The 57017-nt window shown below is 63.1% G+C and carries 53 protein-coding genes (2 of these 53 running past the window's edge); 20 read left to right on the forward strand and 33 right to left on the reverse strand.

The features are described 5' to 3' along the window. The 6 genes from AC3RCJ_RS25630 to AC3RCJ_RS25655 form a co-directional block, all read left to right on the forward strand. Positions 1-217, forward strand: partial view of an ABC transporter substrate-binding protein gene (locus AC3RCJ_RS25630; RefSeq protein WP_492957285.1) — the final stretch only. 701 nt of this gene lie to the left of the window's left edge; 217 of the gene's 918 nt are visible here — the last part of the coding sequence; its start codon lies off the left edge, out of view; its stop codon occupies positions 215-217. A gap of 70 nt (positions 218-287) precedes the next feature. After that, entirely contained in the window at positions 288-1784 is a 1497-nt protein-coding gene (locus AC3RCJ_RS25635; protein ID WP_492957083.1) for a sugar ABC transporter ATP-binding protein, read from the forward strand. After that, a complete protein-coding gene (locus tag AC3RCJ_RS25640; protein ID WP_492957084.1) occupies positions 1762-2772 on the forward strand; it encodes an ABC transporter permease in 1011 nt (336 codons plus the stop codon). Before AC3RCJ_RS25635 ends, AC3RCJ_RS25640 begins: the two co-directional genes overlap by 23 nt. A 26-nt stretch (positions 2773-2798) precedes the next feature. Beyond that, positions 2799-3893 carry an alcohol dehydrogenase catalytic domain-containing protein gene (locus tag AC3RCJ_RS25645; protein ID WP_492957085.1) on the forward strand — a complete coding sequence of 365 codons (1095 nt, stop codon included), beginning with the start codon at positions 2799-2801 and terminating at the stop codon, positions 3891-3893. A gap of 11 nt (positions 3894-3904) precedes the next feature. Next, complete coding sequence (locus AC3RCJ_RS25650) at positions 3905-5455, forward strand: FGGY-family carbohydrate kinase (RefSeq protein ID WP_492957086.1); 1551 nt, start codon at positions 3905-3907, stop codon at positions 5453-5455. Between the two features lie 5 nt (positions 5456-5460). After that, positions 5461-6192, forward strand: coding sequence for an SDR family oxidoreductase (locus AC3RCJ_RS25655; protein WP_492957087.1), 732 nt, complete (start codon positions 5461-5463; stop codon positions 6190-6192). Here the strand turns inward: AC3RCJ_RS25655 and AC3RCJ_RS25660 are convergent. From AC3RCJ_RS25660 to mpl, 9 genes are all read right to left on the reverse strand, one after another. Then, complete coding sequence (locus AC3RCJ_RS25660) at positions 6189-6917, reverse strand: HAD-IA family hydrolase (RefSeq protein WP_492957088.1); 729 nt, start codon at positions 6915-6917, stop codon at positions 6189-6191. The two genes, AC3RCJ_RS25655 and AC3RCJ_RS25660, sit on opposite strands and share 4 nt — an antisense overlap. A gap of 297 nt (positions 6918-7214) precedes the next feature. Then, positions 7215-8180: a magnesium/cobalt transporter CorA gene (gene corA, locus AC3RCJ_RS25665; RefSeq protein ID WP_034746658.1), complete on the reverse strand. Its 966-nt coding sequence runs from the start codon at positions 8178-8180 to the stop codon at positions 7215-7217. Positions 8181-8403: 223 nt separating this feature from the next. Continuing rightward, positions 8404-9132: a monofunctional biosynthetic peptidoglycan transglycosylase gene (gene mtgA, locus AC3RCJ_RS25670; RefSeq protein ID WP_492957089.1), complete on the reverse strand. Its 729-nt coding sequence runs from the start codon at positions 9130-9132 to the stop codon at positions 8404-8406. Further along, on the reverse strand, positions 9129-9956 hold the full coding sequence (aroE, locus tag AC3RCJ_RS25675; RefSeq protein WP_492957090.1) for a shikimate dehydrogenase: 828 nt from the start codon (positions 9954-9956) through the stop codon (positions 9129-9131). Before aroE ends, mtgA begins: the two co-directional genes overlap by 4 nt. Before the next feature lie 11 nt (positions 9957-9967). Continuing rightward, positions 9968-10825, reverse strand: a complete 858-nt coding sequence (locus AC3RCJ_RS25680; RefSeq protein WP_492957286.1) for an energy transducer TonB family protein — start codon at positions 10823-10825, stop codon at positions 9968-9970. Between the two features lie 137 nt (positions 10826-10962). Beyond that, positions 10963-13050, reverse strand: coding sequence for a ribonuclease catalytic domain-containing protein (locus AC3RCJ_RS25685; protein WP_492957091.1), 2088 nt, complete (start codon positions 13048-13050; stop codon positions 10963-10965). Then, complete coding sequence (locus AC3RCJ_RS25690) at positions 13050-13667, reverse strand: chorismate--pyruvate lyase family protein (protein WP_492957092.1); 618 nt, start codon at positions 13665-13667, stop codon at positions 13050-13052. Before AC3RCJ_RS25690 ends, AC3RCJ_RS25685 begins: the two co-directional genes overlap by 1 nt. Then, positions 13664-14248, reverse strand: a complete 585-nt coding sequence (locus tag AC3RCJ_RS25695) for a YqiA/YcfP family alpha/beta fold hydrolase (RefSeq protein ID WP_492957093.1) — start codon at positions 14246-14248, stop codon at positions 13664-13666. The genes AC3RCJ_RS25690 and AC3RCJ_RS25695 overlap by 4 nt, the downstream gene beginning before the upstream one ends. Beyond that, positions 14245-15621, reverse strand: a complete 1377-nt coding sequence (gene mpl / locus AC3RCJ_RS25700; RefSeq protein WP_492957094.1) for a UDP-N-acetylmuramate:L-alanyl-gamma-D-glutamyl-meso-diaminopimelate ligase — start codon at positions 15619-15621, stop codon at positions 14245-14247. Before mpl ends, AC3RCJ_RS25695 begins: the two co-directional genes overlap by 4 nt. Positions 15622-15767: 146 nt before the next feature. On the opposite strand from mpl, the gene AC3RCJ_RS25705 reads away from it, so the two are divergent. The 8 genes from AC3RCJ_RS25705 to AC3RCJ_RS25740 all read left to right on the forward strand — a co-directional run bounded on the left by AC3RCJ_RS25705 (position 15768) and on the right by AC3RCJ_RS25740 (position 22696). Next, positions 15768-16406, forward strand: a complete 639-nt coding sequence (locus AC3RCJ_RS25705; protein ID WP_492957095.1) for a hypothetical protein — start codon at positions 15768-15770, stop codon at positions 16404-16406. A gap of 19 nt (positions 16407-16425) precedes the next feature. Then, complete coding sequence (locus tag AC3RCJ_RS25710) at positions 16426-16977, forward strand: TlpA family protein disulfide reductase (protein ID WP_492957096.1); 552 nt, start codon at positions 16426-16428, stop codon at positions 16975-16977. A gap of 82 nt (positions 16978-17059) precedes the next feature. Beyond that, complete coding sequence (gene aroQ, locus AC3RCJ_RS25715) at positions 17060-17497, forward strand: type II 3-dehydroquinate dehydratase (protein ID WP_492957097.1); 438 nt, start codon at positions 17060-17062, stop codon at positions 17495-17497. Between the two features lie 91 nt (positions 17498-17588). After that, positions 17589-18053 (forward strand): acetyl-CoA carboxylase biotin carboxyl carrier protein, encoded by a 465-nt coding sequence (gene accB, locus AC3RCJ_RS25720; RefSeq protein ID WP_492957098.1) that lies wholly within the window; start codon positions 17589-17591, stop codon positions 18051-18053. A 101-nt stretch (positions 18054-18154) separates the two neighbouring features. Beyond that, the gene (gene accC / locus AC3RCJ_RS25725; protein ID WP_492957099.1) at positions 18155-19570 is read left to right on the forward strand and encodes an acetyl-CoA carboxylase biotin carboxylase subunit; all 1416 of its coding nucleotides are present in this window, start codon (positions 18155-18157) and stop codon (positions 19568-19570) included. Further along, entirely contained in the window at positions 19567-20511 is a 945-nt protein-coding gene (gene prmA, locus AC3RCJ_RS25730; RefSeq protein ID WP_492957100.1) for a 50S ribosomal protein L11 methyltransferase, read from the forward strand. Before accC ends, prmA begins: the two co-directional genes overlap by 4 nt. Before the next feature lie 8 nt (positions 20512-20519). Beyond that, positions 20520-21746, forward strand: a complete 1227-nt coding sequence (locus AC3RCJ_RS25735) for a DUF3426 domain-containing protein (RefSeq protein WP_492957101.1) — start codon at positions 20520-20522, stop codon at positions 21744-21746. Positions 21747-21757: 11 nt separating this feature from the next. Beyond that, on the forward strand, positions 21758-22696 hold the full coding sequence (locus AC3RCJ_RS25740) for a carbohydrate kinase family protein (protein ID WP_492957102.1): 939 nt from the start codon (positions 21758-21760) through the stop codon (positions 22694-22696). A gap of 114 nt (positions 22697-22810) precedes the next feature. On the opposite strand, the gene AC3RCJ_RS25745 is transcribed toward AC3RCJ_RS25740, so the two are convergent. Beyond that, positions 22811-23344 carry a YggT family protein gene (locus AC3RCJ_RS25745; RefSeq protein ID WP_227742044.1) on the reverse strand — a complete coding sequence of 178 codons (534 nt, stop codon included), beginning with the start codon at positions 23342-23344 and terminating at the stop codon, positions 22811-22813. A 486-nt stretch (positions 23345-23830) separates the two neighbouring features. On the opposite strand from AC3RCJ_RS25745, the gene AC3RCJ_RS25750 reads away from it, so the two are divergent. Continuing rightward, on the forward strand, positions 23831-24685 hold the full coding sequence (locus AC3RCJ_RS25750; protein WP_492957103.1) for a hypothetical protein: 855 nt from the start codon (positions 23831-23833) through the stop codon (positions 24683-24685). A 720-nt stretch (positions 24686-25405) separates the two neighbouring features. Here AC3RCJ_RS25750 and AC3RCJ_RS25755 read toward each other — a convergent pair. The 8 genes from AC3RCJ_RS25755 to AC3RCJ_RS25790 all read right to left on the reverse strand — a co-directional run bounded on the left by AC3RCJ_RS25755 (position 25406) and on the right by AC3RCJ_RS25790 (position 34711). Further along, entirely contained in the window at positions 25406-26557 is a 1152-nt protein-coding gene (locus AC3RCJ_RS25755; protein WP_070218582.1) for a ribonucleotide-diphosphate reductase subunit beta, read from the reverse strand. 118 nt (positions 26558-26675) lie between these two features. After that, a complete protein-coding gene (locus AC3RCJ_RS25760) occupies positions 26676-29630 on the reverse strand; it encodes a ribonucleoside-diphosphate reductase subunit alpha (protein WP_492957104.1) in 2955 nt (984 codons plus the stop codon). 392 nt (positions 29631-30022) lie between these two features. Beyond that, a complete protein-coding gene (ampD, locus tag AC3RCJ_RS25765; protein WP_492957105.1) occupies positions 30023-30634 on the reverse strand; it encodes a 1,6-anhydro-N-acetylmuramyl-L-alanine amidase AmpD in 612 nt (203 codons plus the stop codon). Next, a complete protein-coding gene (locus AC3RCJ_RS25770) occupies positions 30612-31694 on the reverse strand; it encodes a sigma-54 interaction domain-containing protein (protein ID WP_492957106.1) in 1083 nt (360 codons plus the stop codon). The genes ampD and AC3RCJ_RS25770 overlap by 23 nt, the downstream gene beginning before the upstream one ends. Before the next feature lie 116 nt (positions 31695-31810). Continuing rightward, positions 31811-32068 (reverse strand): PP0621 family protein, encoded by a 258-nt coding sequence (locus tag AC3RCJ_RS25775; protein WP_492957107.1) that lies wholly within the window; start codon positions 32066-32068, stop codon positions 31811-31813. Further along, positions 32065-32868 (reverse strand): cytochrome C assembly family protein, encoded by an 804-nt coding sequence (locus AC3RCJ_RS25780; RefSeq protein ID WP_492957108.1) that lies wholly within the window; start codon positions 32866-32868, stop codon positions 32065-32067. The genes AC3RCJ_RS25775 and AC3RCJ_RS25780 overlap by 4 nt, the downstream gene beginning before the upstream one ends. Before the next feature lie 242 nt (positions 32869-33110). Next, positions 33111-34094, reverse strand: coding sequence for an ABC transporter substrate-binding protein (locus AC3RCJ_RS25785; RefSeq protein WP_492957109.1), 984 nt, complete (start codon positions 34092-34094; stop codon positions 33111-33113). Between the two features lie 284 nt (positions 34095-34378). Further along, complete coding sequence (locus AC3RCJ_RS25790) at positions 34379-34711, reverse strand: LysR substrate-binding domain-containing protein (RefSeq protein WP_492957110.1); 333 nt, start codon at positions 34709-34711, stop codon at positions 34379-34381. A 3-nt stretch (positions 34712-34714) separates the two neighbouring features. On the opposite strand from AC3RCJ_RS25790, the gene AC3RCJ_RS25795 reads away from it, so the two are divergent. After that, positions 34715-35761, forward strand: a complete 1047-nt coding sequence (locus AC3RCJ_RS25795; protein WP_492957111.1) for an MFS transporter — start codon at positions 34715-34717, stop codon at positions 35759-35761. 96 nt (positions 35762-35857) lie between these two features. On the opposite strand, the gene AC3RCJ_RS25800 is transcribed toward AC3RCJ_RS25795, so the two are convergent. The 8 genes from AC3RCJ_RS25800 to AC3RCJ_RS25835 form a co-directional block, all read right to left on the reverse strand. Beyond that, positions 35858-37852, reverse strand: coding sequence for a MacB family efflux pump subunit (locus AC3RCJ_RS25800; RefSeq protein ID WP_492957112.1), 1995 nt, complete (start codon positions 37850-37852; stop codon positions 35858-35860). Between the two features lie 5 nt (positions 37853-37857). Next, positions 37858-39045, reverse strand: coding sequence for an efflux RND transporter periplasmic adaptor subunit (locus AC3RCJ_RS25805; protein ID WP_492957113.1), 1188 nt, complete (start codon positions 39043-39045; stop codon positions 37858-37860). Between the two features lie 91 nt (positions 39046-39136). Further along, positions 39137-39478: a DUF3325 domain-containing protein gene (locus tag AC3RCJ_RS25810; protein WP_492957114.1), complete on the reverse strand. Its 342-nt coding sequence runs from the start codon at positions 39476-39478 to the stop codon at positions 39137-39139. Continuing rightward, positions 39475-41172, reverse strand: a complete 1698-nt coding sequence (locus AC3RCJ_RS25815) for a PepSY-associated TM helix domain-containing protein (protein ID WP_492957115.1) — start codon at positions 41170-41172, stop codon at positions 39475-39477. Before AC3RCJ_RS25815 ends, AC3RCJ_RS25810 begins: the two co-directional genes overlap by 4 nt. Continuing rightward, complete coding sequence (locus AC3RCJ_RS25820) at positions 41169-41432, reverse strand: hypothetical protein (protein WP_492957116.1); 264 nt, start codon at positions 41430-41432, stop codon at positions 41169-41171. The genes AC3RCJ_RS25815 and AC3RCJ_RS25820 overlap by 4 nt, the downstream gene beginning before the upstream one ends. A 128-nt stretch (positions 41433-41560) precedes the next feature. Further along, positions 41561-43759, reverse strand: a complete 2199-nt coding sequence (locus AC3RCJ_RS25825; protein WP_492957117.1) for a TonB-dependent siderophore receptor — start codon at positions 43757-43759, stop codon at positions 41561-41563. A 115-nt stretch (positions 43760-43874) separates the two neighbouring features. Continuing rightward, positions 43875-44864, reverse strand: coding sequence for a FecR domain-containing protein (locus AC3RCJ_RS25830; RefSeq protein ID WP_492957118.1), 990 nt, complete (start codon positions 44862-44864; stop codon positions 43875-43877). Then, positions 44861-45370 carry a sigma-70 family RNA polymerase sigma factor gene (locus AC3RCJ_RS25835; protein WP_492957119.1) on the reverse strand — a complete coding sequence of 170 codons (510 nt, stop codon included), beginning with the start codon at positions 45368-45370 and terminating at the stop codon, positions 44861-44863. The genes AC3RCJ_RS25830 and AC3RCJ_RS25835 overlap by 4 nt, the downstream gene beginning before the upstream one ends. A gap of 289 nt (positions 45371-45659) precedes the next feature. Here AC3RCJ_RS25835 and ffh point away from each other — a divergent pair, with 289 nt between their 5' ends. Both ffh and AC3RCJ_RS25845 read left to right on the forward strand, forming a co-directional pair. Continuing rightward, entirely contained in the window at positions 45660-47027 is a 1368-nt protein-coding gene (gene ffh, locus AC3RCJ_RS25840) for a signal recognition particle protein (protein ID WP_492957120.1), read from the forward strand. Between the two features lie 432 nt (positions 47028-47459). After that, the gene (locus AC3RCJ_RS25845; protein WP_071653383.1) at positions 47460-47855 is read left to right on the forward strand and encodes an SWIB/MDM2 domain-containing protein; all 396 of its coding nucleotides are present in this window, start codon (positions 47460-47462) and stop codon (positions 47853-47855) included. 129 nt (positions 47856-47984) lie between these two features. Here the strand turns inward: AC3RCJ_RS25845 and AC3RCJ_RS25850 are convergent, their stop codons facing one another. Next, positions 47985-48611 (reverse strand): lytic transglycosylase domain-containing protein, encoded by a 627-nt coding sequence (locus AC3RCJ_RS25850; protein ID WP_492957121.1) that lies wholly within the window; start codon positions 48609-48611, stop codon positions 47985-47987. Continuing rightward, positions 48608-50347, reverse strand: coding sequence for a proline--tRNA ligase (locus tag AC3RCJ_RS25855; RefSeq protein WP_492957122.1), 1740 nt, complete (start codon positions 50345-50347; stop codon positions 48608-48610). Before AC3RCJ_RS25855 ends, AC3RCJ_RS25850 begins: the two co-directional genes overlap by 4 nt. 204 nt (positions 50348-50551) lie before the next feature. Here AC3RCJ_RS25855 and AC3RCJ_RS25860 point away from each other — a divergent pair, with 204 nt between their 5' ends. Further along, the gene (locus AC3RCJ_RS25860; protein ID WP_492957123.1) at positions 50552-51184 is read left to right on the forward strand and encodes an RNA pyrophosphohydrolase; all 633 of its coding nucleotides are present in this window, start codon (positions 50552-50554) and stop codon (positions 51182-51184) included. Positions 51185-51284: 100 nt separating this feature from the next. Here AC3RCJ_RS25860 and mqo read toward each other — a convergent pair whose 3' ends face one another. After that, positions 51285-52883 carry a malate dehydrogenase (quinone) gene (gene mqo, locus AC3RCJ_RS25865; protein ID WP_492957124.1) on the reverse strand — a complete coding sequence of 533 codons (1599 nt, stop codon included), beginning with the start codon at positions 52881-52883 and terminating at the stop codon, positions 51285-51287. Then, entirely contained in the window at positions 52876-53109 is a 234-nt protein-coding gene (locus tag AC3RCJ_RS25870; protein ID WP_492957125.1) for a hypothetical protein, read from the reverse strand. Before AC3RCJ_RS25870 ends, mqo begins: the two co-directional genes overlap by 8 nt. Before the next feature lie 217 nt (positions 53110-53326). Between AC3RCJ_RS25870 and AC3RCJ_RS25875 the strand changes: the two genes are divergently transcribed. Then, positions 53327-53749 carry a DUF1841 family protein gene (locus AC3RCJ_RS25875; RefSeq protein ID WP_034780276.1) on the forward strand — a complete coding sequence of 141 codons (423 nt, stop codon included), beginning with the start codon at positions 53327-53329 and terminating at the stop codon, positions 53747-53749. Between the two features lie 5 nt (positions 53750-53754). Here the strand turns inward: AC3RCJ_RS25875 and AC3RCJ_RS25880 are convergent, their stop codons facing one another. The 3 genes in view from AC3RCJ_RS25880 to nirK are tightly spaced (at most 56 nt apart) and all read right to left on the reverse strand, a layout consistent with a single transcriptional unit that may run on beyond the window. Beyond that, positions 53755-56025, reverse strand: a complete 2271-nt coding sequence (locus AC3RCJ_RS25880; protein WP_492957126.1) for a nitric-oxide reductase large subunit — start codon at positions 56023-56025, stop codon at positions 53755-53757. 14 nt (positions 56026-56039) lie between these two features. Further along, the gene (gene ytfE, locus AC3RCJ_RS25885; protein ID WP_492957127.1) at positions 56040-56717 is read right to left on the reverse strand and encodes an iron-sulfur cluster repair protein YtfE; all 678 of its coding nucleotides are present in this window, start codon (positions 56715-56717) and stop codon (positions 56040-56042) included. Between the two features lie 56 nt (positions 56718-56773). After that, positions 56774-57017 carry the final stretch of a copper-containing nitrite reductase gene (nirK, locus tag AC3RCJ_RS25890; protein WP_492957128.1) on the reverse strand. 1241 nt of this gene lie beyond the right edge of the window, so 244 of the gene's 1485 nt are visible here — the last part of the coding sequence; the start codon falls outside the window, past its right edge; the stop codon is at positions 56774-56776.

A 57017-nucleotide genomic window follows, 5' to 3' on the forward strand; every position in this document is an offset into this window, starting at 1 on the left:
GAAACTGACGAGCGTCGACGGCGCGCCGGAAGCGATCAAGGCGATGCTCAAGCCCAATTCCAAGTTCATCGCCACGGCAGCCCAGTTCCCGCGCGACCAGGTGCGCCTGGCGCTGGCCATCGCCATGGCCAAGAAATGGGGTGCCAACGTGCCGGCGCAGATCCCCGTCGAAGTCAAGCTGGTGGACAAGGCGGGCGCCAAGTCCTTCAGCTGGTAGGCAGCGCGGCAACCGCGCTTCCCCTCCCGCAGCCCGGCTGCGGGAGCGTCACCGTTATTCCGGGCTCATCATGCATACGATCTTGCAGCTACAACACATCACCAAGGGATTTCCCGGCGTGAAGGCATTGAACGATATCAACCTGGCCATCCGCCAGGGAGAAATCCATGCCTTGCTGGGTGAAAATGGCGCCGGCAAGTCCACCCTGATGAAAATTCTCAGTGGCATCTACCGGCCCGACGCGGGCAGCATCGTGGTTGACGGCCAGCCGCGCGACTTCCACAGCTATAACGATGCCATTGCCGCCGGCATCGCCATCATCTTCCAGGAATTTTCCCTGATTCCCTACCTGAATGCGGTGGAAAACATCTTCCTGGGGCGCGAACTGACGAATGCCGTGGGACTGCTGGCGAAAACGGCCATGCGGCGGCAGGCGGCGGCCATCTTTGCGCGGCTGGGCATCGAGATCGACCTGTCGGCCGAAATCAGCCAGCTCAGCATCGCCCAGCAGCAGTTCGTCGAGATCGGCAAGGCCCTCTCGCTGAACGCGCGCATCCTGATCCTCGACGAACCCACGGCTACCCTCACGCCCGGCGAGGCTGCCCACCTGTTCGCCATCATGCGCGAACTCAGGCAGCAAGGGGTGGCGATGATCTTCATCTCGCACCACATGGAAGAAATCTTCGAGATCTGCGACCGCATCACGGTCTTGCGCGACGGCCATTACGTGGGCATGACGGACGTGGCCGCCACCGATATCGACCAACTGGTGGAAATGATGGTGGGACGCAAGCTGGAAGCGAGTTTCCCGCCCAAGCCCGCGCGCCCGCCCGGCGCGCCCATCGTGCTCGATGCCCGCGATGTGCGCCTGCACAAGGACGGTCCCGTCAACCATTTCCAGCTGCACCAGGGCGAAATCCTCGGCTTTGCGGGCCTGGTCGGTTCGGGCCGCACGGAACTGGCGCTGGCGGTGATCGGTGCCCATCCGGCCTGGCACAAGGATATCCGCATCCATGGCGCGAAGGCCAGCCTCGGCGATCCGGCGGACGCGCTGCGGCACGGCATCGGTCTGTTGCCGGAAAGCCGCAAGGCGCAAGGCTTGATCCTCGATTTCGACATCACGGAAAATATTTCCATCAATAACCTAGGGAAATATACGGGCCATGGCCTGATCCACCGCCAGGCAGAACTCGCCGCCACGCGTGCCATGATGGCCAAGGTGGGCGTGAAGGCGCCCGGCCCCGGCACGCGCGTGGCTACCCTGAGCGGCGGCAACCAGCAAAAAGTGGTGATCGCCCGCTGGCTCAACCATCACTGCAAGATCCTTATCTTCGACGAGCCCACGCGCGGCATCGACGTGGGCGCGAAGGCGGAAATCTACCGCCTGATGCGCGAACTGACCAGCGATGGCTATTCCATCATCCTGATTTCATCTGAACTGCCGGAAATCACCGGCATGTGCGACCGGGTCGCCGTCTTCAGGCAGGGCGCCATCGTGGCCCTGCTGGAAGGCGCGTCCATTCATTCTAGCGAGGTAATGCGCCATGCAACAGCCGGTAAACACTGATCCTCTCGCCGCGCCGCGCCGCGGCATCGCGTCGCCCCTGTCGGCACGCTTGCTGTGGTCGCTGCTCAGGCAGTCGCCCGCCTTCCTGCCGCTGATCGGCCTGGTGCTGGTATCGGCGGCGATGGCGGCCACCACCGACCATTTCTTTTCCAGCGATAACCTGGTCAATATCGCGCGGCAGGTCTCGATCAACGCCATCATTGCCGTCGGCATGACGTGCGCCATCCTCAGCGGTGGCATTGACCTGTCGGTAGGCTCCGTGATGGCGCTGACGGGCACCCTGACGGCCGGACTGATGGTGGCCGGCCTGCCGCCCGGACTGGCCATTCTGGCCGGCCTGGCCGTGGGCATCGCCTTTGGCGTGGGCAACGGCTTCTTCGTCGCCTACGCCAAGATGCCGCCGATCATCGTCACCCTGGCCACCATGGGCATCGCGCGCGGACTGGCCCTGCTGTACACGGGCGGCTACCCGATCAACGACTTGCCCGACTGGTTCGAATTCTTTGGCCGCGGCAATGTGCTGGGCCTGCAAACGCCCATCCTGGCGATGCTGCTGGTATTCGGCATTGCCTATGTGCTGCTCGACCATACGCCGCTGGGCCGCTATATCTACGCCATCGGCGGCAACGAGGAAGCGACCCGCCTGAGCGGCGTGCGCGTGGCGCGCTACAAATTGCTCGTATATGCCCTCAGCGGCGGCACGGCCGCCATCGCGGGCCTGGTGCTGACGTCGCGCCTGATGAGCGGCCAGCCGAACGCGGGCATCGGCTTCGAACTGGACGCGATCGCCGCCGTCGTCATGGGCGGCACGGCCATCACGGGCGGGCGCGGCTCCATCCTCGGCACCCTGATCGGCGCCATCATGCTCGGCGTGCTGAATAACGGCCTGAACATGATGGGCGTCTCGCCCTACCTGCAAAACATCATCAAGGGCGTGATCATCCTGCTCGCCATTTACATCAGCCGCAACAGCAGCAAGCGCGCCTGACCACTTTCCCCACCCTGGAGCCCCGCATGAAGTACACCGAAGTCGAGATGCAAGCCGTCGTTTGCCACGGCCCAAAAGATTACCGCCTGCAAAAAATCCGGCGCCCCACGCCGCGCCTCAACGAACTGCTGATCCGCATCGCCGCCTGCGGCATCTGCGCCAGCGATTGCAAATGCCATTCGGGCGCCGCCATGTTCTGGGGCGGCGACGGCCAGCCATCGTGGGTCAAGCCGCCGGTGATCCCCGGCCACGAATTCTTCGGCTACGTGGTCGAGGCGGGCGAGCACGGCGAGGAGCACTTCGGCGTAAAAGTGGGCGACCGCATCATCGCCGAGCAGATTGTGCCTTGTGGCAAGTGCCGTTTTTGCAAATCCGGCAAATATTGGATGTGCGAGGTACATAACATCTTCGGCTTCCAGCGCGAGGTGGCCGATGGCGGCATGGCCGAATACATGCGCATCCCGCCCACCGCCCTGGTGCACAAGATTCCCGAATCCATTTCGCTGGAGGACGCCGCCATCATCGAGCCCATGGCGTGCGCCATCCATACGGTCAACCGCGCCGAAGTGCAGCTCGACGACGTGGTGGTGATCGCCGGCGCCGGGCCGCTGGGCTTGATGATGACGCAGATCGCCGCCCTGAAGACACCGAAGAAACTGGTGGTGATCGACATGGTGCCGGAACGCCTGGCGCTGGCAAGGCAATATGGCGCCCACGTCACCATCGATCCCGGCCAGGAAGATGCGCTGGCCGTCATCCATGGCTTGACGGACGGCTATGGCTGCGATGTATATATCGAAACGACGGGCGTGCCGGCCGGCGTGACGCAGGGCCTGAACCTGATCCGCAAGCTGGGCCGTTTCGTGGAATTCAGCGTGTTCGGCAAGGAAACCAGCGCCGACTGGTCCATCATCGGCGACCGCAAGGAACTCGACGTGCGCGGTTCGCACCTGGGACCGTATTGCTATCCGATTGCCATCGACCTGCTGGAACGGGGCCTGGTCACCTCGAAAGGCATCGTCACGCACGATTTTCCGCTGGAAGACTGGGAGCAGGCGTTCGCGCTGGCCAACTCGCTCGATTCCATCAAAGTGCTGCTGAAGCCGGCCTCGCAAGGCTAAGGGGAGCACGCATGGACTACGTCATCGGTGTCGATATCGGCACGCAAAGCACCAAGGCGCTGCTGGTCGATTGCAAGGGCGGCATCGTGGCCCAGCATGCGCACGGCTACCAGGTCGACACCCCCAGGCCCCTGTGGGCCGAGCAATGGCCTGCCGTGTGGTACGACGCCGTGGTGGCGTGCGTGCGGCAGGTGCTGCACGCCAGCGGCGTGCCGCCAGAACACGTCAAGGCCATCTGCGTGAGCAGCCTGTATGGCGGCTCCGGCATCCCCGTCGATGCCGCCATGCAAGCGCTGCACCCCTGCCTGATCTGGATGGACCGCCGCGCCACGGAAGAAGTGGCGTGGGTCAAGGAGCATGTCGACCTGGAACGCCTGCATGCCATCACCGGCAACGGCGTCGACAGCTATTACGGCTACACCAAGATGCTGTGGTTCAAGCGCCACCGGCCCGCCCTCTGGGACAAGACGCAGTACTTCCTGCCGCCGAACAGCTACATCAATTATCTGCTCAGCGGCGAAGTGGCCGTCGACCACAGTTCGGCCGGCAATATCGGCGGCGTGTACGACCTGGCTGCGCGCCGCTGGTCAGCCCCCATGCTGGCGGCACTCGGCATCCCTGCGCGCATGATGCCCGAGCGCCTCGTCGATTCGTCCGCAGTGGTGGGTGCGCTGCTGCCGCAGGCGGCGCAGCAACTCGGCTTGCTGGCAGGCACGCCCGTCATCGCCGGCGGCGTCGATGCGGCCGTGGCCACCTTCGCGGCTGGCGCCAGCCGCGCCGGGCAGCACGTGGCAATGATAGGCACCAGCATGTGCTGGGGCTATATCCACCAGCAAGTCGACGCGCGCCACGGCTTGATCAGCATGCCGCACGTATTCAACAGCCAGTCCGACCTGTATGTGTTTGGCGGCGCCATCACGGCCGGCGCCTCGGTCAGCTGGTTCCGCGACGAGTTTTGCCAGGCCGACGTGGCCGCGGCCAGGGAACTCGGGCATGCCGACGTGCACCAATTGATGGAAGACAAGGCGCAAGCCATCCCGCCCGGCGCGGACGGCGTGCTGTTCCTGCCCTACCTGATGGGCGAGCGCAGTCCCATCTGGGACGCCAGGGCCAGCGGCGCCTTCCTCGGCCTGAGCCTGTACCACGGCCGCGCCCATTTGTATCGCGCCGTGCTGGAAGGCGTGAGTTTTGCGCTGAAGCACAATATCGAGGCCGGCGCGAGGGGGACCGGCACGGTCGAACTCGATGACAAGCTGATCGTCGTCGGCGGCGCCGCCCACTCCCCCCTGTGGATGCAGATCATTGCCGATATCACCGGCTATCCCGTCTACACCATCGCGGAAAACGTGGAGGCGGCCCTGGGCGCGGCCTTGCTGGCGGCGCTCGGCGCTGGCCTGGTCGGCAAGGAAGCGGCGCAGCGGGGCTGGGTTACCCTGGTGCCGCGCAGCACGCCCCAGGCCAGCGCCAGCGCCACCTATCGCCTGGCATTCGCCCGCTACCGCGATGCCTATCCCGCCTTGCAACCATTGATGCACCGCATCCACAGCGACCACCAGGAGTAAAAGCCATGCCCTTCGATTTCAGCGGTAAGCAATTCATCGTCACGGGTGCCTCCAGCGGCATCGGCCTGGTCACGGCGCGCATGCTGGCCGCGGCCGGCGCCCGCGTGATCGCCATCGGGCAAAACGCCGGACGGCTGGCCGCGCTGGCCGCAGAAACGGGTTGCCAGCCCCTGCAGCTCGATATCAGCGACGCGCCGGCCATGGCGGCTGCGCTGGCCCCGCTGGAGCATATCGATGGACTCGTCAATTGTTCCGGCATCTCGCGGCTCGGTTCCTGCCTGGCGCTCGACGCCGCGGAGTTTGACCGCGTGATGGCCGTCAATGCGCGCGGCGCGGCCATGATGGCGCGCCATGTGGCGCAGGGCATGCTGCGCGACGGGCGGCGCGGCAGCATCGTGAATGTCTCCAGCCAGGCGTCGCTGGTGGCGCTGGACGAGCACCTGTCGTACTGTGCCTCGAAGGCGGCCCTCGACGCGATCACGCGCAGCCTGTGCCTGGAACTGGGGCCGCACGGCATCCGCGTCAACAGCGTCAATCCCACCGTGACCCTGACGCCGATGGCCGAGCAGGCGTGGAGCGATCCGGCCAAGAGCGGCCCCATGCTGGCCGCCATTCCGCTGCGCCGCTTCGCCACGCCGCAAGACGTGGCCGGTCCCATCCTGTTCCTGCTCAGCGACGCCGCCGCCATGATCAGCGGCGTCAGCCTGCCGGTCGATGGCGGCTATACCTGCCGCTAGGCTGGCTGCCGCGCGGCAGCGGCCTGCATGACATCCGCCACCAGCGCCGGCAGGCTGGCCATGTCGCTGAACACCCGGTGTGCGCCGGCCGCCTTCAGCCGCGCTTCCTGGCCGGCGGCGATATGCCCGCCACCGATGAACCCCAGTACCGTCATGCCGGCCGCGGCGGCGGCCGTGACGCCCGTGACACTGTCTTCCAGCACCAGGCACTGGCCGGGTGGCACGTCGAAGGCGGCCGCCGCCGCCAGGTACAGGCCCGGATGCGGTTTCGCATGGCCCACCAGATCGGGCGTGAAGACGCGGCGGTCGAACAGGGACGCCATGCCAGTCCGCTCGAGCGCCGACAGCACGCGCGCGCTGACGCTGTTCGACGCCACGGCCTTCGGCAGGGGAATCGCGGCCAGCGCCTGCGCCACGCCAGGCACGGCGCTCAGCTGCGTATCGCACATCGCATCGACCGCATTGCCAATTGCCATGGCCTCATCGTGCGGCAATGGCGCCAGCCCCAATTCCAGGTAGATGTCTTGCAACAGCGGCAGCAAACGCTGGCCCAGCCGCGGTTCGATCAAGCCTTGCAAGGTGACGCCTTCGGGCAGGTTCGGCAGGCGCGGCGCCAGCAATTCCAGCAACGCTTGCATGGCCACGGCTTCGCTGTCGATCAGCACGCCATCGCAGTCGCTGATCAGATGGGTGAAGCGCGGTGGGGTGGTGGCGGTATCAGGCATGGACTCTCCAAAAGAACGGCGGTGACGGGAAATGCGGCGGCCAGGCGGCAGCGCCGCAACGATCATACGGTGATGCAGGCGCGCGCTGCCACGCCAAAAACGGGTCGATAGCGATACTTTTTTTCAGGGAAGACGGCCAACAGGGGCAAGAATGATGGCGGCGAAAAACAAATACCAATTCAATACCACGCAAGACCAGTGATTATCGCCGATTTTTGAATTTGCTGCGCTCGCCCGGGAATCCGCACAAGATCCGGTGGCGGCGCCGGGATGCGAAGGCGTCCCGGCGCAGAAGGCTTATTTCAGCCAGCCGCGGTGGCGGAAGTACAGGAAGGGCGCGATGGCGCTGGTGATCATCAGGCCCCAGGCCCATGGGTAGCCGAACGACCATTCCAGCTCCGGCATCAGCTTGAAGTTCATGCCGTACACGCTGGCGATCAGGGTGGGCGGCAGGAAGGCCACGCTGGCCACCGAGAAGATCTTGATGATCTTGTTCTGGTTGATGTTGATGAAGCCGACGGTGGCGTCCATCAGGAAGTTGATCTTATCAAACAGGAAAGACGTATGGCCATCGAGCGATTCGATATCGCGCAAGATCTGTCGCGCTTCCTCGAACTGCTCGGAATTGAGCAAGCGGCCACGCATCAGAAAGCTCACGGCGCGGCGCGTATCCATCATGTTGCGGCGGATACGGCCGTTCAAATCTTCCTCGTGGGCAATGGCATTCAGCGCTTCGGCCGCGTGCGCATCGGTAAATTCCTTTTGCAGCACGCGCGTGCTGACTTCTTCCAGGTTCTGGTAGATGCCTTCCAACACGTCGGCCGAATATTCGGCATCGGTGGCGTACAGGTCCAGCAGCACATCCATGTAGTCGGCAATCGATCCTGGCCGCGAGCGGGCGCGCATGCGCACCAGGCGGAACACGGGCAGGTCGTCCGTATGCATGGAAAACAAAATCTTGCGGGCAAGAATGAAGGCCACGGTGATGACGCGCGATGGCCCGTCGTCTTCTTCGCGCAAGAAGTCCGTGCGCAGGTGCAAGTCGCCGTTTTCCGCCTCGTAGTAGCGGGCCGACGCTTCAATATCCTTGACTTCGTCTTCGCCCGGCAGGGTGACGTTGTAGATGGCCTTGACCCAGGCCCGTTCATCATCGGTGGGGTCGGTCAGGTCGACCCAGACCGGTTCGGCGTTTTCGAGGTCTGCGCGGCTGTCGATCGGCACCTGGTTGAGCCGGCCATTCTGTAGTACAAAAACATTGATCATGCGCGCTCTCAGCCGGATGTTGGGTTATCGTGATGTGCTGGCGCTTGCGCCAAAAATGAAAACAGCGCAAGTGTACCCGCAAAGGCCTTTTCACGACCACCCCTCGCCACGGCTTTTTCACGGAAAATGTGTGGAGAAGCAGCAAGGGGCCGGATTAAGATGCTGCATCGTAATTGTATCAATTATGCACATTTGATTTTATGAAAATCAATGTCGCCTGCCATCAAGGCAGTTCGGCCGCGCCCATGCGGCGCAGGATGACACTGGTGCGCCGGTTCAGGTAACCCGTGTCGCGATGCCGGTCGTAAAAGCGGGGATTCGGCAGCATCACGGCCAGCTTCGCCGCCTGCGCCGCGCTCAGGCCCGCCGCGCTGACGTGATAATAATGGCGGGCGGCCGCCTCGGCGCCAAAGATACCCGTGCCAAATTCCACCACGTTCAGGTAAATCTCGAAAATGCGCTGCTTGTCCATCAGGCTTTCCAGCATGTAGGTGATGATCAGTTCCTGGCCCTTGCGCACATAGCTGCGCGAGCCGGACAGGAACAGATTCTTCGCCAGCTGCTGCGTGATGGTGGAGCCACCGGCCACGACCTTCTGCTTCTTGCTGTTTTTTTCATACGCCTTTTGCAAGGCTTCCCAGTCGACGCCTTCATGCTCGGAAAAATTCGCGTCTTCCGAGGCGATGATGGCGCGTTTCAGATTGTTCGAGATGCGGTTGTACGGCACCCACGTCTGCTGGATGGTGGCGTTCGGATTCTTTTCCTGCAATACCGACAACTGTTCGCGCATGAAGGCCGTGCTGGATGGATTGTGGTCGACCCACCACCAGATTTGCAGGAAGAAATACAGTTGCACGACGATAAAGGCCAGCACGGGTACGATGAACAGCCACTTGATCCAGCCGTAGCGACCGCCGCCGCCCCTGCGGCCGCCTTTGCGCAGCGCGCTCACAAGGCAGCGCGCAACTGCGCCAGCAAATCCTGCGTCCCTGGCCGCACACCGCGCCACACGTCAAACGCTTCGGCCGCCTGCTCCACCAGCATGCCCAGGCCGTCGCGCACCTGCGCGCCATGCTGGGCGGCAAAATCCATGAAGACGGTGGGCTGGGCGCCATACATCATGTCGAGCGCCAGCGTGCCACTGCCAAAAACACCGGGCGGCACGGGCGGCAAGTCGCCCGCCAGGCTGGCCGAGGTGGCGTTGATGACGATATCGTAGACGCCGTCGGGCTGCGTGTAGCCGCCAGCGCGCAGCTGGGCAGCGTGACTCGCCGCATCCGCAAACTGCGCCACCAGCGCCTCGGCCGTGGCCACGGTGCGGTTGGCGATGAACAATTCCTTGGGCCCCTGTTCCAGCAAGGGCAACACCACGCCGCGCGCGGCCCCGCCCGCGCCCAGCAGCAGGACCCGCTTGCCGGCGATGGCCACGCCCGCGTTGCGCATGATATCGGCCACCAGGCCCGCGCCATCGGTATTGTCGCCAAGAATGGTGTTCCCATCGAAGCGCAGGGTATTCACGGCGCCGGCGGCCCTGGCCCGCGGCGTCAGCTCGGTAGCCAGCGCGCACGCGTCCAGCTTGAAGGGCACCGTCACGTTCGCGCCCTTGCCGCCCTCGGCCGCAAACGTCCGGGCCGCCAGCGCAAAACCGTCCAGCGGCGCCAGACGGCGCTCGTAGACGAGGGACTCGCCCGTCTGCAGGGCAAACGCGGCGTGGATCAAGGGGGACTTGCTGTGCGCGACAGGATTGCCAAAGACACAATATTGATCGGGATTCATCTCATTTTTACTCAATTGCTGCCGCCAGTCAGGTTAGCTTCCATTTTTTCTTCGCGCGTAAATTTGAAGCGGGTGATCACCACCCACAAGTCATCCTTGTCACTCGACAACATATTCGGCGGGAAACGGCCGAACGGTGCCGAACGGCGCACGATGGCCAGCGCCGCCGCGTCCAGCGCGGGGTTGCCCGAGCTTTTTTCCACGCGGGCGCCGCCCTCTTTCTGGTAGATCGTGCCGTCCTGGAAGATGGGGATGTAGACGACCAGCTCGCCATACATCTTGCGGCCATTGTTTTGCGGGAAATTCAGGGTGCCGATTTCCTCGATACGCTTTTGCAGGGTCTTGTAATACATGGCATAGCCGACCTCCTGCGTGCTGGGCGTAATAAACGTCTTGCGGGGGCGCTTGTTCTGGTCTTCCACGGTCTGGCTGATCTCGGCCGCCATGCGGGCGATGGCCTTGCTGCTTTCCATCAGGTCCGAGCCGCTGGCCAGGGGATTGGGCTTGTCCTTTTCCGTAATGGGCGCGGCGCTGTAGGGCGTCGCCCTGGCCGCCTGCGTCAGCAATTCCTGCTGTTTCTGCTCGAGTTCGGCGATGCGGCGGGCGCTGGCCTTGACGCTCTCGCCCTCTTCCACCTTGCGCATGTCGGGCAAGGGCGACTTGGCGCGGCCCTTGTCGGCCTGCCCGCCGCCATCGAGACTGGCTTGCGCCAGCGCGTCGGCTTTCAGCGGTTTATTGGCATGCTTGGCATTGACCAGGATCACTTCCAGGCCGGGATCGGTGGCGACGGCGCGCTGCGGGGCCGGGGCGACGAAATGCATCGCCAGCAAGGCGCCATGCGCCAGCAGCGATACCGCCACGGCGATCATCAGGAAACGATTCTCTCGGAAAGACTTCACGCGCAACCCAGTTGGCAACAAGCACAAGATACAAGACTGCTGAATTCTACGTCAAAGGGCGGTGCCGGCAACAGTTTTGCTCCCGTTTTTCGCACCGCCCCGCGGTCTTACTTGACCTCGGGTTCGCTGACCACGTCTTCGCTGGCCAGTTCCGCCACTTCCGCGTCCGCGTCGCTGACCTGGTTCGCCGCTTCCGGCGAGGCTTCCTGCGCCGCGTCGCCCTCTTCCGCGCCGTCGTCGCCCGCGTCTTCCTCATAGTCGAGTTCGGCGTCAGCCGCCGCGTCGGGCACGGCGGCGATTTCCAGCAAGCGCGCTTCGATGCTCAGGTCGACTTCATCCCAGCGCAAGAGATCCAGCTTGACCTGCGCACCGCGCGCCACGGACGGCATGCCCGGCAGCTTGATGACCAGCGGAATGTCGACCAGGCGCAAAATCTCGTCTTTCAACACGACGGCATCGACCTGGCGCGCATTTTCCTGGTGCAGCCAGCGCAAGCACCAGTAACGTTCCATGTTCGACTGGAAATCGCCATACGCGGCATACGCCGCGTCAAAGGCCGAGACGATGGCGAACAGGTTCGCGTCGCGCGGCTTGAACGGGGCCACCAGCGGCGCCGTCACGCCATGCTCGGCGCAGGCGATGATTTGCCACTGGTTCACCAGGTCCGTGTAGCGGCGCAGGGGCGAGGTGCTCCACGCGTATTGATCCACGCCCAGGCCCTGATGCGGCGCCGCATGGGTGACCATGCGCACCTGCATCTTTGCCGCCCAGCTATTGCCGCTGCCGCCACCCTGGCTGCGGTAGATGCCGGGCACGCCATGGTCGTGCAACATCTTGCCCCAGGTGCTGTTGGCAAAAATCATCAATTCGGCGACGATCTTGTCCAGCGGCGCGCCACGCTTGCGGCGCGCCACGGTGACGATGTCGTTTTCCACATAGAAATTGAAATCGACGCGGTTATTCTGTTCCGGCTTCAGGCCAAACGCTTCGCGCTTCTTCATGCGGCCCTGTTCCAGCTGCTGTGCCCATTGCCACAGCACGGCAAAATCGGCCTTGTGCGGGTATTCTCCCTCGCCGCTGGCCAGGGTTTCTTCGTTGACCAGGTCGTCGAGCTGGTTGTGGCGCAAATTGCTGGCGATCGGCACCAGCTCGGCGCGCGTCTGCGTGCTGACCACGGCCCAGTCCGCTTTCGGGTCCAGGGTGGCGTACAGCGACAGGGCCGGGCACGTCGTGCCTTCCGCCAGGGTAAACGCATTGACGATTTCGTCCGGCAGCATGGTGATCTTGTCGCCCGGCATGTAGACGGTGGACATGCGCTGGCGCGCCATCTTGTCGATCACGTCTTCCGGGCGGATGCCCAGGCCCGGCGCGGCGATGTGTATACCGACTTTCACGGTGCCATCGGGCAAGGGCTGCACGGAAAAGGCATCGTCGATCTCGGTCGTGGTCACGTCGTCGATCGAGAAGGCGGCCACGTCCGCCAGCGGCAGCTTGGTCGTCACGGCGGGCACGGGCACGTTGGGGAAACCGGCGCCTTTCGGAAAATTTTCGAAGAGGAATTTCGACAGGTGCAGGTCTTTCGGCGAAGCAATACCGCCGACGGCCAGCATCAGGCGTGCCGGGGTCGTGTGCAATTCCGTGCATGCCGCATCCAGCGCCTTGTATTCAATCGTGTTCTTGTCCGGCTTGAACAACAGTTGCAGCACCATGGGCTGCATCGAGGCGGGCAAGCGGTTCTGTTTCAGCTCTTCCACATACGCGGCTTGCACCAGCGCCTGCTGCTTTTTCTTTTCGATGCCGGCCAGGGCCGCCTTCAGCGACGCTTCCGGTGCCGCCTTGTAGCGGCCACGGCCCTTCTTGTAGAAATACACGGGCGCCGAATGCAGGGCCAGGATCAGGCCGGCCGCTTCCGGCGGCAGCGGTGCGTGGCCGAAATACTCGGCGCCCAGCTCGGCAAAGCCGAACTCGTCTTCACCCGCCACTTCCCACAGGAAATCGAGGTCGATCTCGGCGGCAATGCTCTTGGCTTGCTCCAGCAGCTCGGCCGGGGCCGACTTTTCATACTGCAGCAGCACGTCCTTGACCTTGACCTTGGTGCGCTTGCCGCTGGCCATTTCGACCTGGTAGGCTTCACCTGCTTGCGACAGGACCGTGCCGACCTTGAAATCGCCGGATTCTTCAAAAAATAGATTCATTATTCTGCTTTGTTTATTAATGTGTCGGTTGCAACGGTGCGAGTGACGGACGTCAACTCCAGCACCGCCGGCAAAAATACTTCCGTTACCAGCAGCAATCCCTGGTGACGCTGGTACAGGCAGCGGCGGGCAAAAAACAGCGCCTTGTCGCTGGCGCGCGCCCCTTCCAGGGCCAGCGCCGCCTGCGCCCGCTGCACCAGCGGGTGTCCGGCGCGCAGGCGGGCAAATTCCAGTGCACCGCGGCGTACCATGCGGTCGCCAAACAGCGTCGTGCCCAGCGAACGCTCGCCCAGCGCGGAAAACAAGGGCCAGTCCGTGGCCGTCGCCTGCATGGGCACGACGGTATGGCCAAACACGGCCGGTTTGTTATCACAGCGCAACAGCACTTCGCGTTCCCACACCCGGCCCGGACGGTGCAGGCCGATGCTGGCCGCCTCGTCGCTCAGGCAGCGCGCAGTTTCCTGATGCAAACATTGCACGCGGAACGCGCTGCTATGCGCTTTCAGCTTGGCCGTCAGCGAACCGCCGCCCGTGAGCCAGTGGCGCAAGGCCGGCGGTGCATTGACGGCATTCACGTGCGTATGCCACTGCGCCTGCCGCAGCGAACCCGGCCTCACCGGGACGCGTCCGCGTCGATGCCGCAAAACGCCAGCACGGGCGCCAGGTAGTCGGCAAATTCGCTGATGCCATGGTCGCTGCCGTCGATGATGCACTGCTGCGCCCCCTGATAATGCGCCACCATGTCGCGGTAGTCGAGCACTTCATCGCCGGTGGCGGCGATCAGGAAATAACGTTGCGGCTCAGTAATTTTATCTACGGCAAACGTCCGCAGCTCGTCGATATATTCGCGCTTGAACTCGAATGGCTTGTCCGAATGGAACTCGGTCGTCACGCCCACATGCTGTTCCAGGTCGACCAGGGGCACGATGGCGGGATTGAGCAAGACGGCGCGGCAGCCGAGCCGTTCGGCCAGCCAGGTGGCGTAATAGCCGCCCAGCGAAGAGCCGATGATGGTCAGGTCGGCTGGCGCCACGTCTTTCACCAATGACAAGGCCAGCTCGATGGCCAGCTTGGGCGAGGCCGGCAATTGCGGACACCGCCACTGCGCCGCGCGGCCCAGCGCCTGCATCCGGGCGGCCAGCAGGCGCGACTTCATCGACAGGGGCGACGAGCGGAATCCATGCAGGTACAGTATCATCGGCCCAGCGCCTCCAGCAATTTCTGGTGCACGCCGCCAAAGCCGCCATTGCTCATGACCACGATCTGGTCGCCGGGACGGGCGGCGGCCACCACGGCGGCCACCAGCACGTCGATCTCTTCGTACGCGCTGGCGAGCTTGCCCAGCGGCGCCAGCGCGTCGCCCAGGCTCCAGCCCAGCGCGGCATGGCTGCCAAAACCGAAGACCAGGTCCGCATCCTTGAGGCTGCCTGGCAACGCCTCTTTCATGGCGCCCAGCTTCATGGTGTTCGAACGCGGTTCCAGCACGGCCAGGATGCGGCCGCTGCTGCCAATCTTCTGGCGCAAGCCGCCCACGGTGGTGGCAATGGCCGTCGGGTGGTGCGCGAAATCATCGTACACGGTAATGCCGTTGACGACACCGCGCACTTCCATGCGGCGCTTGACGCTGTCAAATGTGGCCAGCGAGGCGCACGCCTGGGCAATCGGCACGCCCACATGGCGCGCGGCGGCGATGGCCGCCAGCGCATTGCTGCGGTTGTGCTTGCCCGTGAGCGCCCACGCCACGTGGCCTTCGTGCTTGCCATTGAACAACACGTCGAAACTGCCCTCGGCCTGCTCTTGCAGTTGCCAGTTGGCATCCTGACCAAAACTTTCCTGCTCGCTCCAGCAGCCGCGCGCCAGCACGCGCTGCAGCGAGGCTTCGTCGCCATTGACGATCAGGCGGCCGATGCCGGGCACGGTGCGCACCAGATGGTGGAATTGCGTCTCGATCGCGTGCAGATCGGGGAAGATGTCGGCGTGATCGTATTCCAGGTTATTCATGACGGCCGTCTTCGCATGGTAATGCACGAACTTGCTGCGCTTGTCGAAGAAGGCCGTATCGTATTCGTCCGCTTCGATGACGAAGAAGTCCGACCCGGCGCTCTTGCCGTCGATCTTGCCGCTGAGGCGAGCGGAAATGCCGAAGTTCATCGGCACGCCGCCGATCAGGAAGCCCGGCGCGTAGCCCGCGTCGTCGAGTATCCAGGCCAGCATGGCGGACGTGGTCGTCTTGCCATGCGTGCCGGCCACGGCCAGCACCCACTTGTTGCGTAATATATGTTCGCCTATCCACTGCGGGCCGGATACATACGGCAGGCTGCGGTTGAGGATCTCTTCCACCAGCGGGTTGCCGCGCGACACAACATTGCCAATCACATACAAATCCGGATTCAGCCTGGTCTGCTCCGGATCGAAACCCTGGATCAGTTCGATTCCCTGCGCTTCCAGCTGGGTGCTCATCGGTGGATAGACGTTGGCATCGCAGCCAGTAACTTTATGGCCGGCTTCCTTGGCCAGGACGGCCAGGCCGCCCATGAAGGTACCGCAAATGCCGAGGATATGAATATGCATGTGATCAGTGCGAAAGGTGCGCGTTCAAGGTATACGGGGTACACATTAAGGTGCACGGTTAAAAATAAGTGGGACAATTAAAATGGGCAAGTATGGGATTTTACCCGACGCCATGACTTTTTCCGCTTCGGAGTATCATCTCGCTCATGACGACTGATGCATTTGACGATACCCGGCAGCTGCGCCTGGAAATCGCCGCCGCTGCCGCGCGCCTCGTGGCACAGGACGGCGCCGACTATGGCAGCGCCAAGCGCAAGGCGGCGCGGCAGGTCCTCGGCGACGCGCCGAACCGGCCCAATGTACTTCCTGACAACGACATGATCGAGGAACAGGTGCGGCAATACAATGCCCTGTTCCTGGCCGACAGCCAGCCGGCGCGATTGTTCCAGCTGCGCACGATCGCCTTGCAGGTGATGGAGGCGCTGCAGCAATTTCACCCGCTGCTCAGCGGCCCCGTGCTCAATGGCACGGCCGGGCCGCACGACGAGATCTATCTGCAACTGTTTGCCGAGAGCGCCAAGGATATCCACATCTTCCTGCTGAATAAAAATGTCGTGCTCGACATGTCGGAAAGCCCGCATTTCAAGGGAGCGCGTTATGATGCGGTCGAGACAGCCAGTTTTTTGTGGAAAAGCGAGGGCGTGCACGCGGCCATGTATGAACTCGACGACATGCGCGGGGCACTGAAGGCCAAGGCGGACGGCAAGGTGCTGCGCACCGATATCGCGGGCTTGCGCAGCCTGCTGGCCGCCAGCCTGGCCGAACAGCCGCCGGCTGCCGACTAACATTGATATAGATAAAGTTATGACAAAAAAGAATTGGATCGCCTGCGCCATCGTCGCCCTGATGTTCGGCGGCATGGGCGCCTACGTGGGCATGCATAAAGAGAAAGAAAAAGCCGGTCCGCTGACGACGACCATCGCGCCCGGCGCGACAGGCCCCGTCAATGAGCTGTATGCGCTGTCGCTGCCGGATGCGGCGGGCGCCCCGCAAGCCTTGTCACAATGGAAAGGCAAGAATTTGCTGGTCAATTTCTGGGCGCCGTGGTGCCCGCCATGCGTGGAAGAAATGCCGGAGTTATCCGAGGTACAAGGCCGCTATGCGGCGAAAAACCTGCAGGTGATCGGCATCGGCATCGATTCGGCCAGCAATATCGCCACTTTTGCCAGCAAGATCAAGATCGCCTATCCCGTGTATGTATCGGGCATGAGCGGCACCGACCTGTCGCGCCATTTTGGCAACGCCACGGGCGGCTTGCCCTTTACGGTGCTGATCGGCGCCGATGGCGAAGTCAAAAAGACCTATCTGGGCCGCTTGAAATTTGATCAGTTACGCGCCGATCTGGATAAATTGTAAATTCGGAGCGTGCTTTTTTCTCTTGCCAATGCGTATCTTTGGCGGCAAAATGCGGAACTTTCGCTAAAACGGTCTTCCATACATGGCAAAAAACCTCCTTCTGCTCAACGGCCCCAACCTGAATTTGCTGGGGACGCGCGAGCCTGAGGTCTACGGCGCCAGCACCTTGGCCGATATCGAACAGGCAGCAATGGCGCAAGCCATGGCCGCCGGTGCCGACCTGGTCTGCTTTCAGAGCAACCATGAAGGCGCGCTGATCGACCGCATCCATGCCGCGCGAGCGGAAGGGATCGATGCCATCGTCATCAATCCGGGCGGCCTGACCCATACCAGCGTAGCCTTGCGCGATGCGCTGGCCGGGGTGGCCATTCCGTTTGTGGAAGTCCACATCTCGAATATTTATCAGCGCGAAGCGTTTCGTCATCACTCATTTCTCAGCGCGATCGCGCAGGGGACGATCTGCGGCCTGGGTATCGATGGATATCGGTTTGCCATCGACTTTGCGCTTAAAAAACGTTAATCTACGCGATCTGCACGCATTTAGCGCGGCGATAGCTTGTTCGACATCACCGCATCACTCATAAAACAAACTACATTCCTAGGGGTTTTACATGGATCTACGAAAACTCAAGACCTTGATCGACCTGGTCGCCGAATCGGATATCGCAGAGCTGGAAGTTACCGAAGGCGAAAGCAAGGTTCGCATCGTCAAATCGTCGGCCATGCCGCAAAACCAGATGGTCATGATGCAGCCGCAAGGCATGCAAGCCCACTACCAGCCCGCCGCGCCAGCCGCCGCCCCCGCTGCGGCACCTGCCGTCGTGGTCGCCGCCGAGCCAACGGGCTACGTGGTCAAGTCGCCGATGGTCGGCACCTTCTACCGTTCCTCCGCCCCTGGCAGCGCCGCCTATGTTGAAGTGGGCTCGACCGTCAAGGAAGGTGATACCCTGTGCATCATCGAAGCGATGAAGCTCCTGAATGAAATCGACTCGGACAAAGCCGGCGTCGTGACCCAGATCCTGGTCGAAAACGGCCAGCCGGTCGAATTCGGTCAACCCCTGTTTGTGATCGGTTAAAATCCAGTCAACACGGCCGGCAACGGCCGTTTGCAGTTTTAGCCCCTCACACTTGTTGTTTCGCCGGCTCGCCGGCTCTCACAGACATACGCGAACCTACCATGTTTGAAAAAATCCTGATTGCCAACCGTGGTGAAATCGCCCTCCGTATTCAGCGCGCCTGCCGCGAAATGGGCATTAAAACGGTTGTAGTCCACTCCGAAGCCGACAAGGACGCGAAATACGTCAAGCTGGCCGATGAGTCCGTTTGTATCGGGCCGGCACAGTCCGCCCTGAGCTATCTGAACATGCCCGCCATTATCAGCGCCGCTGAAGTGACGGACGCGCAAGCGATTCACCCGGGCTATGGTTTCCTGTCGGAAAATGCCGACTTTGCCGAACGCGTCGAGAAATCGGGCTTCGTCTTCATCGGCCCCCGTTCCGAATCGATCCGCTTGATGGGCGATAAAGTGTCGGCCAAGCAAACCATGATCAAGGCTGGCGTACCGTGCGTGCCCGGCTCGGAAGGCGCCCTGCCCGACGATCCGAAAGCGATCGTGCAAATCGCCCGCAAGATCGGCTACCCGGTCATCATCAAGGCCGCCGGTGGCGGTGGCGGACGCGGCATGCGCGTGGTGCACACGGAAGCTGCCCTGATCAACGCCGTGGCGATGACCAAGACGGAAGCCGGCACCGCCTTCGGCAACCCGGAAGTGTATATGGAGAAGTACCTGGAAAATCCGCGCCACGTGGAAATCCAGATCCTCGCCGACGAACACAAGAACGCCGTCTGGCTGGGCGAGCGCGACTGCTCCATGCAGCGCCGCCACCAGAAAGTGATCGAAGAAGCCCCGGCGCCGGGCATCCCGCGCAAACTGATCGAAAAAATCGGCGACCGTTGCGCCGAAGCGTGCCGCAAGATCGGTTACCGCGGTGCCGGCACGTTTGAATTCCTGTACGAAAACGGCGAGTTCTATTTCATTGAAATGAATACCCGCGTGCAAGTGGAACATCCGGTCACCGAGATGATCACTGGTATTGATATTGTGCAAGAACAGATCCGCATCGCCGCCGGCGAAAAACTGCGTTTCCGCCAGCGCGACGTGTTGCTCTCGGGCCACGCCGTCGAATGCCGCATCAATGCGGAAGATCCGTTCAAGTTCACACCATCGCCAGGCAAGATCGTGTCGTGGCATGCGCCGGGCGGTCCCGGCATCCGCGTCGATTCGCACGCCTACGCCGGCTACTACGTGCCACCGCACTACGACTCGATGATCGGCAAAGTGATCGCTTACGGCGCCACGCGCGAGCAGGCGATCCGCCGCATGCAGATCGCCCTGTCCGAAATGGTGGTCGAAGGCATCAACACGAATATCGCCCTGCACCGCGAACTGATGATCGACGCGCGCTTCATCGAAGGCGGCACCAACATTCACTATCTGGAACAGAAGCTGGCCGACATGCCTGACCTGGGAAAGAATCTGAATGGCGGCAGCCCCAGCATCGCCAAGAAGTCCGAAATCAAGGCGGGCGCATGAGCTGGACTGAAATCGTCATCGAAATCGCCCGCGACAACGCCGAAGCCATGTCCGATGCGCTGATGGAAGCGGGCGCCCTGTCCGTGTCGGTGGAAGACGCCGATGAAGGCACGGAAGCCGAACAACCGCTGTTTGGCGAACCGGGCATGGAACCGAAGGAAGCGGCGTGGGAACGCAGCCGCGTGGTGGCGCTGACCGACGTCGACGCCGACCAGGCCGCCATCGTGGCCGCCGCAGCGCAAGCGGTCGGCATGGCGGAAGTGCCCGCCTTTAGCATGCGCCCCGTGGAAGAGCAGGACTGGGTGCGTTTGACCCAGTCGCAATTCGCACCGATTCACATCGGCAAGAATATCTGGGTCGTACCCAGCTGGCACGAGGCACCGGACCCAAGCGGCCTGATCCTGGAACTGGACCCGGGCCTGGCCTTCGGCACGGGCAGCCACCCGACCACGCGCCTGTGCATGGAATGGCTGGAAGCCCATCCGGCCCCAGGCAAGACCGTGCTCGACTACGGTTGCGGTTCCGGCATCCTGGCCATGGTCGCCAAGAAACTCGGTGCGCAAACGGTGGCCGGCGTCGACATCGACCCGCAGGCGATCGAATCGGCGCGCGACAATGCCGAGCGTAACCAGTGCGACATCGAATATTTCTTGCCAGACACGTTTGCCACCTCGGCACACGCCACGGCCAAGTTTGACATCGTCGTCGCGAATATCCTGTCGAGCCCATTGAAGCTGATGGCGCCCATGCTGTCGGGCCGTGTCGCCGACGGCGGTGCGCTGATCCTGTCCGGCGTGCTGGCGCGCCAGGCGGAAGAAGTGGCCGCTGCCTATGCGCCATTCATCGAGCTGGGTGTATGGGCCGAGCAAGACGGCTGGGTGGCCCTGCATGGCCGCCTGGGCGCCACGCAAGCGCCTGCGCCCCGCGCGGAAGGTGCATAAGCACAGCAATGGCCCTCGCCACCAAATGCCCCCATTGCAACACGATATTTCGGGTCGCTGCTGACCAGTTGAAGTTACGTGGGGGCATCGTGCGCTGTGGCACGTGCAGGGAAGTGTTTGACGGCAATGCCGCGCTGGTCGATCCGACCGCCGCGTCGCCGTTTGTCAGCTCCGCGCCCGCCGCCGCCCCGCCAACGTTCAGCGCCCATGCGCTGGAAGACAGCCTGCCGTCCGCCACGGACGACGAACCCATCTATTCTCTCGATTTCGACACCTCGTTCGACCCGTTCGGCATCCTGCCGGAAACGGCGCAGCTCAAGGACGACGAAGACGACAACGAACACATCGAGCTCGACCTCGACGTCAGCTTGCCCGCCGATGCGCTGTCCGAGGGGCCTGCCGCTGCCGCCGCGCCGGCGCCGGCGGAGCCGCCGGAACCACCGCTGCCCCAGCCGATGGCGCCGTTCAAGCGCCGCCAGATCGACGAGGCACCCGCCTTCGCCACGTATTTGCGTGCTAGCCGCCAGGAACCCAGCCTGGACACCGGCCTGCCTGCATTGCCCGCCGCGCCTGCGCTCAGCCTGGACAAGCCCCTGCCTGCCGCGCGCCAGGAGCCCACATTTGCCGAGCCGGCATACGCGCCCTTGCCCGTGGCACACCTTGCTCCTGCTCCAGCCGAGGATGCCGTAGAGGCGGCAATGGCGCCAGCGGACGAGGAACCTGCCTTCGTCACCCAGGGCCGGCGCCGCGCACAGAGCGGCAAGGCCCTGCGCGTGGCCATGGCCATCGGCTCGCTGGCGCTGCTCTTCTTGTTAGCAGTGCAGGTGATGACCACCTTCCGCAATCCGCTGGCGGCGCAGTTTCCGCAATGGAAGCCGACGCTGGTCGCGCTGTGCAAGCTGAGCGGCTGCCAGGTGGACTTGCCCGCGCAGATAGAGGCACTGGCCATCGAGCAAGGCGAATTGCAGACACTCAAGGACAACACTTACTCCTATGTTTCCCTGCTGCGCAACCAGGGCCGCAGCGTGCAAGCGTGGCCCAGCATCGAACTGACCCTCAACGACGGCGACGACAAGCCCGTATTGCGCCGCGTCATTGCACCGCGCGACTACCTGCCCGCCAGCGTCGACGTGGCCCAGGGCCTTGCCCCGCGCTCGGAACAGACCATCAAACTGTACTTCGCATTAGACCAGCTCCCGGCGTCTGGCTACCATATCGCCATCTTTTATCCTTAACAGACACTATCATGACCAAAACATCGTTGATCTGCGGCTCGCTCGCCACCGACACCATCATGCAATTCCCGGGCCGCTTCGGCGAGTCCCTGCTGGCCGACCAATTGCACAAGGTAAACGTTTCCTTCCTCGTGCCCACCATGCGCACGGAATTTGGCGGCTGCTCGGGCAATATCGCCTACAGCCTGAAAATGCTGGGCGGCGATCCGCGCATCGTCGGCGTCATGGGCCAGGATAGCGCCGCCTACCTGGAGCGCCTGCAAAAGCTGGGCATTTCCACCGCCAACATCCTGATCAAGGCCGACAGCTACAATGCGCAGTGCTTCGTCACGGCCGATGCGGACAATAACCAGATCAATGCCTTCCACCCGGGCGCCATGTCGTACGCGCATGAAAACCCGGTAGCCAACGCGGGTCCGGCCAAGGTCGCCATCATCTCGCCGGATGGCGACCAGGGCATGCTCAAGCACGCCGCCGACCTGGCCGAGCTGGGCATTCCCTTCATGTTTGACCCGGGTCAACAGTTGCCGCGCTTTAACGGCGAACAGTTGATCGACTTCATCAACAAAGCCACGTATGTGTCGGCCAACGACTATGAGATGGAAATGTTGATGGAACGCACGGGCTTGACCCTGCCGGACATCGCCAGCCGCCTGGAAGCGCTGATCGTCACGCGCGGCGAGAAGGGTTCGGAAATCTATACGGACGGCAAGCGCATCGACATTCCTGTCGTGACCGCCAAGGAAGTGCTGGATCCGACCGGTTGCGGCGATGCCTACCGTGCTGGCTTGCTGTTCGGCATCACCAACGAGCTGGGCTGGGAAACCAGCGGTCGCCTGGCCAGCTTGCTGGGCGCCATCAAGATCGCCACCCAGGGCGCACAAAACCACGTGTTTACGCCGGAAAGCATTGCCGAGCAGTTTGAAGCGGCGTTCGGTTACCGCTATTAATATGTAGGTCGGCTTAGCGCGGCAAGACCGCGCGTAATCCGACAACATCGCTGGCATGGCAAGTGGTGATGTCGGCTTACGCTACGCTAAGCCGACCTACCCCTCGCATCACCATCATCGCAGCACAATAATCATCCCCACCAGCACTTGCGCAATCTGCAGCAGGATCAGCGCCACCAGCAGCGACAAGTCCAGGCTGCCCACCAGCGGCACCACCTTGCGGATCGGACGCAGCAGCGGCTCGTTCAGGGCCCGTACGAACGGCGCCAGCGGCGCATGCGGGTTGACCCAGCTGAAAATGGCTTCGATGATCAGCAAGGCCATGAAACCGTAGAGTATCCATTGCAGGAAGCGTTGCAGCGACTTGAGCAGCACCACCTCGACGGGAGCGCCGGAAATAAACAGCACCGAGCTGGCCAGCAGCACGATCAGGAAGGCGCCGATCAGGCTGGCCCAGTCATAGCCACCCACGCCCGGCACCACGCGGCGCAGGGGGCGCACCAGCCAGTCGGACAATTGAAACGTGAATTGCGCCACCGACGAGGGCGGCCGCACGCGCACCGCCTGCATCCAGAAGCGCAGCAGCAACACGCCGCCCAGCAAGGTGGCGATGGTATCAACGATCAATGTAAGGATAACGATCAGCACGACTAATTCTCCAAAAAAAAACCGCTGTGTGATTGAGTCACACAGCGGCGTGTTGCCTCATCCAGGCACCCGTATCGCAGGAATTACGATGGGCGGGTGCTGGTTGGGAATGGCCAGGCTGCAGCCGGTGCCAACACGGTTTTTGCTACAGGTGCGATAGGCGCCGATGGCTTGGCGACAGGCGCGGCCTTCTTCGGTGCGGCCTTTTTAGGCGCGGCCTTCTTGGCGGCTGGCTTGGCGGCCACGGCGGCTGGTGCCGCTGGAGCGGCTGCCGGCGCTGCTGCCACGACTGGCGCGGCGGCAGGTTTCGCTGCTGGCTTGGCGGCAGCTTTTGCTGCTGGCTTTGCTGCTGGCTTCGCTGCTACCTTGGCCGCTGGCTTGGCTGCCACTTTCGCTGCCGGCTTCGCTGCAACCTTGGCGGCAGGCTTCGCTGCGACCTTGGCTGCCGGCTTGGCGGCTACCTTGACTGCTGGCTTGGCTGCTGGCTTGGCTGCCACCTTCGCTGCCACCTTGGCCGCTGGCTTGGCTGCAGCTTTTGCCGCTGGCTTCGCTGCTACCTTGGCTGCTGGCTTGGCTGCCACCTTGGCCGCTGGCTTGGCTGCAGCCTTGGCTGCTGGCTTGGCTGCAGCCTTGGCTGCTGGCTTGGCTGCTGGCTTGGCTACCGCTTTGGCGGCCGGCTTCGCAGCTGCCTTGGCGACGACTTTTTTCGCTGCTGGCTTGGCTGCCGCTTTGGCGGCAGGCTTGGCTGCTGCCTTGGCTGCAGGTTTCGCTACGGCTTTTTTCGCTACCGGCTTCGCTGCTACCTTGGCTGCTGGCTTCGCGGCGGCTTTGGCGGCTGGCTTCGCTGCTGCCTTGGCGACGACTTTTTTCGCTGCTGGCTTGACTGCTGCCTTGGCTGCAGGTTTCGCTGCGGCTTTTTTCACTGCTGGCTTGGCGGCTGCCTTGGCGGCCGGTTTTGCTGCGGCTTTTGCCGCCGGCTTGGCAACGGCTTTTTTCGCCGCTGGCTTGGCTGCTGCCTTGGCCGCAGGCTTCGCTGCAACTTTCGCTGCGGGCTTGGCTGCCGGTTTTGCTGCGACCTTGGCAGCCGGTTTCGCGGCGGCTTTCGCTACCGGTTTTGCTGCTGGCTTGGCAGCCACTTTTGCTGCTGGCTTGGCTGCGGCCTTGACAGCAGGTTTTGCGGCTGGTTTGGCGGCTGGTTTGGCTGCGACCTTGGCAGCCGGTTTCGCGGCAACCGCTTTCGCTGCGGCTGCCGGCTTCTTCGCGGCAGGAGCAGCCTTGGCGGCTGGTTTCTTTACTTCTGATTTCTTAGCGGCTGTTGCCATTTGTCTCTCCTTCATCTGAGATGAGAAATTTAAGCTACAAGATTTAAACCCGTCCGACCCACCACAGGGATAGGCCAGGCGAATTATTCATCGGCACAAACGGTCGTTTGCGCTAATGAATTCGGCACCAGCTGAACTGCTGCAACTCCTCACGTTTGCAGCACTTCAGCCATCGTCGGTGCCACCCTGCTTTATCTCGCAGCTGGTGGCAAAGTCTGAATTCGGTCATTCGTTTTCGATGCCGTGCGTTTTTTCGCTCCTCGCATCGCGCTCGCCACAACACCCATGCGTCAAATAAAAAACCGCCATGCCTGAAAAAATTCGGGCACGGCGGCAGACGAAAACGGTGTGGTTTTGTGCATATCCGTGTAAATCTGTATCCCTGTTTTGCGAGGTTTTTTCGCTACCGCGCTGGTTAAAAAACCCCGCATTCTAACGCTCGCATTTGCAATCTCATAAAGTACACGAAAACCTTGTCAATGCGCAACCGGCACGACACGTTTTCGCGGGCTTTTTTGCACGATACGCGTGCTATCGCACAATCGCGCGGCAAATGCCGCCGCCAGCGTCTCCGGAAACGATATTTTCGCCCTGCGATGCGCAGCATGCGCGGCATCCGAAAATCCTGGCGCAAGCCTCTTTGCGCGGCGGGATGAGGCACGCATTTTTACGCCGCCATGCACGCGAAAAAAAAGCGCCGTCACGATGACGGCGCTTGCTGGCGTAGCCTGAAAAAGGATTACTCCCAGTTCAGCGCACCACCGGTTTGATACTCGGTCACGCGGGTCTCGAAGAAGTTGCGCTCCTTCTTCATGTCGATCATCTCGCTCATCCACGGGAATGGATTTTCTTCCTGGGCGAATAGCGGCTCGATGCCGATCTGCTGCGCGCGGCGGTTGGCGATGAAGCGCAAATAGCCCTTGAACATCGGCGCGTTCAGACCCAGCACGCCACGTGGCATGGTGTCTTCCGCATACGCGTATTCCAGCTCCACGGCCTTCATGAACAGGTCCTTGATCTCTTCGCGGAAAGCGGCCGTCCACAGCTGCGGGTTTTCCATCTTGATCGTGTTGATCAAGTCGATGCCGAAGTTGCAGTGCATCGATTCGTCGCGCAGGATGTACTGGTACTGCTCGGCCGCGCCCATCATCTTGTTCTGGCGGCCCAGCGCCAGGATCTGCGTGAAGCCGACGTAGAAGAACAAACCTTCCATCAGGCAGGCGAAGACAATCAGGGATTTGAGCAGCTTCTGGTCGTTTTCCACCGTGCCGGTGACGAAGGCCGGGTCGGTCAGGGTATTGATGAACGGGATCAGGAATTCATCCTTGTCGCGGATCGACTTGACTTCGTTGTAGGCGTTGAAGATCTCGCCTTCGTCCAGGCCCAGCGATTCGACGATGTACTGGTAGGCGTGCGTGTGGATCGCTTCCTCGAACGCCTGGCGCAGCAGGTACTGGCGGCACTCGGGCGCCGTGATGTGGCGGTAGGTGCCCAGCACGATGTTGTTGGCGGCCAGCGAGTCGGCCGTCACGAAGAAACCCAGGTTGCGCTTGACCAGGCGGCGCTCGTCGTCCGTCAGGCCGTTCGGGTTCTTCCACAGCTCGATATCGCGCTGCATGTTCACTTCCTGCGGCATCCAGTGGTTGGCGCAGCCGGCCAGGTATTTGTCCCATGCCCATTTGTACTTGAACGGCACCAGCTGGTTGACGTCCGTCTTGCCGTTGATGATGCGCTTGTCGTCGGCATTCACGCGGCGCGCCACTTGCTCGGCGTTGGCTTCGGACGGCTCGGCCCCTGCCGGCAGGTTCAAATCGGTATTTCCCAATGGCGCTTGCTGCGCCGGACGCGGCACAGCTGCCGACGTGGTTTCATCATCCCAGGACAACGACATATTCTTCTTCCTTTCCATGCCGGCGAGCCGGCGATCCGCAACAGGCCCGTTGTATCGGACAATGCGGACATTGACAACATTGAATCAGCCCAGAAGTTCTGGGCTGACAACTAAAATCTTACTGGCAGGCTTCGCATTCCTCAAAGCCGTCATCGCCTGGACGCAGGTAGCAGGCTTCGCCATCGGCGTCGTCCGCCGCAGCTGCCACTACGGGCGCCACCACGGCGGCAGCGGCAGCCGCCACGACCGCTGCCTGGGCGCTCTGTGCGCTGGCCGACATGCCGCCATCGACTGCCACGGCGTTCAGCGCGCCCGTCTTGGAGGTCGATTTCTCCATGTGGGTAGCGGCGATGGTACGCAGGTAGTAGGTGGTTTTCAGGCCACGCAGCCATGCCAGCTTGTAGGTCTCGTCGAGCTTCTTGCCCGAAGCGCCAGCCATGTAGATGTTCAGCGACTGGGCCTGGTCGATCCACTTCTGGCGACGCGAAGCCGCTTCCACCAGCCAGCTTGGCGACACTTCAAAGGCCGTGGCGTAGATATCGCGCAGGTCTTGCGGGATGCGGTCGATCTTCACCAGCGAGCCGTCGAAGTACTTCAGGTCGGAGATCATGACTTCATCCCACAGGTCGCGCGCCTTCAGGTCGCGCACCAGGTAGCCGTTGATCTCGGTGAATTCACCCGACAGGTTCGATTTCACGTACAGGTTCTGGAACGTCGGCTCGATACAGGCCGACACGCCGATGATGTTCGAAATCGTCGCCGTCGGGGCGATCGCCACGCAGTTCGAGTTGCGCATGCCGAACTTGGCGATGCGCTCGCGCACCGGCGTCCAGTCCATGGCCGACGAGGAATCGACTTCCAGGTAACCGCCGCGCTCCTCGGCCAGCAATTTGACCGAGTCTTGCGGCAGGATGCCGCGGTCCCACAGCGAACCGGCGTACGATTCATAGCGGCCGCGCTCTTCAGCCAGTTCCGTCGACGCCAGGTAGGCGTAGTAGCAGACGGCTTCCATCGAGGTGTCGGCAAACGACACGGCGGCGTCCGAGGCGAACGGGATGCGCATCATGTGCAGGCAATCCTGGAAGCCCATGATGCCCATGCCGACCGGACGGTGGCGCATGTTCGAATTGCGCGCCTTGTCGACGGCGTAGTAATTGATGTCGATGACGTTGTCGAGCATGCGCATGGCCGTGCGGATGGTCTTGGCCAGCTTGACGTGATCGAGCTTGCCTTCCTTCATGTGCGCCGGCATGTTGACGGAACCGAGGTTGCAGACGGCGATTTCGTCAGGGCCCGTGTTCAGCGTGATTTCCGTGCACAGGTTCGAGCTGTGGACGACGCCGACGTGCGACTGCGGGCTGCGGATGTTGCAAGGATCCTTGAACGTGATCCATGGGTGGCCCGTTTCAAACAGCATCGACAGCATCTTGCGCCACAGGTCCAGCGCCGCGATCTTCTTGAAGACGCGGATTTCGCCGGCGGCGGCCTTGGCTTCGTAGCCCAGGTAAGCCTGCTCAAAAGCCTTGCCGACCTTGTCGTGCAGGTCCGGCGTGTCCGATGGCGAGAACAGGGTCCAATCGCCTTTTTCCATGACGCGCTTCATGAACATGTCGGGAATCCAGTTCGCCGTGTTCATGTCGTGCGTGCGGCGACGGTCGTCGCCCGTATTCTTGCGCAGGTCGAGGAATTCCTCGATGTCCATGTGCCAGGTTTCCAGGTAGGCGCAGACGGCGCCCTTGCGCTTGCCGCCCTGGTTGACTGCCACGGCCGTGTCGTTGACCACTTTCAGGAACGGCACCACGCCTTGCGACTTGCCGTTGGTACCCTTGATGTGGGCGCCCAGGGCGCGCACCGGCGTCCAGTCGTTACCCAGGCCGCCGGCGAACTTGGCCAGCAGCGCGTTGTCCTTGATGGCGTCGTAGATGCCTTCCAGGTCATCCGAGACGGTGCTCAGGTAGCACGACGACAGCTGCGAGCGCAGGGTGCCCGAATTGAACAGGGTCGGGGTCGAGCTCATGAAGTCGAACGAGGACAGCAGGCTGTAGAACTCGATGGCGCGCGCTTCGCGGTCCGCCTCGTTCAGCGCCAGGCCCATGGCCACGCGCATGTAGAACGCCTGCGGCATTTCGATGCGCACGTCCTGGATGTGCAGGAAGTAGCGGTCATACAGGGTTTGCAGGCCGATGTAGCCGAATTGCAAGTCGCGGTCGGCGACGATGGCTTTGGCCAGGCGCTCCAGGTCGAAACTGGCGAGTACCGGGTTCAGCAGCTCGGCGGCGATGCCCTTGGCGATATAGGCCGGGAAATACGTCAGGTATTCGGCGGCAGCGGCCGCTTGCGGCACTTCCTTGCCGAACACTTCCTTGCGCACCGTGTGCAGCAGGATGCGGGCCGTGACCTGGCTGTAGGCCGGGTCTTTTTCCATCAGCGCGCGCGCCGCCAGGATGGCCGACTTGTGCAGCTCTTCGACGGGCACGCCGTCGTACAGGTTCTTTACGGTTTCAGCGAGGATGGCGTCGGCATCGACGTGCTTTTCCAGGCCGGCGCAGGCGGCGTTGATCAGGTCGCGCACTTCCTGCATGTCCAGCAGGCGGCGCACGCCGTTATCCAGCACGTTCAATTGTGGCGCGGAAACTTGCGCGGAAGCGCCCAGCGCCTCCTTCTGCAGGCGGCGCTCTTCCATGTGCTTGGCGCGGTACAGCACGTAGGCACGCGCCACGTCGTGCTCGCCCGAACGCATCAGCGACAGTTCCACCTGGTCTTGCACGTCTTCGATATGGAAGGTGCCGCCGCCCGGCTGGCGACGCACCAGCGCGGCGACCACGCCAGCGGTCAACTGTTCCACCAGTTCGCGGATACGGGCCGAGGCCGCGCCCTGGCCGCCGTTAACGGCCAAAAACGCCTTGGTCATGGCGATGGCGATCTTCGAAGGCTCAAATGCCACCACTGCGCCGTTGCGGCGGATGATGCGATAGTCGCCCAAGGCCGCGCCGGTGCTCGCCACGCTATTGGCCGCGCCGGGCGCTGGCGATACTGGCGTTGGATGGATGGAAATATCTTGTGGTGATTGCATTGAAGCTCCCGTTGTCAGCTAAAGTCAGCCTGCAGTTTTGCTGCCGCGTGTGTTGTTGAATAGAACGCCCGATGGTCAGGGTTTCTTCAGGTATTTATTGCCAAATAGTAAATTTATAATGCACAAGCAGGGTCAGAATTAAAACAGCCAACCGTCACTGCCCGGCTGGCGCGAAACATGATCAAGGGTGATGAACCGCCAGTTCCCGTTGCCATACCAGCAAGCAGGGTAGCTTTGATAATAATTCTGAAAATGTCTGGGATGGCACTACATATAGTCGTTAAATCCAATTTCTGCACTAATTGTAGTGCCCATCGAAAGGCGATGCAATAGTTTTCCGGCATCGGCCCACCTAATTTTTTGTACTTTCTTATACGATTTCGGTTGACTTTTCAGGGTGTGGATGGAAAGCCCAATACCCGCGTAGTAAGCGCTAACGCAGGCCGCTCGCGCAAGGTTTCCTGCCATATTTCCTGGTATAAATTCCAGTCAAAAAATGGCCCCGGATCGGTCTTCCTTCCTGGCGCGATATGTTCATGGCCGCGTACATGGGCCAGTCCGTAGCGCGCCGACAGCGCCGCCGTCAGTGCCGCCAGGACACGATACTGCCGCGGCCGGAAAGGCACGCAATCGGAGCCTTCCATTTCGACACCGATGGAATATCCATTGCACTGCGGGCGGCCATCAAACGTGGACGTGCCGGCATGCCAGGCACGCTGGTCAGCCGAAACATATTGCAACAGCGCACCATCACGCCGCACAAAAAAGTGCGCCGAGACCTGCAAGCCACGCAGGTCGGCGAAAGAAGGATCGGCATTATAATCTACCCGGCCGGTAAACAAGTCCGACACATGCGGTCCGCCGAAGTGTCCGCCAGGCAAACTGATGTTATGGATCACCAGCAAATCGATGTGCGCGCCTGCCGGGCGCGCGTCCCAGTATGGCGAGTCATAGCGCACGGCGCCGTCGCACCAACCGTCTTCATCTATCTTCCACGCCTGCATGGGGCTCCTGTACATTCAATTTTTGCATCCTGTAGCGCAACTGGCGCACGCTGATGCCCAGCAGCCGCGCCGCCCGCGCGCGGTGATAGCGCGTTTGCAACAATGCCCGCACGATCATTTCGCGCTCGGCCTGGCGCATATACAGCGCCAGCGGCACAAGCGGCGCGTCGCTGCCGGCCGCCATGCCGGGCAAGGACAATTGCCGTTGCGGCATCGCCACGCCCGCCCGCAAGGGCGTGACCGTGGCACAGGCCGGCGCCGGCAGCGCAGCCGGCAGGCCCAGGCCGTCAAGCGCGAGCACCCCGCCGTCGGCAAATGCCAGCGCCCGCTCCAGCAGGTTTTCCAGCTCGCGCACGTTGCCGGGGAACGCGTACGCGCGCAAGGCCTCCAGCACGGCTGGCGCCAGGCGCACGACTTGTCCGGGCGCCAGGCGCGCCAGGATCGCCTCACATAATACCTGCAGATCGGCCAGCCGTTCACGCAGCGGCGGCACGGCCAGTTCGATCACATTGAGCCGGTAATATAAATCCTGGCGTACCGTGCCCGCCGCCACGCCGCGCGCCAGGCCATGCTGGCTGGCACACAGGATGCGCACGTCGACAGCCTCGTCGCGGCTGCCGCCAAGCTTGCGCACCCGGCGCTCCTGCAAGGCGCGCAGCAGCTTCACTTGCATGGCCAGCGGCAAATCGTCCACCTCGTCGAGCAGCAGGCTGCCGCCGTGGGCAGCCTGGAACAGGCCCTGACGCTCGTGCAGCGCGCCCGTATAGGCGCCCGGACGGCAACCGAAGAATTCCGCCTCCATCAGCGTTTCGGGTATCGCGCCGCAATTGACGGCGATGAACGGACAGCGGGCACGCGTGCCCTGGGCATGGATGGCGCGCGCCACCAGTTCCTTGCCGCTGCCCGATTCGCCGCGGATGGCCACGGGCGCGCCGCAACGGGCAATCCGGCTGATCTGCGCGCGCAAGGCCTGCATGGCGGCCGAGTCGCCGCTCAGCTGCGGTGGCGCGCCCATGGCCACCAGCTTGCCGGCGGCCACCATGGTAGGCGAATTGGACATGCTCGAAGCTCCCTGCGATGGCGATATCGGATCGCTGCAGACAGATGGTACGCCTGGACGGCGGCGGAGGACGTTACGATACGGATGAGCAATGCGGCGTGCCGGCGGCCATGCGATTACAGCGTGGCGTGCGCGTGGCTGCAGTAATCGTGGCCCTTGGCCTGCACGTTTTCGGACGCCGGGTAGTACACGCCGCAATGGGCGCAGCACAGCATCAGTTCGGCATCGGGCAATTCCTGCACCCGGCCGGGCGGCGCATGCGGCGGCTGTTGCTGCTGCTGGGCACGGGCGCGCTGCTGCAAGCCCCGGATCTTGCTGCGAATCGCAAACAGCACCAGGAATACCAGCGCCAGCCAAAACAAAACACGTGTCATGCGTAACCTCGGTGTAAAACCACTTCAAGTACAAAACGGCTGCCGACATAGGCCAGCAGCAAGGTAGCGAAACCGGCCAGGGTGAAGCTCAGGGCCGTCTTGCCGCGCCAGCCGCGGAAGCGGCGCCCGGCCAGCAAGGCGGCAAACAGCAGCCACGACAGCATGGTAAACACCGACTTGTGGTCCCAGGTCAGCGCCTTGCCAAATAATTGTTCAGAAAACACGATACCCGACAGCACTGTCAGGCTGAGCAAGATGAAACCGAGACCGATCATGCGGAAAAGCAATTTTTCCATCGTCAACAAGGCTGGCAGCTGATCCAGCGCACTGCCGATGAAACCGCGGCTTTCGCTGCGCGTATGCAGCCGCGACTCTTGCAACGCCATCAACACGGCGTGGAAGGCGGCGATGGTCAAGGTGCTGTAGGCAAGCACGGCCACGGCGATATGCCAGCCGAAGACGGCCGACTTGCCTTCCATGCTGACCTGGCTTCCGGGAAACGCCCACGCCAGGCCGACGGCGATGACGGCGCTGGGCATGACCATGCGGCGCAGTCCGTCCAGGCTGAAATTGCGGTTCTCTATCCAGTAGGCACCCACCGACACCCACAGCGCGGCCGAGAGCATGGCGGAAAAGCCGAAGCGCAGGGTGCCTGGCGCCATCAGGTCGAACCACAGGGTGGCGGCGTGCGCCAGCCAGGCGACGCCGGTCAGGCCGGCGATCAGGCGGGCGCGGGAAGAAGGGAGCACCGCACACGCTGCATATAACAGGGCGGCAATCAGAAAGAAATAGGTCTGCATGTTTTAAGTTTACACCATAGCCGGCAAGCGCGATTCAAGCGACAGCATGGGCGGCAGGCAACAAGTCCATTCGCCGATGCAAGCCTGCCATGATATCGCGCCTGAGGCCGCTCGGGGTGGCGCACCCTCAAGATTTCAACAATCTTTCGCGCCGCAACGCGCCGCCTGACTATATTAGTGTGCCGCAAAAAAATGATGGCCCGCTCAAGCGGGCCATCGGACACTGCGGCGGACAGGTTTTCTTACTTGACGTTCAGGCTCTTCTTCGCCTGTTCCAGCAAGTCCGTCTTGACCCAGTCCTTGGCCACGGGCGGTTTCGCCATGCGGCCCACGCCCGTCTTCACCATGACATCGGTGGTGGTCTGGATATGCTCGGGCGTCACGTCGTAGGAATACGGCGAATTGCTGATCGCATCGTCGAAGTCATCCTTCGTGATCTGGCCGCGGAAAATCACTTCGCGCACATATTTTTCCGCCGTGGGCTTGCTGTCGATAAAGGTCTTGGTGGCCTCGACGAAGCAGCGCATGAATTTTTCCGCCACGGGACGGCGTTCCTTGTAGAATTTTTCCGTCATCACCATGGTGCGCACGGGCTCGCCGATAGGCGTGTCGTACGGTTTGATGACTTCAGTACCAAAACCCTTGTTGATCGCCTGCGACGATTGCGGTTCCGATTGCATCATGGCATCGATATTCTTGCCCATCAGCGCCTGGTTCAAGTCCGCGTAGGCCAGGAAGACCAGCTGCACATCCTTGCCCTTCTGCTCGGACACGCTCAAGCCATTTTGCGCCAGCTCGGCCAGCAGCAGCACCTCCTGGATGCCGCCACGCGTCACGCCCACGCGCTTGCCCTTCAAGTCCTTGACGCTGGCGATCTTTTGCCCCGCCCCCGCCACCAGGCGCGCGCCGCCCTTGGCAAAGCCGGCCACCACATAGATGGGCGCGCCGCCGGCACGGCCGGAAATGGCCGCCTCGGACGCCGTCGCACCCACGTCCAGCTCGCCCGCGATGATCGCCTGCATCACATCGAGGCCCTTGGCAAACACGTGTTCCTCGACCTTGATGCCGCACTTGGGCGCAATTTCCTTGATGTACGACACGGCGCCGTAATGGGCGAATTTCAAATTCCCCAGGCGCACGACTTCCTGTGCCTGGGCGGCGCCCATGCCGAACGCCAGCATGAGGGCGGCGGCGATACCGGTCTTCAAGGTCCATTTCTTCTGCATCGGTTTCTCCTGTGGTGGTTGGTGTGTGCCCGCATGGGCAGAACTACGCGAAACACTGCTTTTTTATTATGGGGAGATAGTACCGTGTGTTGAGCCAGGAGCAATCCTTTTTATTTCACGATGCAATATATGCCCCGTCTGACGACATGAATACAGCCCTGTACCTCACGCCATGTCCACTGTCAGAGCGGAAACAAGTTCTGCACGATGAAGTCCACGAAGACCCGGAGCTTCGGCGAGAGATGTTTGCTGGAGGGCCACAATATGCGCAATGCGGTGCAGTCCTAGTTGTATTCGTCCAGCACAGTGACGAGTCGGCCTTCGTCCAGCTGACGACGCACGGCGATGTCAGGCACACAGGCAATGCCGAGACCTTGTTCGGCAAAGCAAATCTGCGGGTCCAGCGCATTCGTTACCATGCTGCCCGGCAGATCCATGGAGAAGGGCTGGTTGTTCCTGCTCAACGGCCATGCGTCCATTTTGCCCGTAGCGGGATAGCGGTACAGCAGGCAGGCGTGGTTGGCCAAGTCTTCAGCTTGCTGCGGAAGTCCAGCCCGTTGAAAATAGCTGGGAGCGCCGACGATGACTCTTCGATAAGAGCCGAGCTTATTGCGCAAGGCTTGAGCGTCTCTGAAAGCCTGGCAGGCCAGTTCATTACCGCCTACGCAGTCGGTGCGCTGGTCGCCGCCATTCCGGTCACCATGCTTACGCAAGGCATGCGGCGGCGTCCGTTGCTATTGACGGCAATCTTCGGCTTTGCGCTTGTCAATCTCGTCACCGCGCTTTCCGATAGCTATGGCCTCTCTCTGGCGGCGCGCTTCTTCGCCGGTGTCTTCGGCGGAATCGTCTGGACGCTCCTGGCTGGATATGCGGTGCGCATGTCGCCACCTCATCTCAGCGGACGGGCGATCGCGATATCCGGTGCCGGCGCGACCATCGCTTTGGTGCTCGGTGTACCGCTCGGTGCGCTGCTTGGCCGCGCCATCGGCTGGCAAGGCGCATTTGGCCTGATGAGTACCCTGGCGCTCTTGCTCATGGCGTGGATCATCGCCATCGTCCCCGACTTCCCTGGCCAGAGCAAGGGGCAGCGCCAGCCTCTTTCCAGTATATTTTTCAAGACCGGTATTCGCGCCGTGCTGTTCGTTGTCTTCACTTTCGTTGTTGCCCACAACATTCTCTACATCTATATCGAGCCATTGCTCGCGCCTTCGGGCTTGTCAGTGAACGTGGAGACCATCCTGTTCGTTTTCGGACTCGGTTCGATCATCGGCCTATGGTTCGTCGGTGCCATGGTCGATCGTCGGCTGCAATTTCTTGCCGTGGCAAGCGTCATGGTCTTTGCCGTTGCATCACTGCTGCTGGGTCTTTGGGGCGACCTTTCACAGGTGGTCTACCCCTCTGTGGCGGTATGGGGCCTCGCTGTCGGCGGCTTTGCCACAATCACTCAAACGGCCTTGTCCCGCTTTGCCGGCGAGTCGGTTGATGTGGCGCAATCGATGTACACGACGGGCTGGAACACCGCGGTGGCCAGCGGCGGCGTTGTCGGTGGAATTTTGCTTGACCGGTCAGACGTGGCGTCGTTCGCATGGACCGTTATCGGATTTCTCGTCGTCTCGTTGCTGGCTACAGTCTTCGCCATGAACAAAGCGCTGGCAAGCCGGAATTGAAACGGTGCTTGCTACGTGTGGCGCCGCAGCTCACCCTTGACGCCGGTGCAATGCCTGGCCGCGATGGCAGGCACTGCGCCGGCGTTGCTACAACACCTACTGGCCCGCCAGCGCCACCACCGGGTCGAGTCCCGACGCCTTGCGCGCCGGCATGAAGCCAAATACCAGCCCCGTCACCACGGCGCAGGCAAAGGCGCCGGCGATGGCGCTGAGCGAAAAGATCACCGGCACGTCCCAGACCAGCAGCAGGCCGGCCACCGTCACGCCGACGACGATGCCGGCCACGCCGCCCACCACCGACACCAGCACGGCCTCGGTGAGGAACTGGCGCAGGATGTCGCGCCGGCGCGCGCCCGTCGCCATGCGGATGCCGATTTCCCGCGTGCGCTCGCGCACCGTCATCAGCATCACGTTCATGACGCCGATGCCGCCCACCACCAGCGAGACGGCGGCGATCAGGCTGAGCATCATGGTCATGTTGTCCTGCGTCTTGGCTTCGGCGGCGATCGACGCGGCCGCGTTGCTGATGCCATAGTCGCGGATGCGGTGGCGCTCGAACATGGTGGCGTCGACGGCCGCCTCCACCTCCGTCACGCGCTTGACGTCGGCCACCGCCAAGACAGTGTACGTCGGCTCGCGCTGGCCGAAGACGCGGATGCCGGCCGTGGAAAACGGCAGCAGCAACACGTCGTCTTCATCCTTCTCGCCCGTCAGCGCACCCTTCGCGCTCATCACGCCGATCACCTGGAACGGCACGTTGCCGATCAGGATGCTCTGTCCCACGGGATTGGCCACGTCGGGCATCAGCTTTTCGGCCAGGTGCGCGCCCAGCACGGCCACGGTGGCCATCTCGCGCTCGTCCTCGTCGGTAAAGAAGCCACCCTTGGCCACCGGCCAGGTCTGGATCTGCGGCAGGGCAGGCCCCGTGCCGCGCACATAGGTCTGCACGTCGAGGTTACCGTGGCGTATCACCTTGTTGCCCGTGACATTCGGCAGCACATGGGTGATGCCCGGCACATCCTTGAGCGCATCGAGGTCGGCCAGGGTGATGCTGCGCCCGGGGATGCGCGAACTTTCGCCGCGCGACGCCATGTACAGCAGGTTCGAGCCGAACGCACCTAGTTGGGCCATCACTTGCTGGCGCGTGCCCAGGCCGATGGCCAGCATGACGATCACGGAAGCGACGCCGATGACGATGCCGAGCAAGGTCAATCCCGTGCGGAAGCGGTTGATCCACAGCACGCGCCAGGCGGCGCGCGCCGCGTCGAGCAATTCCGTGCCCAGCGAGGCGCCCGTGTCATGGGCGGCGCGCGACATGTCCAGCGGCGGCAAGGCCGTCGACGTGGCGGGAATGGCGATGGCGCCCGAATCTTCGACGATTTGACCGTCGCTGATCTCGATCACGCGGCGCGCCTGGGCCGCCACCTTGCGGTCATGCGTAATGAGGATGATGGTGTGGCCCGCGTCGGCCAGTTCGCCCAGCAAGGCCATGACTTCGGCGCCGCTGCTGCTATCCAACGCCCCCGTCGGTTCATCGGCGAGGATGATGCGCCCGCCATTCATCAGGGCGCGGGCGATCGACACGCGCTGCTGCTGCCCGCCCGACAACTGGTTCGGCCGGTGGTCGAGCCGCTCGCCCAGGCCCAGGCGCTTGAGCAGCGCTTCGGAACGGGCGTGACGGGCCGCGGCCGGCATGCCCGCGTACAGGGCCGGCACTTCCACGTTTTCGCGCGCCGATTCGGTGGCGATCAGGTGGTAGCCCTGGAAGACGAAGCCGAACGCTTCGCGCCGCAGCCACGCCAGTTCATCGGGATTCAGGCTGGCCACGTCCTGGCCGGCGAAGCGGTAGCTGCCGTCGCTGGGACGGTCCAGGCACCCAAGCAGATGCATCAGGGTCGACTTGCCGGAACCGGACGCGCCCACGATGGCGACGAATTCGCCGGCGCCGATGGAGAGGGTCAGGCCGCGCAGCACTTCCACGGCCGGCGCGCCGTCATGGCCGCCGTAGCGCTTGCGGATGCCGGCAAGCTCGATCAGTGGCGCTGGCTGGCCCGGCTGCCCGGACTGGCCCAGCGACGCCGCTTCATTCATGGCACTCATAGCTGGAACCTGCTGGCGCCGCTGCTGGCCGGCTGCTCGCCCGTGACCAGCAATTCACCTTCGCGCAAGCCTTGCAGCACTTCCGCGCTGAGGCGGTTGCGCACGCCGACGGTGACGGCGCGCGTATCGACCTTGCCGTCGGCATCCATCACGCGGGCCGTGAACTGCCCCGGCTTGGCGCCTTCTTCCGTCGACGGTTTCAGGGCCGGCAAGGGCACGGCCAGCACATTGTTCGCCGCGGCCGTGACGAACACCACCTGCGCCGTCATCTGCGGCATCAGTTCGCCATCGGCGTTATCGACGTCAAACAGCACGGTGTACAGAATCACCTTGCTGGTCGACGGCGCCAGGGCCGTGCCGGCGGCGGAACCACCGGGCACCGGCGGCGCCGGCAGCACTTGCCGCACCTTGCCGCTCCAGCGCCGCTGGTCGCCACCGAGGGTGGTGAAGTACACGGGCATGTCCGGGCGCACGCGGCGCACGTCCGCTTCCGACACTTCCGTCCACACCGTCATGGCCGACAGGTCGGCGATGCGCAGGATGTTCGGCGTCTGGTACGTGGCGTTCAGGGTCTGCCCCTCTTTCGCGTCCAGGCCCACGACGCTGCCGGCCATGGGCGCGTAGATGCGCGTATAGCCGAGGCGCGCCTCGTCCGCCTTCAGGCTGGCCTGGGTCTGGGCTATCTGCGCCTTCAGGTGGTCGATCTTGGCGGCGGCCGATGCCAAGGTGGCTTCGGCCGTCTCCAGGTCGGCCAAAGGCGTCGAGTCGAACTTCGCCATCTGCTTCTGGCGGCCATGCTGCTGGCCCGCCAGGCGATGCTGCGCCTGCTGGTCGGCCAGCTGCGCGCGCAAGCCCGCCAGCGCGGCGCGGCCCGCGTCCACCGTGGCTTGCTGCACGCTGGGGTCGATTTCGGCCAGCAACTGGCCTTTTTCCACGGCGCTGCCCGGCTGCACGTGCAGGCGCGTGATCTGGCCCGACACCTGCGCGCCCACGTCGACATAGGTTTGCGGCTGCAGGGTGCCGATGGCCGTGACGCTGGCCTCGATGTTGCCGCGCTTGACAGGCGCCGTGTCGAACACGGTGGCCGGGCCACGCGTGGCCCACAGTGCACCGGCGCCGAACAGCGCCAGCAAGACCACGCCGCCGAGGATGCGGGCGCGGCGGGAAGGCAGGCGGGCCGCCATCAGGAAGCCGCCTTGCGGTTGCAGCTAGAGTAAAACGGTGTCGCCAAACGTGAAAAATACATCGGTCTATCCTTGAAAATGGCGGTGAACATCACCGCAGGAACGTCACAAGACCTGCCAGCGCGGCGACGGCTGCCAGCAGGGAACTACGCAACAGCAATCGGGGCGCATACGGCAGCAGTAGGGCCACCAGCAGCGCGCCGGCCGAAATAAAACCCAGCCAGGCAACCACGCCGACGGTGGCGCTCCAGCCGACCACGCAGGGCCAGATGGCCAGCGCCAGCAGGACGGCGCCGGCCAGCTGCAGCGCGCGCCGCACGTTCGGCGCCGCGTCGCGCCCCCAGACCTGGCCGTGATGGCGGTCCATCGCCAGCGAGAGGCTGGCCATGCCCGCATACGCCAGGCCCAGTGCGCACAGGATGGTATTGATCATGACTGTCCTTCCGTAGTGACGTGCAGGCTGGCAGAGGGCGTTTCCCTGGCGGCGGCCTTTTTCAGCGGTTTTTCCTTGCGTTTGTGGACTTTCCACGCGCCCCAGGCGGCCAGCAAGCCAAAGGCCATGCTGCCCAGTTCCACGCCGGCGCTTTCCCAGTCGCCGCGCGAGATTTGCGCCGCCAGGTTGTCGCCCGTGCTCAGGACATTGAGCACCGGCAGCAGCAGGCACAGGGTGGCCAGCAAGCCCAGTTGTTCGATCCACGCGCGCTTTTCCGCGCGCACGCAGGCGTGCACCAGCATCAAAAACCAGACGCCGAAGAAGGCCCGCACTTCCCAGCCGGCGCGATGCTCGATGCCGACGGGGATCAAGCGGTTGGCCCACAGGAAGCCCACGCAGGCGATGGACAGGCCGGCAATCGCCGCCACGTTCAGGCAGGCGATCACGCGGTAGACGCGCTGCGTGTAAGCGCCGAACTCGCCGCCCGACTTCTGGCGCCGCTTGACCATGAACATGATCGCGCCCGTGCCCATCATGGCCGTGCCGGCCAGGCCGCAGAAGAAATACAGCCAGCGCATGGGCGTGCCGCCAAAGCCCACCATGTGCAGATTCGACATGACGGAGCGCGTCAGGCCCGCGCCGCCCGTGTCGGACGCGCCGGGCAGGCGCAAGGCGGTCTGCTCGCCCGTGGCCAGCGCATAGCAGGCCCTGCCCGTGTTGGCGCTGATGCGTTCCATCGTGTCCGACTCTTCATTCCAGCCGTACATGCACACGCGCATGGAGGCGTCGTTCGGATTGTCCAGCACCACGGCGCGGATTTCCTGGCCGATGGCCTGTTCGGCGCGCTGCGCAAACGATTCCAGCGCGGGAATGGCCAGCGGCTGGCCAGTGCGCGCGGGCTTGCCCGCATCGTTCCAGTCGGACAAAAAGGCGCGCTTGCCGTTTTCCATGCCATATTGGGCCGCCACGGGCGCCGGCACATAGTCGTCGCTGAAGAACGACAGCCCCGTATAGGCGATCATGAACTGGAACGGCAAGGTCAGCACGGCCACCGCGTTGTGCGCGTCGAGCCAAGAGCGCTGGCCCTTGGCCGGACGGAAGGTGAAGAAATCCTTGAAGATGCGCTTGTGCGTGATGACGCCGCTCACCAGCGCGACCAGCATGATCATGGTGGTGATGCCGACGATCCATACGCCGATGCGCCCCGCGTGCAGCTCGTAGTGGAAATCGACGAAATGGTGGCCACCGATGGTGTCGCGTTCCGTTGCCTCGCGCACAGGCTCGATGACGGCCCCCGTCAGCGGATCGAGGTCCGCCGAGCCATAGCCGCCGCTGGGCTGGAACCAGTAGGCGGACAGGCCGTGGCCGGGACGCTGCACGGGCCAGATTTCCCACATGTCCGCCTTCGGGTGTTCCTTGGCCATGAAGTCGAGCGCCAGCTCCAGGCGGTGGCCACGGTCCGTGACCTTGGGCAGCGGCGGATCGTTCGCATGCGCCGCTTCTTCCAACGCGTGTTCGGGCGTCATCCAGTGGCCGATCGGGTCGTCGAAGACGGCCAGGGTGCCGGTCAGGAAGATGGCGAACAGCAGCCAGGAAATCCACAGGCCGCTCCACGTATGCAGCCAGGCCATGGCCTGGCGCAAGCCGCCCTGCTGCGGCGTCTTGACCACTTTGTCTACCTTGACGGCGTTCATGCGGCACCTCGCGACAGCAGCAGGCCAAGGCCGCCGCATAGAATCGCCGGCAGCAGCATGCCCAGCCAGGCGCGGCGCAGGTCCTGCACGGCAAAGACCCAGACCACGGCGCAGGTGTAGACGACAAAGGCGCTCAGGGTGGCCGTCAGCACGGCTTCGGCGCGCGACAGCGGCAGCACGGCCGCCAGCAGCACGGCCACGCCGGACGTGAGCGCATAGCCGCCGAAGACGGCGGCGAGCACGCGCGAGAACAACATCATGTTGGCCGACTTCCTCATCGCGGCACTCCCTGCGGCACCAGCGCGGTCACGCCATCGCGGGCCGGGTTCAACTGCACATCCATAAGCCATGCATCCTTCATCAAGATAGGTCATTCAAAAGTGATTGTTTACAGTTTGTAGTTCAAGGTCAGCATCACATTGCGCGGCGCGCCGGGCAGGTTGCCGAAGACATCGGAATAAATGCTCTGGTAATAGTGCTTGTCGAGCGCATTGTTGACGTTCAGGCGCAACTCGGCGCGGCTGTCGACCTGCCAGGTCGCATTCAGCCCCACGACCGCGTAGCGGCCCTGGCGCAGATGGTAGCGGCCGTCGCTCGACTCGGTCGCGCCCTGCCCGTACACCGACGCGCCGACGCGCCAGCCCCGCGCGGCGCCGGACAGGCGGTAGCTGGTGGCCAGCTTGAGCTGCTGGCGCGGATAGCGGCTGTTGAAATCCTTGCCGATATTGGCCGGATCGCTGTCGCGCGTGAATTGCGCCTTCACATACGTAAAACCGGCCGACAGCTGCCAGTCGGGCGTCAACGCGCCCGCCACGTCCAGCTCCACGCCTTCGCTGCGCACTTCGCCCGAGGCGCGCTGGCAATAGCCCCAGGTGCTGCCGGGGCAGGGATTCGGGCCCGCCAGGTCGTCCACGCCGCGGTTCTGCTGGCGGATCTGGAACACGGCCGCGCTGGCATTGAGGGCGCCGCCGAAGTATTCGCCTTTCACGCCGGCCTCGTAGTTGGTGCCGCTGATCGGCTTCAACGGCTGCGCATTGGCGTCGGTGGACGCCTGCGGCTGGAAGATCTCGGTCCAGCTGGCGTACACGGAATGCTGCTTGTCGAGGTCATACACGACACCGGCGTAGGGCGTGAATTCGCGCGCCACCGAGTAGCCGGCATCGTCCTTGTACCAGCTCACGCGCCCGCCCAGCACCAGCGACAGCGGATCGGTCAGGCGCAGGCGCGTGCCCGCATACACGCCGCTTTGCTCGGTGATGCTGGCCGTGCGCCACTGCGCGTAGTTGATGACGGGGCGCGCCACGCTGCCCGCATCCCAGTTGAACGGGTCGAGCACGGGTGCGGCCGCGCCCCAGCTGTACGGGGCCCAGCCGCCATAGCTGTTTTTCGACGAACGGCGGTGGCTGGCGCCGACCGTCAGCTCGTGCTCGCGGCCGAACAGGCTGTAGCTGCCGCTGGCATACGCGTCGTAGCTGGTGTTGGCCAGCTCGGCGCGGTAGCTTTGCGAATTGAAGCGCAGAGTGTCGCCGCGGCGGTTGATGCCGGAAAACGTGGTGTCGATCTCGGGCGTCTTGCGCGTGGCAGACAGCTTGGCCTTCCAGCCGTTGCCGAAGCGGTGTTCCAGTTCGGCGAAGATGGTTTTATCGGTCTGGCGCCAGCCGTCGAAGTCGCTGCCCAGGTAAGTGGAGCGGGGCAAATTCAAAAAGCGGCCGTCGGCGGCCGTCACCACGCCCGTCACGACGCCGTCGTTATCGGTCTTGCGGTAGTGGGCGCCCACGGTCAAGGTCGTATCGGGACGCAGGTCGGCCTCGATGACGCCGTACAACTGGTGATTGCGGCCATGCAGCACGTCGACAAAATCCTGCTTGTCCTGCACCGTGACGACCATGCGCCCGCGCAGGGTCTTCGCTGCGTTGAGCGCGTTGGCCGCATCGGCTTCCAGCCGGTAGTTGCTCCAGCTGCCGATGCTGGCCGAGAACGCCGCCTGCGGCGTGGCCGTGGGGCGCTTGCGCACCAGGTTGATGGCCGCGCTGGGCGTGCCGCTGCCCGTCGTCAGGCCCGTGGCGCCGCGCACCACCTCGATGCGGTCGTAGATGGCCAGGTCGTCATTGTCGCCATTGAAAGTACCGTTCGCCCCCAGGCTGGTGGGCAGGCCGTCGAGCAGGATGTTGTCAACTGGAAAGCCGCGTGCGCTGAAACTGCCCGAATCGCCCGTAAAGTTGCCCTTTTGCATGACCAGTCCCGTGATCGACTGCACGGCGGCGTCCAGCGTGGTGATGCCCAGGTCATCGATCTGCTGGCGCGTCAGCACGCTGACCGACTGCGGCGTCTCGCGCAGCGACAGGTTCAGCTTGGTGGCCGTATTGCTCACGCCGGTCGTATAGGAACCGCTGCCTTCCGTCGTCGCGTCGCGCCCCGCCGTCACGGACACGCCTGCCATGGTCTGCTCGGACGCGGGGCTGGCCGGCGCCTGCTGGGCCAGCGCGGGCAGGCTGGCAACCAGGCACAGGGCCGCGGCCGCCTGCGCCAGCGGACGCAGTGAGGAGTGAGGTGATGTCAAACTGACAAAAGGCAAAGCGTGCGACATGAAAGTTCCTGATAGTAGTGGCGTCATCCGACGGTAAAAAAACAGGCGCCTACCTTGTAGGTGCCGCGAAAATGAAAAACGGGCAATCGAACTGCATATATTTTTTGCGGGGCCGCTACGGTGCGGGTTCCACCGTGACCCAATAGCGCGTGCGGCTGCGTAGCTGCACCGGCAGAGAATTGGGCAGCATGTGCAGGATGCGCTGCGTGTCGGCCAGCGGAAACACGCCAGACAAGCGCAACTGGGCCACTTCCGGCGCGCAAAGGAGCACGCCAGGGCGGTAACGGGCCAGCTCGGCCAGGAAATCGCCGAGGGTCACGTCATCGACGATCAGCTGCCCGCGCGACCAGGCACCGGCATACGCGTCCAGCGCATGCGGGGCGTCCGGCGCCAGGCGCGAGAATGTCACGCTGTGTCCCGCCGCCAGGCGCAAGGGCGCGCCGCCGCCATCGGCCGGCCGGATCTCGACGGCGCTTTCAAACACGTCCACCGTGCTGTAGCCATCTTGCTGGCGCACGGAAAAACGCGTGCCCAGCGCGCGCACCAGGCCTTCGCGCGTGGCCACCACCAGCGGCGCAGCGCTGCCGGCGCCATGGCCGCTGACGACAAGGATCTCGCCGGCCAGCAGCTCGATCAGGCGGCGCCCGGCGTCGAAACGCACATTGACGGCCGATGCCGTATTCAGGCTGAGCACGCTGCCATCGCCCAGCAGCACCTCGCGCCGCTCGCCCGTGGCCGTGCGGTAGTCGGCGCGCAGGGTGCGCGCGCCGTGCCAGGCATCCGTCTGCGCGGCCAGCAGGCCGCCGCCGGCAACCGCGCCCAGCCAGGCCAGCAACTGGCGCCGCCGGCCCCGGACAGGCGCGCCGGCCAGCGCCTGCGCGGCCGCGCTGCGCTGCAGCGGCGCGGCATTGAAACGCCGCGACACCGCCTCGATATGCAGCCAGGCACGCTCATGCTCGGGGTCGTGCGCGCGCCACTGCTGCCAGGCGGCCCGTTCCCGCTCGCCCGCCTCGTCCGACATCAGCACGGTCAGCCATTCGGCCGCCTGCTGGCGCACGCTGTCGCGGATAGGCGCCTGCGGCGCAGGCTCGCAGGCGCTGCTCACGCCGGCAGGGAAAAAAACACGTGCCGGTTGGCGCGCGTCAGGTATTGCTTGACCGAGCTGAGCGACACATCCAGGCGCGCGGCGATGTCCGCATAGCTGAGGCCTTCCAGCTGCGCCAGCAGGAAAGCCGCGCGCACGGCGTGCGGCAAGCCGTCGAGGGCCGCGTCGATTTCCTGCAACGCTTCCAGCGCCAGCAAGCGTTCCTCGGGCGCGGGCGCCGCATCGGGCGGCAGGCAGGCCAGGGCCGCCAGATAGGCGTCTTCCAGCACCTGGCGCCGATAGCGGTGGGCCACCAGGCGCCGCGCGATGGTGGCCAGGAAAGGGCGCGCTTCGCGGATCTGTGGCGCGGCGCCGGCTGTCAGCACGCTGATGAAAGTATCTTGCGCCAGGTCCGCCGCCTCGCAGGCATTGCCCAGCTTATGCCGCAGCCAGCCCTGCAGCCAGCCGTGATGGCTGCGGTAGAGCGCGTGCAGGTCTTGTTGCTGGGCAAAATCGGCGGCCGACATGGCATCCCTTTCCGGTCTGGCGCGGCGCGCCTGCGAATGTAAATAAGAATTATTCTCATTTTAACCGTGTTTTTGGCTTTCATGCAATCGTGGCGTTGCCATAAATACCAACTAATCCAAAAATGGCGCGACCGCCAGGCTGTGCAGCGCAAGCCCGCCAGGACCCCGCGATGGGGTAAAATGACGGCCATCGTCCGGTTTAGAGCCTCGCCCCAGCAGATGAATGCATCTCCTGCCAGGACAGGTTCTTAGCGCCGCCCACTCCCAAGCTTTTCATTGCAGGTTCATCATGCTAGATAATCTCACCCAACGGCTTGCCAAAGTCGTCAAGACCATGCGCGGCGAGGCGCGCCTGACCGAAGCGAACACCGCCGAAATGCTGCGCGAAGTGCGCCTGGCGCTGCTCGAAGCCGACGTCGCCCTGCCCGCCGTGCGCGAATTCATTGCCAAAGTCAAAGAAAAAGCCATGGGCGAGGATGTCATTTCCTCGCTCACGCCTGGCCAGGCCCTCGTCGGCGTGGTGCAGCGCGAGCTGGCCGCCATCATGGGCGCCGACCTGGGACCGGAAGCGTCGCAGCTCAGCTTTGCGCAGCAGCCGCCCGCCATCATCCTGATGGCCGGTCTGCAGGGCGTGGGCAAGACCACCACCGTCGGCAAGCTGGCGAAGTACCTGAAGGAAGAAAAGAAGAAGAAAGTGCTGACCGTCTCGGCCGACGTGTACCGCCCCGCCGCGATCGCCCAGCTGCAATCGGTCACGGCCCAGGTGGGCGCCGACTTCTTCCCGTCCACCAGCACGGACAAGCCGGTCGATATCGCCCTGGCTGCGCTGGACTGGGCGAAAAAGCACTACCACGACGTGCTGATCATCGATACGGCCGGCCGCCTCGGCATCGACGAAGAGATGATGCGCGAGATCGCCGCCGTCCACTCCGCCGTGAAACCGATCGAAACCCTGTTTGTCGTCGACGCCATGCTGGGCCAGGACGCCATCAACACGGCCAAGGCCTTCAATGACGCGCTGCCCCTGACCGGTATCGTGCTGACCAAGCTCGATGGCGATGCGCGCGGCGGTGCCGCCCTGTCGGTGCGCCATATCACGGGCAAACCGATCAAGTTTGCCGGTGTCTCGGAAAAGCTCGACGGCCTGGAAGCGTTCGATCCGACCCGCATGGCCAACCGCATCCTGGGCATGGGCGACATCCTCGCCCTGGTGGAAGAGGCGCGCAAGGGCGTCGACAGCAAGGCTGCGGCCGACCTGGCGCAAAAGATCAAGGTAGGCGGCAAGTTCGACATGAACGACTTCAAGGCGCAGCTGGGCCAGATGAAGAAAATGGGCGGCATGGCCAACCTGATGGACAAGCTGCCGGCCCAGTTCCAGCAGGCGGCAGGCGGCAAGAACATGGACCAGGCCGATAAACAGGTGCGCCGCATGTGCGGCATCATCGATTCGATGACGCCGCAGGAACGCGCCAAGCCTGAACTGATCAAGGCCACGCGCAAGCGCCGCATCGCCGCCGGCGCCGGCGTGCAAGTACAGGAAGTGAACCGCATGCTGACGCAATTCGAGCAAATGCAGACGATGATGAAGAAATTGTCGGGCGGCGGCATGATGAAGATGATGCGCTCCATGAAGGGCATGATGCCTGGCATGAGGTAAGGCTTCAAAATCCGCTGCGCGGGGCGCTTTGCGCGCCGGCGATGCTCACCGTACTAAAGTACGGTTGCGCTTCTCGGCCACAAATCATCGCCGCTCGCTGTGATTTTGAAGGCCTTTTTTACGCCGCGTATCGAAAGTCGATAGATCAAAAAACATCGTTCTAAATAATGCCGGATTGCATTTTCATGTGTCCGGCATCACGCTTCCCTCCCTCCGCAGTCTCCCTCCCCGCATAGCCAGCAACCATGCCATTTACGGGCAAAAATGCGCTGACGCGTCCGCAAGCGCTGCGCCCGGGCGACAGGCGCGGCATTTCCCTGCTTTTTCCTCGTGAAAACGTGAAAAACACTTGCATACTAGGTAAATCCCCACCAATATTAGCCGTGCGATCAATTGCGCAATTTCCCATGTGTTTGTTAAGGAGGCTCGAAGATGGCAACAGCCAAAAAAACCCCAGTAGCAGCGCCAGCCAAAGCAGCAGCAGCCAAGCCTGCAGCCGCGAAGAAAGCAGCACCCGCAGCCAAAGCAGCAGCAAAACCAGCAGCGGCGAAGAAAGCGGCAGCACCGGCAACACCACGCAAGCCAAACGCAGCATTCATGAAAGCAATGACGCCATCGAAAGAGCTGGCCGCCGTTGTCGGCGCAGCACCACTGCCGCGCACGGAAGTGACCAAAAAGGTATGGGATTACATCAAAAAACTCGATCTGCAAGATCCGGCCAACCGCCGCATGATCAATGCGGACGACAAGCTGAAAGCTGTTTTCGGCGGCAAAGCCCAAGTCTCCATGTTTGAAATGACGAAACTCATCTCCGATCATTTGAAATAATCAAATACGCGCCGGCCCAACACCGAGCGAGTGCCCCGCAGCTGATTCAGCGAGCGGGGCATTTTTTTGGCTGCAAACGCCAACAATGTTGTCGGATTACGGTCTTGCAGACCTAATCCGACGTCCGACCTACCCTGCCGGCTTGAACTCCCATTGTTTCCACGCCGCCCTTACCGCATTCGGATACTCGGCCCGTCCCCGGCTGCCGTTGTAGCGCCCCAGCGCCAGGTACAAGTCCCCCTTTTCCATGTCCAGGTACATGCGCAAGATCGCGCAGCCATAACGCAAATTCGTCTGCATGTGGAACAGCTTGCTGCGGTCATGGTCGCCGATGACGCCGGTCCAGAACGGCATCACCTGCATGTAGCCGCGCGCGCCGGCCAGCGAGACCGCATACTTGCGGTAGGCCGACTCGACCTGGATCAAGCCCAGCACCAGGGCCGGCTCCAGGCCCGCGCGGCGCGACTCGTACCAGACCGTCTCCAGGAATTCCGTGCGCAGTTGCGCGTCCGGCAGCTTGCGCTGCAGGCGTTGCGACATCTGCGCCAGCCATTGCTGGTAGCGCTGCAAGTCGGCGGGGGTGGAAAACTTGGGTTGCGGCGGGCGCTCGTCGCGGATCGCGTGCGACAGGGCCAGGCGGACGGAGTCGGCCAGCGCCTCCTCTTTCTGGTTGCCGGCCCGCGCCGGGGGGACGCAGGCCAGGCAGGCGGCCAGCGCGAGGGCGCCGGCCGCGTGGCTTACATGGACGCGACTCACTGCGCCATTTTGCCCTGGATAAAGGCGACGATCTCGTCCGGCGCCACACCAGTGGCTTCCGCATCGCGGCGGCCCTGGTATTCCAGCTTGCCTTCTTTCAGGCCGCGCTCGCCGATGACGATGCGGTGCGGCACGCCAATCAGTTCCCAGTCAGCAAACATGGCGCCCGGGCGCAGGCCGCGGTCGTCGACGATGACATCGACGCCAGCGCCTTGCAGGGCCGCGTACAGCTTCTCCGTCTCTTCCTTGACCAGTTCGCTACGGTCCATGCCCATCGGGCACAGCACCACTTCAAATGGCGCGATCGAGGCGGGCCAGATGATGCCCTTGTCATCGAAGTTCTGTTCGATGGCGGCGCCCAGGATGCGCGTCACGCCGATGCCGTAGCAACCCATCTGCAGCGGCGCCGGCTTGCCGTTCTCGTCGAGGAAGGTGGCCTTCATGCTTTCCGAGTACGCCGTACCCAGCTGGAATACGTGGCCCACCTCGATGCCGCGCTCGATGGCCAGTACGCCCTGGCCGTCCGGCGAGGCGTCGCCGGCGACGACATTGCGCAAGTCGGCCACGATGGCAGGCTCGGGCATGTCACGGCCCCAGTTGGCACCCGTGTAGTGGAAACCGGCGTCATTCGCGCCGCAGACGAAGTCGCTCATGTGGGCGACCGTGCGGTCCGCCACCACGGTGACGGGCGCTTGCGTGCCGATCGGGCCCAGGTAGCCAGGGATGGTGCCGTAGACTTCCAGGATTTCCGCTTCCGTCGAGAAACGATGACCGGCCAGGCCGGCAACCTTGCCCACCTTGATGTCGTTCAATTCATGGTCGCCGCGCAGCAGCAGCATGAAATGCTGTTTCGTGACTTTGTCGTCCTTGCCCGTCGTTTCCACCGTCAGGGCGATGGTTTTCACGGTTTGCGCCAAATCAAGACCCAGCAGGGCGGCCACGGTTTCACACTTGACGGTGTCCGGCGTGGCCGTTTTCGTCAGCGCCTGGGCGGCGGCGGCGCGCTCGCCGGCCGGCGGCAGCGCTTCGGCCGCTTCCATGTTGGCGGCGTAGTCGGAGGTCGGGCAATACACGAGCGCGTCTTCGCCCGTATGGGCGATGACGTGGAATTCATGCGAACCGGAACCGCCGATGGCGCCGTTGTCGGCCGCCACGGCGCGGAATTTCAGGCCGAAACGCGTGAAGATGCGCGTGTAGGCGTCAAACATGACCTTGTACGACGCTTGCATGCCGGCCAGGTCGCGGTCGAACGAATATGCGTCCTTCATGGTGAATTCGCGGCCGCGCATCAGGCCGAAGCGGGGACGGCGCTCGTCGCGGAACTTGGTCTGGATGTGATAAAAGTTCAATGGCAACTGGCGGTAGGACTTGATTTCCGTGCGCACGACGTCCGTGATGACCTCTTCCGACGTCGGCTGGATCGCGTATTCGCGGCCGTGACGGTCTTTCACGCGCATCAATTCGTCGCCCATCTTGGTCCAGCGGCCCGTTTCCTGCCACAGTTCGGCCGGCTGCACGAGCGGCATCAGCAGTTCGATGGCGGCGGACTTGTTCATCTCGTCACGGACGATGGCTTCCACCTTGCGGATCACGCGCAGGCCCATCGGCATATAGGTATAGATGCCGGAACCGAGGCGTTTGATCATGCCTGCACGCATCATCAATTGGTGGCTGACGATTTCCGCGTCAGAAGGTGCATCTTTAAGTGTAGAAATAAAAAAACGGGAGGCGCGCATAACAGTGAATTCTTTTTAAAAAGAGAGGGTTATAATCAACCTAATTTTAAAGGATTAGCTGGCTGATGCGTCCATACTTTACACAAATGCGCTCAATTGGTGCGATTCCGGCGCTTTTCGCACCCCGAAAAGGCTGCCGGCTTGCGGAGTTGTGGGTAAAAATGTAAAAAAAGACGCTCTGTCGCAGAAAGTTTGAGGTGCATTATGCTCGACCGTGAAGGGTTTCGGCCCAACGTCGGCATCATCCTGCTAAACGCCCAGAACGAGGTGTGGTGGGGCAAGCGGGTGCGCGAGCACTCTTGGCAGTTTCCGCAGGGCGGTATCAAATATGGCGAAACACCGGAACAAGCCATGTTTCGCGAACTTGAAGAGGAAATCGGACTCAGACAGGAACACGTCAAAATTGTCGGCCGCACCCGCGACTGGCTGCGCTATGAAGTGCCAGACCACTTCATCAAGCGCGAGATTCGCGGCCACTACCGTGGCCAGAAGCAGATTTGGTTTCTGCTGAGAATGTGCGCGCGCGATAACGACGTCAATCTGCGCCTGACCGACCATCCCGAGTTCGACGCCTGGCGCTGGCATGAGTACTGGGTCCCGCTCGATGTCGTGATTGAATTTAAACGCGATGTGTACCAGCGCGCCTTGCAGGAGCTGTCCCGCTTCCTGACCTGGCCCGTGCATGGCAATGCGCAGCAGCCGCACCGCCATACGTCACGCTACCTGCGCCAGCCCCATGCGCCACGGGCACAGGACGGCGCGGCACTGGCCAAGCCTTGCGACGGCATTGCCGCCGAAGGGTGTACGCCGGAGCTGATCTTGCCGGGCAAGGGGTAGTCCGCCGCAATGAACGCACGCTCCCACGCAAAAGGGGCAGCCTGAACAGGCTGCCCCTTTTTTCATGCCGGCAAGAAACTCCCCTGCCGGTCAGGCTGGCTTAGTTTGCTGCCGGCGCTGGCGCAGCGCCTGGCACGTCGAGCGTAACCGCCTTCAAGCCCAGGATATTGCTGCTGTGCTGGCGGATCTTGTTGGCCAGCGCCGGGTCGTCATTGAGCTTCTGCCCGTACGAAGGCACCATTTCCAGCATCTTTGCCTGCCATGCCGGGGTCGCCAGGCGGTCCTTGAAGGCCGTCTGTACCACCTTGATCATGATCGGCGGCGCGGTCGAGGCGCCAGGCGAGGCGCCCAGCAGCGCAACGATGCTGCCATCGGCGGCGCCGACGACTTCCGTACCGAACTGCAACAAGCCGCCTTTGACAGGATCATCCTTGACGATCTGCACGCGCTGGCCTGCGTTTTGCAGGGTCCAGTCTTCCATCTTGGCGTTCGGCAAGTATTCGCGCAGGGTCTTCAAACGGTCTTCCGGCGTGTTCATCACCTGCTCGACCAGGTATTTGGTCAGCGGAATATTGTCGTAGCCGGCTTGCAGCATCGGTTTCACATTGCCCGTGCCGATCGAGGCAGGCAGGTCGATCCAGGAACCATTTTTCAGGAACTTGGTCGAGAAGGTGGCAAACGGGCCAAACAGCAGGGCTTTCTTGCCATCGATGATGCGCGTGTCCAGGTGCGGCACGGACATCGGCGGCGAGCCGACGGAGGCCTTGCCGTAGACCTTGGCCGCATGCGCCGCCACCAGTTCAGGATTGGTGGTCACCAGCCATTGGCCGCCGACCGGCACGCCGCCGTAGCCCTTGGCTTCAGGAATGCCCGATTTTTCCAGCAGCGGCAGCGAACCGCCGCCGGCGCCGATGAAGACGAACTTGGCGCGCATGGTCTTTTCCTTGCCTGCGTTCAAGTCTTTCACCGTCACGTTCCACACGCCATCGGCGCCGCGCCGGATGTCTTCCACCTGGTGGCGCAGGTGCAGGACCATGCCGTGGCTGTCCGTCAGGTAGCTCACGAGACCGCGCGTGAGCGTGCCGAAATTGACGTCGGTACCGATGTCCATGCGCGTCGCAGCCACTTTCTGGCCCTTGTCGCGCCCTTGCATGACGAGCGGCGCCCATTGCTCGATCTGCGCAAAGTCTTCCGAGTACAGCATGCCCTTGAACAGGTTTTCCTTTTGCAGCGCGGCGTAGCGCTTCTTCAAAAAGGCGATATTCTCATCGCCCCAGACAAAGGCCATGTGCGGCACGTTGTTGATGAAGGTTTGCGGCGCGCCCAGGTGCTTCTTTTCTACCTGGTAAGCCCAGAATTGCTTGGAAATCTCGAACTGTTCGTTGATGGCAACAGCTTTCTTCGTTTCGATGCTGCCGTCGGCCGCTTCGGGCGTGTAGTTCAGCTCGGCAAATGCCGAATGGCCCGTGCCCGCGTTGTTCATCGCGTCCGAACTTTCGGCCGCCACGGCATCGAGGCGCTCGACCATTTCCATCGTCAGCGAGGGATCGAGTTCCTTGAGCATGCTGCCCAGGGTGGCGCTCATGGTGCCGGCGCCGATCAGCAGCACGTCGACCGGTTTCTCGGAAGAAGCCGGGGGTGTCTTGTCACATGCCGCCAGGATCAGGCACGACATCAAAAGTAATAGCGATTTACGCATACGTAACTCCATTTTTGGATACTGAAGGATGATTCTTGCGTGCCACCGTGGCGGCACCATCGCTGTATTGAATGAAAAACAGCCCGCCAACCGGAACGCCTGGGCGGCCGGAAAAGCGAATATCGATGGTGATAGGCATGCTGCCGCGCTCCGGGATAAGCCAGGAGCGAGATCTGGTGGCAAAGGTGCGGGCAATGGAGGCACGGAATGACAACAAAATCGCCATCGTGTCCAGCGCAAATATCAAGAGCGGCGATTTTATCACCGTTATTTGGCGCCGCCAGGCCGCGGCGGTAGTGGATAATACTTACTGCAGGGTATTAAATGTCGGTGACTATCGGGTCATGTCCGCGGGCGCCGGACGGCAAAAAGGGCATCTCCGATGCCCTTGCTTGATGTACGCGGTACAATGCCGGCTGCCCTTTAGCCATAGTCCTTCAGCCATGTTCAACCCCTCTTCCGACGACGTGCGCCGTTTCTTTTGCGAAACATTACGCAAGCATCGCGCCCATGAGATCCTCACGCCGATGGAAGCCATCGCGCTCGACTGGATCCTCGAACACCCCGAGTATGAAAACGAGCTCTCCGACGTCGAAGCGGCGCTGGCGCGCGACTATTCCGTCGAAGGGGGCCAGGCCAATCCGTTCCTGCACCTGTCCATGCATCTGTCGATCACGGAGCAGGTGCAGGTGGACCAGCCGCGCGGCATCCGCCCGGCCGTCCAGCAGCTGACCCAGCGCCTCGATTCGGCCCATGCGGCCCAGCACGAAGTGATGGAATGCCTGGGCCAGATGATCTGGGCTTCACAGCGCTCGGGCTTGCCGCCCGATACGGACGCCTATATCGACTGCGTCCGCAGGCGTTAACCGGGCTACACCGCCGAAGGCTGCAGGACAGCTGCCTTCGGCGCCTTGCCCATCAATCCCAGCACCACCTGCAGCGCCATGGCGACGGCGCCGACGATGAAGACCACGTCGCCGAAAGTGCGTATCCAGCGCAGGTTCTGCAGCAGCGGCTGCTGCATGAAGCCTTCGCTGCGCGCATACCACAGGCCTTCCGTCACGCTGGCGTGGAATTGGATAATGCCAATCGGCAACAAGCTGGTAAAGATCATCAGCGCCAGGCCCCCGTTCAAGCCCCAGAACGCCGTCTTCATCAACGCCGGGCTGAAGCGGTAGTCGGGCCGCAGATAGCGCAGCACCAGCAAGGTAAAGCCCAGCGCCAGGAAGCCGTACACGCCGAACAGCGCCGCATGCGCATGCACGGGAGTCGTGTTCAGGCCCTGGATGTAGTACAAGGCCACGGGCGGATTGATCATGAAGCCCAGCACGCCCGCGCCCAGCATGTTCCAGAAGGCGACGGCGACAAAGCACATCAGGGGCCAGCGCAGGTTTTCCATCCACGGCGCGCGTTCCTTCAGGCGCCAGTTTTCCCACGCTTCGTGGCCCAGCACGATCAGCGGCACCACTTCCAGCGCGCTGAAGCTGGCGCCAATGGCCATCACGGGCGTGGTGGTACCGGCAAAGTACAGGTGGTGGAAGGTGCCGGGTATGCCACCGAGCATGAACAGCGAAGCCGAGGCCAGGCTGGCCGTCGTGGCCATGCGCACCGACACCAGGCCCAGGGTCGAGAAGATGAAGGCCAGCGCCGTGGTGGCGAACACTTCAAAGAAGCCTTCCACCCACAGATGCACTACCCACCAGCGCCAGTACTCCATCACCGACAAGTGCGTGCGCTCGCCGTAGAACAGGCCGGCACCATAGAACAGGCCGATGGCGCCGACGGACGCGGTCAGCAGCGCCAGCAGGTTCCTGTCGCCGCCCGGCTGGCGCAGGGCGGGCACGACGCCGCGCAGCATCAGCACGAGCCACAGCAGGATGCCGACGAATTTGCCGATTTGCCATAAGCGTCCCAGGTCCACATATTCATAACCCTGGTGGCCGAGCCAGAAATTCCACTCGGGCGGCATGACTTGCGCAATCGCAAGGTAATTGCCGATAAACGAGCCGACGACGACCGCGACCAGGGCCCAGAACAGCACGTCGACACCGAGGCGCTGCCACTTCGGGTCCTTGCCGCCATTGATCAGCGGCGCGAGGAACAGGCCGGCCGCCAGGAAGCCCGTGGCGATCCAGAACAGCGCGGCCTGGATATGCCAGGTGCGCGTGAGCGCATACGGGAACCAGCGCGATACATCGATGCCGTAGAACTGCTGCCCTTCCACCGTGTAGTGCGCCGTGAAGCCGCCGATGAAGACCTGGAAGATGAACAGCGCCACCACCAGGAACAGGTATTTGCCCAGTCCGCGCTGCGAAGGCGTCAGCGCGAAAGTGGTGAGCGGATCGCGCGGACCGGCGGCCGGCAGCGCTTCGTCATGGTCGCGCAAGAAGGCCCAGCCCCAGACGAGGAAACCCACGCCGGCCAGCAGCACCACCACGCTGGCGACCGACCAGACGAGGTTTTCGCCGCTGGGCTGGTTGCCGATCAGCGGTTCATGCGGCCAGTTGTTCGTATAGCTCACTTTCTGGCCCGGACGTTCGGTGGCGGCGGCCCACGCCGTCCAGAAGAAGAACTGCGTCATCTGCCGGCGCCGCTCGGCACTGGGCAGGGTATTTTCCTTCATGGCGAAATGCTCGCGGCTGGCGTGCAGCGCAGGCGCGTCCGAGAACAGCTGGTCGTAATAGTGCGCCGTGTTGGCGATGGCTTGCACGCGGCGCGCCGACAGGTGCAGTACCTGTTCTTCATCGACCCGGTTGGCGCGGTATTCCAGCTTGAGCGCTTCGCGCAGCGCCGCCTGCGCGGGGCCGTCGAGCGCCGCGTACGCCTTGCCATGCTGCTCTTGCGCGGCCAGTTCCAGCCAGGCCGTCAGTTCGCGGTGCAGCCAGTCGGCCGTCCAGTCGGGCGCCTGGTAGGCGCCGTGGCCCCAGATGGAGCCCAGCTGCATGCCGCCGACGGATTGCCAGGCCGTCTGGCCGTCGAGGATGCCCTCGCGGTCGAACAGCTGCCGGCCGTCCTGCGCCAGCACTTGCGCGGGAATCGGCGGCGCCTGCCGGTAGACTTCCGTGCCGTAGTAGCCGAGCAGCGAAAACGTCACGATCAGCACACCGATCAGGGTGAACCAGAGTTTTTTGTAGGGACCCATGGGGCTTTCCTTTGTCAGTGCACCACGGCCGGCGCAAAGCGCTCGAACAGGATGTTGTTTTCAGTATGGATATGCGCCATCAGATCTTCGCGGAAGGTGCGCAAGCCCGTGTACAGCGCGCGCCAGGTGGTGCAGGCGCCACCAGGTGCGGTGATATCGTTCGTCATCGCCTCCATCGCGCGCAAGGCCACGCCATGGTCGTCGTGCTCCATGCGCATCACGTTGATGGGCGCGCCCGCCCTGGACCCCTGGCCACGCACGATCATCGGAAACAGCACGTCCTCCTCCTTGCGCATATGGCTTTCCAGTTCCTGCGCCATGGCCGACAGGTGTTCCGCCAGCCCGTGCGGACAGTCGGCGCGGTCGCCATGCACCTGCTCGACCTTGCGCGCCAGGCGTATCAGCTCGGGCAGCTGCTCGCGGTGCACGGCGTGGTAGCGCGCCAGGATGTGTTCCACCAGCTCGGTGGCCGAGGCGTCCTGCCAGTCACGCGCGCCGCTGGCGTCAATCCGTCCGGCCAGCACTTGCAGTTCCTTGACGATGGGCGCCGTGTCCACGCCGGCCGCTTCGGCCGCCGCGCGCAGGGTCTTGTTGCCGCCGCAGCAAAAGTCAAGGCGGTGCGCATCGAACAGGCGCGTGGCGCCGGGAATGCGGCGGGCCAGCTGGCCCAGGGATTGGTCGATCAGTTCCATGAAAAGCTCCTGTTTAATTTAAATAAGGGGAATGGGGGGATGGGAATGGCCGCGCGTCATGGCAGGACGCTGGACTTGTAGATGCCCGGCAGCGGCTCGCCGCTGACTTCCAGCACGCCCACGGCGCCCTTGCCGGCGCGCGAGAGCGCATGGTCGACCAGCAGGTAGGTGCCCGGATACTGGACCTTGAGCTCGACGATGGTCGCGCCGCCCGGCGCCACCAGCGTGGTCTGCACATCGTGTTTCGGGCTGCTGATGGAGCCTTCGCTGTACACCTTGTCGAAGATCTCGCCAATGATG

Source organism: Janthinobacterium sp. GW822-FHT07H11 (assembly GCF_058798615.1).

Coding starts and splice junctions, on each gene's coding strand:
- AC3RCJ_RS25785 (WP_492957109.1), bottom strand. CDS start 34,094: ATGCAGAAGAAATGGACCTTGAAGACCGGTATCGCCGCCGCCCTCATG.
- accC (WP_492957099.1), top strand. CDS start 18,155: ATGTTTGAAAAAATCCTGATTGCCAACCGTGGTGAAATCGCCCTCCGT.
- AC3RCJ_RS25845 (WP_071653383.1), top strand. CDS start 47,460: ATGGCAACAGCCAAAAAAACCCCAGTAGCAGCGCCAGCCAAAGCAGCA.
- AC3RCJ_RS25740 (WP_492957102.1), top strand. CDS start 21,758: ATGACCAAAACATCGTTGATCTGCGGCTCGCTCGCCACCGACACCATC.
- aroQ (WP_492957097.1), top strand. CDS start 17,060: ATGGCAAAAAACCTCCTTCTGCTCAACGGCCCCAACCTGAATTTGCTG.
- AC3RCJ_RS25835 (WP_492957119.1), bottom strand. CDS start 45,370: ATGTCGGCCGCCGATTTTGCCCAGCAACAAGACCTGCACGCGCTCTAC.
- AC3RCJ_RS25855 (WP_492957122.1), bottom strand. CDS start 50,347: ATGCGCGCCTCCCGTTTTTTTATTTCTACACTTAAAGATGCACCTTCT.
- AC3RCJ_RS25735 (WP_492957101.1), top strand. CDS start 20,520: ATGGCCCTCGCCACCAAATGCCCCCATTGCAACACGATATTTCGGGTC.
- AC3RCJ_RS25770 (WP_492957106.1), bottom strand. CDS start 31,694: ATGTCCAATTCGCCTACCATGGTGGCCGCCGGCAAGCTGGTGGCCATG.
- ampD (WP_492957105.1), bottom strand. CDS start 30,634: ATGCAGGCGTGGAAGATAGATGAAGACGGTTGGTGCGACGGCGCCGTG.
- AC3RCJ_RS25635 (WP_492957083.1), top strand. CDS start 288: ATGCATACGATCTTGCAGCTACAACACATCACCAAGGGATTTCCCGGC.
- ffh (WP_492957120.1), top strand. CDS start 45,660: ATGCTAGATAATCTCACCCAACGGCTTGCCAAAGTCGTCAAGACCATG.
- AC3RCJ_RS25680 (WP_492957286.1), bottom strand. CDS start 10,825: ATGATCGCCGTGGCGGTATCGCTGCTGGCGCATGGCGCCTTGCTGGCG.
- AC3RCJ_RS25650 (WP_492957086.1), top strand. CDS start 3,905: ATGGACTACGTCATCGGTGTCGATATCGGCACGCAAAGCACCAAGGCG.
- mqo (WP_492957124.1), bottom strand. CDS start 52,883: ATGCGTAAATCGCTATTACTTTTGATGTCGTGCCTGATCCTGGCGGCA.
- corA (WP_034746658.1), bottom strand. CDS start 8,180: ATGATCAATGTTTTTGTACTACAGAATGGCCGGCTCAACCAGGTGCCG.
- aroE (WP_492957090.1), bottom strand. CDS start 9,956: ATGAATCCCGATCAATATTGTGTCTTTGGCAATCCTGTCGCGCACAGC.
- AC3RCJ_RS25660 (WP_492957088.1), bottom strand. CDS start 6,917: ATGCCTGATACCGCCACCACCCCACCGCGCTTCACCCATCTGATCAGC.
- AC3RCJ_RS25870 (WP_492957125.1), bottom strand. CDS start 53,109: ATGGCGATTTTGTTGTCATTCCGTGCCTCCATTGCCCGCACCTTTGCC.
- AC3RCJ_RS25780 (WP_492957108.1), bottom strand. CDS start 32,868: ATGCAGACCTATTTCTTTCTGATTGCCGCCCTGTTATATGCAGCGTGT.
- AC3RCJ_RS25775 (WP_492957107.1), bottom strand. CDS start 32,068: ATGACACGTGTTTTGTTTTGGCTGGCGCTGGTATTCCTGGTGCTGTTT.
- AC3RCJ_RS25685 (WP_492957091.1), bottom strand. CDS start 13,050: ATGAATCTATTTTTTGAAGAATCCGGCGATTTCAAGGTCGGCACGGTC.
- AC3RCJ_RS25695 (WP_492957093.1), bottom strand. CDS start 14,248: ATGATACTGTACCTGCATGGATTCCGCTCGTCGCCCCTGTCGATGAAG.
- AC3RCJ_RS25860 (WP_492957123.1), top strand. CDS start 50,552: ATGCTCGACCGTGAAGGGTTTCGGCCCAACGTCGGCATCATCCTGCTA.
- AC3RCJ_RS25815 (WP_492957115.1), bottom strand. CDS start 41,172: ATGAACGCCGTCAAGGTAGACAAAGTGGTCAAGACGCCGCAGCAGGGC.
- prmA (WP_492957100.1), top strand. CDS start 19,567: ATGAGCTGGACTGAAATCGTCATCGAAATCGCCCGCGACAACGCCGAA.
- AC3RCJ_RS25710 (WP_492957096.1), top strand. CDS start 16,426: ATGACAAAAAAGAATTGGATCGCCTGCGCCATCGTCGCCCTGATGTTC.
- AC3RCJ_RS25760 (WP_492957104.1), bottom strand. CDS start 29,630: ATGCAATCACCACAAGATATTTCCATCCATCCAACGCCAGTATCGCCA.
- AC3RCJ_RS25805 (WP_492957113.1), bottom strand. CDS start 39,045: ATGGCGGCCCGCCTGCCTTCCCGCCGCGCCCGCATCCTCGGCGGCGTG.
- ytfE (WP_492957127.1), bottom strand. CDS start 56,717: ATGGAACTGATCGACCAATCCCTGGGCCAGCTGGCCCGCCGCATTCCC.
- AC3RCJ_RS25820 (WP_492957116.1), bottom strand. CDS start 41,432: ATGATGTTGTTCTCGCGCGTGCTCGCCGCCGTCTTCGGCGGCTATGCG.
- AC3RCJ_RS25800 (WP_492957112.1), bottom strand. CDS start 37,852: ATGAATGAAGCGGCGTCGCTGGGCCAGTCCGGGCAGCCGGGCCAGCCA.
- AC3RCJ_RS25880 (WP_492957126.1), bottom strand. CDS start 56,025: ATGGGTCCCTACAAAAAACTCTGGTTCACCCTGATCGGTGTGCTGATC.
- AC3RCJ_RS25655 (WP_492957087.1), top strand. CDS start 5,461: ATGCCCTTCGATTTCAGCGGTAAGCAATTCATCGTCACGGGTGCCTCC.
- AC3RCJ_RS25640 (WP_492957084.1), top strand. CDS start 1,762: ATGCAACAGCCGGTAAACACTGATCCTCTCGCCGCGCCGCGCCGCGGC.
- AC3RCJ_RS25755 (WP_070218582.1), bottom strand. CDS start 26,557: ATGTCGTTGTCCTGGGATGATGAAACCACGTCGGCAGCTGTGCCGCGT.
- mpl (WP_492957094.1), bottom strand. CDS start 15,621: ATGCATATTCATATCCTCGGCATTTGCGGTACCTTCATGGGCGGCCTG.
- accB (WP_492957098.1), top strand. CDS start 17,589: ATGGATCTACGAAAACTCAAGACCTTGATCGACCTGGTCGCCGAATCG.
- AC3RCJ_RS25875 (WP_034780276.1), top strand. CDS start 53,327: ATGTTCAACCCCTCTTCCGACGACGTGCGCCGTTTCTTTTGCGAAACA.
- AC3RCJ_RS25645 (WP_492957085.1), top strand. CDS start 2,799: ATGAAGTACACCGAAGTCGAGATGCAAGCCGTCGTTTGCCACGGCCCA.
- AC3RCJ_RS25825 (WP_492957117.1), bottom strand. CDS start 43,759: ATGTCGCACGCTTTGCCTTTTGTCAGTTTGACATCACCTCACTCCTCA.
- AC3RCJ_RS25810 (WP_492957114.1), bottom strand. CDS start 39,478: ATGATCAATACCATCCTGTGCGCACTGGGCCTGGCGTATGCGGGCATG.
- AC3RCJ_RS25705 (WP_492957095.1), top strand. CDS start 15,768: ATGACGACTGATGCATTTGACGATACCCGGCAGCTGCGCCTGGAAATC.